A 57,671-nucleotide genomic window follows, 5' to 3' on the forward strand; every position below is an offset into this window, starting at 1 on the left:
GAACACCGGCATGGACTCCAACTCGCGGCGCCGCCCGCGCAACAACGGGTCGGACTGGGTGGAGCAGCACGCCGCGGCTCTGCTGCCGCTGCTGCGCAGGCTCTACGGTCCCGGCCGGCCCTCGAACCTCGGCAGCGACGACGTCTACGACGACGGGTACTCCCTTGCCCGTCATGAGTGGGCGCACGCGATCGAGTCGGTGTTGAGCGCCGAGGACCGGCAGTTGATCGTCGACGTGTACGAGGCGAAGGCTGCCGCGAAACCGCCCGCTCAATGGCCGGACGGGCCTGTCCCCAACCACTCGTCCAGCAACGCACATGAGTATTTCGCGCAGCTCAGCAATGCCTATCTCGGTGCGAACACCGGCAAGGACTCCAACTCGCGGCGCCGCCCGCGCAACAACGGGTCGGACTGGGTGGAGCAGCACGACCCGGCACTGCTGCCGCTGCTGCGCAGGCTCTACGGCCCTGGCCGGCCCTCGAACCTCGGCAGCAGGGACAACCCCTACATCCTCACGGGCTTCCGCCAACTGTGGGACCGAGCGGAGGGCGAACTGACGGGACACGACTCCACACCAACGTCCAATGACAACGTGATGCCCACGCCAACTCGTGGCGTCGAGGTGTCCGACACGGTCCAGCAGGGTGGGTCCGACGTCGACACGGAGCTGGAGACGCTGCTGGCTCCCCCGCCGACGCACGGGGACCGGCGGGTGGTCGCTGCCCTGCGGCAGATGTTCGGCTCCGACATTGAAAGGCGCAGCGACTACGCCGCGCTTTACGACGCCTTCCGAGTGCTGGAAAGTGCGCATGCCGCGGACTACCGCGCGGCCGGCCAAAGTCTGGTCCTGGACGATGTAGCGCGGCGCGTGTTGCGCTTGACGTCCAATGAGGCCATCCTGCCCGACCATTTCAGGGTCCTGTTGCAGACGGTGCACAGTGCCGCCAGGCGGGACTGGGCGGGAAGCATGGGGGCCCTCGCGGTCTATCCGGTGGTCCGGAACACCGGAGCGCTGTCCCACCACACCGAACTGCGCGGTCCGCTGGACCAGTACACGGGCCGCAACTTCACGGGGCGCGGCGGTCTCGTGATGGACGTAAGCACCGTATGGACGCCGATGCAGGGAGGCACAGGAAACACGTCCCCGCTCCCCGCACCTTGGAGACCCCGCCCACACGTAGTGGTGGCAGAACTGGACGAGGCGTCGGGCAAGATCGTCATGGACGACGGGATCGAGAACCGGGCCCTGCTGCGGGACGATGAACTTGCGGCACTGATCGGCCACGACCCGATAAGACCGCCACACGCTGAGGTGCTGCTCCTTGTGGTAACACCATCAGGTGCGGCCGACGCGCTACCGCGTCTGGTGGCAGATCATGCCCGCACTCGCGTGTGGGCCACCTACGCATTGTTCAGTCTCTCCGGCTCAGGTACCGGACCGCGCCGAATCAGTCTCCCGACGTCAATGCAGGAACCCGGCAATCGAGAACCTGTCGGAGCGTTCTTTCCCAGCGACCCCGGCCTTGGAGCGCGCGACGCCGGTCTGCAAGGAAGTGACGGCGCCGAGTTCCGAGAATCCGATGTGCACTCGTATCCGCTGACCACAGTGGACGGGCAGCGGCTCACCGGGCGGGCATTTCTTAATGCCGACGACATGGCACAGTTGGAATGGGGACTGCGCGAGGTGTCAGCGGTGAGGCACTACATAGATCGATACGAGGGTGCGCCGGGCACGCACCTGCAGACGCGCGAGAGCGGTCTGCTCGTGTTGCCCCGCGAGTTGGCGAACTCCTACGTCGCAGTGTGGCACGGACAGTATGGTCGGATGGTCGTTCCGCGCCGAAGTACCGGCAGCAACCAGCCCATGCAGGCGAGTCAGACTGTCCGCATGCTGCGGCGCCGCCCCAGCCTTCAGCGGATGCCCGCAGACCACCCCGTGTGGATAGTGGGGTGCGAAACTCTCCGGCAGCGAGAAGGTAGGGACCCGGTCGAGTTCCCTAACTCGGGCGAGGTCTACGCCACCGGTTTGCAACGAACCCTATTCGGTACCGACGCTCAGGTCACCGCAGAGGGGTCGTGGGGGGAATCGCCCGCGCAGTTGGTCAAGTTTGACGATCCGGACCGGCCTGTCTATAGATTCCAGAAGTTCGAACCGGCGCCACAATCAGACGTACTCCGCGATCTGGCGGATCTGGCGGGACTGCCCGGCGATGTGGCACGGCGTACGACTCGCGTGATGCGCTGGGTGCGTGCGATGCGCCTGGTGTTCGGCGACATCGACACCGATCTCTCCCGGCAGTTCGAGTTCCGTAGTCTCATTCGAGACTTCGGAGCTCTGGAAATGCGGCGACTGGAGATGAGTGACCCACTATTCGATTCCGGACCTTTGACGTGGCATACGTTGACCCAGATCGGCACGGAATTCGCCCGGCACATGGGATACGACCCCACCATGACCCCGGACTTGTTGCATGCCCTCCTGCGCGCTGCGCGAGAGCGCACGCTGCGGCTTTTGGTCCCGGTCTCACAGGCCACCCTGCCGACGACCTCGAATTATGATGGCGATGAGTGGGTCAACCGACCTCCCGCGAGCGGGAGCGGGAGCAGGTGGCTCCGGGCGGACATCGTCGACGACGAAACGGTGCTATCTGCGGTCACCCCCAGTGACGGATCGCAAGAGTCACCCGACGTCCTCTTCGCGCCGCCTGCTCGGTCGGCCGAGACTGAGCTGCTGTCGCAGGTTCCCGAACGGACACCCGCTGCGCAGCAGTCCGTACCCGCCCGGCAAGCGGCGGAGCCCGCCCCTGCCACCGAACTACGGCCCATGCCCGTCCGGGAACTGCCCTCGACCGAGGAGCAGCGCCCCGCTGCCGTCGAGACGCAGGCCCCCAGCACCGGGCAGCCGCCCCTTTCCCAGGAGGAGCAGCTCGCCGAGCGCGGGCTGACGCCGGTGTACGTCCTGCCCGGCGGGGACGTGCTGGCCCACGCGCTGACCGCCGTCGCCCCGGCCGAGAGCGGCCGACTGGCGGGGTACAGCAGGCCCGCCGGACCGGACGAGCTGCGGGCCGCGCTCGCCAATGCGCTCGCCGCCGATCAGGGACTGCCGCCGGACGAACAACGGCTGTGGTCCGCGGTGTCAGGACGGACAGGGCCGGCGGGAGCCCCGCTCGTGACCGCTTTCGGTGGTTCCGCGGACGAAGCCGTCCGTGCCCTGCGGACCGGATCAGGCCCTGAGGCCACGGACTGGCTCACCCTGGCCGTGGCCGCGCCCGTACTGGGGCTGCGTCTGACCGTGCTGACGCCGGACGGCTCCCCCTGGACGGCCGGCCCGGAAAGCGGCCGGCCCGTCGCCCTTTTCCAGCAGGAGGACCCCGCCCCCTACACCGCACGGTGGGCGGCCACCGAACCCACCGTCCAGGCCCGGCAGGCTCGACGGCCCGACCTGTCGCAGCCCACCGTCAGCTCGGGCTACAACTGGGGCACCACATCCGCCGACACCACTACGCCTCCCGGCACCACCACGCCTCCCGCCGCCACGGCGTCGTCCTCGGCGCGCCCCGCCGTGTTCTTCGGCTCCGAACCGCGGCCGAGCACGCCGGATTCCCAGCGGGCCGGCACCTCCTCCTCCGGTACGCCGGCCACCCGGACACCTCCGGTCCCGGTTGCGGAGACCCGTCCTGTCTCAGCCCCGGTCGTGGAGACCGCCGTGACGCCCTCTCCCCCGCAGGAGACCACCACACCCCCAACAGCCCGGGACACGAGCGACGAGCAGGACTCGGACGCGGTGACGAACCTCGACGTGCCCGCCGACGACGGGATGGACGTGGCCCCCGCGCGCCAGGTCTTCGGTGACGGCGGCGCCGCCGGGCCACTGCCCAAGCAGGCCGGTGCCGGGTCTGACGGGGTCCCGTCCGTAACCCAGCTCGACGACGCGATACGGAGCGACGAGAGCCGCGACCGGCCGTCTTTGGAGCCGACGGACGTTCCTCTCGCGCCCCCGACGGGGGAGGGGCGGCCCGCGCCGGAGAGTGTGCGGACGCCAGCCGTTACGGATGCCGGACCTGCGTCGCCGGCCGTGCTGAGCTCGTCCGCCGCGCCGAAGAGCACGGAAACACCCACCGCCGCTCCATGCCAAGGTGAGCAACCACCTGCTACGCCCGACCGCACCCCCTGGTACATGGCGTACGACGCGACGGGGCAGTTCGTCGTGGCGGACACAACCAGGGACGTGCCGTTCTCCGCAAAGCTGGCCCAGCTTTGGGCCGGAAGGATCACGCAGCGCCTGCACCTGCCAGATCCCGGACCAGGATCATCGACGGACAGGCTGCGCGCGGGCATCCGCGAGGCGATCCGCGACATGCTGGCAGAGACCAAGCCGACGAAGTGGGACGACATCCTGGCGGTCGGCCGGACGCTCGTGGTGGATGGGCGGCTGGTGTGGCTGCGGCCGATGATGCACGGCCTGGAGCCCGCCCCGCCCAGCGGAGGGGATGTCAAGGAATATCAGGTGGGCTTCTCCTCCACACACGCGGGCGGAGAAGAAACGAGTGAGAACATCCATGGCATCGACACACTGCTGTTCACGGCCCTGAACGCTACGGGATCGGCGGTCGCCACCGCATTCGGTGTAGCGGCGCCGCAAATTCAGGTTCGGTCCGCCAAGGCGAGGCACCACGCCTGGTCACGTACGATCCTGGCCGGACGCAAGCCATTCATCAACTCCTTCACCACGTTCACGAGCGGCCTCGACCTGCGGGTCTATGTGAATGGCGAAGAGGCCACCCACCCGGACAGCCGGGTAACGGTGCCACGGAACCTTCACGTCAAACTCCCCGAGCCATACACGGCCGAGCACGGGCCTCGACCCGATCCGTACGGGCCCGACTCAGTGCGACCGCAACAGCCGGGCAAGGACGGCCCCTCTCAGGCCCGGGAGACGCTCAACGCGGTCAATATGACACCGGTCATCGCAGGGCTGCACCGGAACCTGCTGGATGCCGGAATTCCTGCCCCGAGCGTGCGCGACATCATGGGCCAACTCGGGATGGACTCCAGGCGTGGGTTTCTGAGTGAGCTGACCGCCCGCAACCGCTACGCCTGGTGGTCGAGCGAGGACTCGTCCGGGCGAATCGAAGCGAGTGGATCGCTGATGAGCAGCAAGTTCCGTGGTCATGTGCGACTGACCTCCGGAATCGACAGCTTGCAGTACGTGGGCGACACCGAATTCGGTACACGGGACGACATCGGAGCCGGCACCAACTGGACGTCGTCGGCCAAGGGTTCGACGACGGGCGGTCTCGGCGCGGGCTACAACACGGCCGGCACCGGCGACGTCGGGACCGATCCATCGGAGGACACCGCCCCCGACCACTCCGGTGAGCCGGACAAGGGAGAGAAGTTCACGATACGTGGCCTGGTCCCGGCGGCCACTGGCCTGTTCAGCAGCGACCGCAAGATTGGCCACTCCCTGGGCGTCGAGCACCTCAGCCACACGGTGTTGAACACCTCGGGCCCTCAGTCCCGATACCGCGCGGGTCTGCGGTTGGTGGCCACGGTGACGTCCAGCACGCACACAGTGCGCCCGGTCGACGTGATCACGAACGGCGAGTTGAGCGTGGTCCAGCGGGAGGCAAGTGCCTTCGTCAGCCGGACGGTGGGGCCGGAGTGGACCGCCGATCTCCGCCCGCAGGCCGCGCCGTCCGGTCGTCGGCATCGAGTGTTCACTCCGCCCGGCCGCCGTTCGACGCGGTCGGCGGCGACTTCCAGGCCGCCGTTCAGGCTGGGCGTGGAGACCTCTTCCAGGGACCTGCTCCAGAGTCCCGGTCCACGCGAGCCGCTCGCGATGGCTGCCCGGCGCGGCTTCGGGTTCGGCGTTCCCATCGCGTTCGCGGGTGCCGAAAAACTCCAGGGCGACATCCGTGAGGCGATCGAGAGGCACCACGCCAAGGCGGTCGGTGATCGCAAGGTGCACAGAAGTGACTGGGCCGGTGCGGACAGGGACCTTGCGACGTTCTACGGCCGCGCGGCACTTGAGGCCGATCCGTATCAGGCGCTTCTCGGCATCCACCGTAAAATCGAGGTGGGCGGCCGTGTGTACAAGGTCTCCGCCAAGATGCAGTGGGGAAACCGCGTCGAAGGACCCAATGAGCTGACCGGTCCGGTCGACAGGGAACGTATTCCGTCGGACAACAGCTACGAGATGAGGGTCAACGCACGCGCGGTCGGCGGTTCCACCGTCACCGGCGAGCGCAGCAGGAAGGCCGCGGGGCGATTCGCCTTCGGGGCCGGCGCTGTGCTCTCGATTCCGGAGCGTGAATACGATCTCGGTGCGCTGCACCTCAGATTTCCGCGGGCTCGGCTCCAACTTGGCGCGATGCGCGGCTTTTTCAAGGGTGGATGGGGCAGAGCTTTCCAACTCAAGGGTGCGGCCAAGCAGTACCGGCGCACGGAGACGGACGGAAAGGTTGATGAGCACCGGTACTCCATGACGGTGCGGTGGACTGTCACCCCGGAGCGCGGGAAGTCCTCGTACATCGCAGGGAGGTTGCGGGCGGTTGCCCGCGTAGTCAATCCGCAGGAACACGCGCCCGCAGAGCCGGTGACGCTACGGCAAGCGGGGGAGTCGGGCCGGGTCCACGCCTCACTCACCCGCCCCCCGACCGGGCGGTCGCTGGACTTCAGTTCTGGAACGCACGGCCTGTACCCGTCGTTCCACATGCTGCCTGAGCTGGCGCTGCTCGCCGCCCGCATGTATGCCCGGCAGCACAACTTGTCCGAGGACTGGTTGCGGGATCCGTCGGGTTGGCCGGAGGAAGTGCGCGACCTGGCCCACCCGGTGGTCCTCAGTTCCCGGTTCGACGACATGACGGGCCAGTTCGGGGAAGAGATCGAGCTGCCCAAGGAGGGCGATCACAAGCAGGCATTGCGGATCAAGCTGCACACTCATGCCGCGAGAGACCTCGATGTCAGTCGGGCCGTCGAGGTGGAGCACTACCTGAAGGGATCCGCGACCCACGTCGCGGGCAAGGACTGGCAGTGGGGGTTGGGCCTTGACGGCGTTTTCGGGCCGCAGTTCAGGTACGGCACCGAGGGGCAGCAGGGCGAGGATCACGGACCAGGTGGCCGCGTCAATTTCCTGGGCCACGCCGAAGGCGGCTTCATAGAGGCCAGGGGCGCCTCGCATGCCAGGGGAATGATCGGTATCACCCGGGCCAGTTATGGCGGAGCGGTCCACACACTCCGGACGACACCCGTGTTCGAAGTCACCTATGTGCGGTGGCATGGAAAGCGGCTCACAGAGACGACGGAGTACCTGAGCTCCGTCGACGCACTCGACCTGCTCGTGCCCGAGCGCAGACTGAGGGACGTCCTGCCAGCCGAGAGCCCGGCGGCGGCCACGGAAATACTCAGGCCCGGTCCCGACACGACAGCACTCGCTTCGACGCCGGACGGCGAGAGCCGGCACGAACAGGAACAGGATCAGGAACAGCAGCCGGATCAACGTGCCATCGCTGCTCCAGCCCGGCGCACCTACCTCAGTGCCGACCTGATCGCGGGGATCGCGCACCCGGAGGTGTTGCGCGCGGACGGTGTCATGAACGAGATCACAGCGCGACTGCGCCGCCAGGGTGTGATCACCACCGAGAAGGGCTCGGGCAGTGAGTCGCGCCCCAACCAGTTGCTGCGCACGCTGCACAAGTCCTTCTCATCGTCCGCGTTGCAGGCCGACACACCCGGGCTGATGACAAACCAGGGTGTCAGCCGCTGGATACCGATCACAGGACCGCTCGGCAGCTCACGCTACCTGTGGGTGAAAGTGACAGCGACCCGGCTCGGCGCCGGGCCGACGCGGCCCCGTGACGACGTGAAGCTCACACTTCGCGGCGAGCTTGATGACGAGGAGGCACAGAAGAGGATCTCCGGCTGGGAGACTGGGTTCGGCTTCGACTTCCGCGCTCGCGCGGGTGGTAACGGGGTGCACGCCGGCCCCGAGGGCGGCGCCACGTACTCCTCGTCGGCGACCACAGTGAGAGAGGAGGCGAACAAAAGGGTTCCCATCTACCGGGCCAACCCAGGAGACGCTTCATGGGAGTTCGAGCACGACATCACGTTCCGTGTCGAGACCGGTCTCTCCACCGAGCTTCCTGAGATCCTGACCGCGCCCGCACGGCTCCCGGCAGGAATCACCCGCCTCGCCACCGGCAACCCGGCTACCGACCTCTCCTTGTTCCACTGGTACGACGCCGGCGACGGAAACGTCGGCAGCAGCGCGCTCGTCGAGGGCAGCTCGATCCGACTGCTCGTGCCCCAGCACATGACGGTCATGACCGACCAGCCTGCTCAGGACATCGACCTCGTCACGCCACGCGAGACAGAGGTGATCTGGCAGCCGCCGCCCGCCGGCCAACCCAAACAGGTGGTCAGCCCCGCTCCCCGGCAGGAGTGGCCGGACGCGCTGTTGGACGAGCTGCACCCTTGGACAACACCCGCAGCCGCGTCGATCGCACGCTGGGCCGCCGCGACCGCCATCCGTCAGCGCACCCCACTCACCGTCGACGGAGCACCACCAGAGGTGCCGGGGCTTCACTCCACTACGCGGGCCGGTCTGCGCTACGACCACTACACCGGCGGGAACATGCTGCGGCCGAACATCCGGAGTCTGCTCAAGCACGAGTACGAGGTTCCCGTCGGGAACCAGAGGGTCCTCGTCGGCTTCGATCTGGACAGCGCCGAGATCCTGGGCCCGCCGGAAGGCACCTCGTTCAAGCAGCGGACGTATGTCCAGGAGGACGAGGAACCCAAGCACGAGACCGAGCGGAGCAGCGGCTGGAAGTTCATCCTCGGGCCCGAAGTGGGTGGAGAGAGCGGTGAAGACACCATCATCGGCCGGGCGCCTGTGGTGATCAAAGAGTGGCTGGACGGCCGGTCCCGTTCATCGGCACTCGGTGACACCGACGAACGCAACAGGGAAGGACGACGGTCCTACCGCCACTACCGGTTCGACGTCACAGCCGTCGTCAAGGGCCCTTACGGCACAGTCCGGATGAAGGTCCCGGGCGGGTTCTACGGCATGCTCCCCGTGGACAAGGCAACCGGAAGACTTGCCGGGGGCCTGGAAGAGGTCCCGGAACTGAACGGACTGCTGACGCCTCCACCGGCGACACCCGAAGCAATGCCTCCGCCGGTGCCGCCGATGCGATCAATACCCGAAGTGGTCGTCGTGCCGCCCTCCCCCCAAGGACCGGGCCCGGACTCGACCGAGCCCACCGTCCAGGTCGCCGACCTCGATGAGACCCACCGCCGGTGGACTGCCCAGCAGTTGACGGACGAAGACCTTCCCGTTGATCGCTCGGGGCTCGGCATCCCCGATCCCGAAGGCATCTACGATGCGGACGACCCCGTCGACCAGGTCCGGCACCTGATGCTTGACGGTGGTCGCTGGCCGCAGGCGATCCATGCCGTCGCAGCGCGAACGACCCTGCGGATCTGGAGGGAGACGTTCGAGCGATACGCGGATACCGTGCTCAACGCCGACCCAGCGGCCGACCGGAGCGACATCCAGCGGCACTGGGACGAGGCTCTCGGTCTGATCACGAGAGGAGAACGGGAGTCCGTTCTCGCCGATCCCCGGTATGCCGGGGATCAGTTCCGGGACGCCGTAAGGCAGGTGGCGGCCCTTCTGCTGGCGGGCGGAACGCGGAGCGCGGCGGCGGAGCATGCCGAGCGGCTCCGCGATGAACTGGGTCTGAGACCACCGGAGAACGGGGCGATCACGGACACGGCCGGTGGCCCGCTGTTCGCGGGAAGGGACCCCGCCGACGCACTGCACCACTGGGTCGAGTCCCGGCTCGCCGCCCCCGACGCGGAGCGACACGTTCCGCGGCTCGCCGGTGACGGCTGGGCAGGCGCGCGCGCCACACTGACCGTGACGGAACTGCGGGACGTGGGCGTCACGTTGAAGGGGGAGCAGCGCACGTACGCCGAGCTTGCGGGCGGGCTGCCGCCCGGGGATGTCGAGCTGTCCCTCGCCCAGAGATACCGCTTGCTGCGGCAGTGGGGCGACGGCGCGGCCGTTACGGAGGTCGCCGCTGGCCTGGTTGCGGCCGTCCTCGGCATGCACATCACGATCACATCACTGGACGGCACCGAGGGGCACTTCGCTCCAGGTCCGGCCGACGAACAGACGGAGCCCCTTCCGTGAGCACCTGGCCGCCGTCCTTCCCTGACCCGGACGACTCCGTGACTTCCGAACCCACCGCCGCTCAGACCGGCACCGGCACCGGCACGGGTGCGGCGCTCAAGGATGACCCGCCCGCCCCACCCGAACACGTCGGCGGACGCGCCTTCGAACGCCGGGCCACCGTCGACCTGTTGCCGCAACTGCGGCTGGACGAGTCGCGCACGCCACGGGAGGACGCCGGATGAGCAGGTGGAAAGGCCGTGCGCCTTGGCGCCGAGGCACCGCCGTGTCCTCCCGGGCCGAACGGGAGCGACTCACTCGCGCCAGGTCGGATCAGGAAACAGGCCGCGGAGCGGGACAAGGGCCACGCGTGCTGGTCGAAGACCACGACGGACTGTTGTTGCTCCGTCTGCCTACGGACGACACTCTGAGTCCCGCCGATGTCGCTGATCTTGCCCGCGCGCTGCGCGCGGAGAACGGCGAGACAGCCACGATCGTTGCCGCCGCCGAGGGCGCCGCGGAGACGACCGCACTGTGGCCACGGCTGAGCGAGACGCTCGACTCCCTTCGTGTCGCCGGTACCCCGTGCGTACGGCTGGTGATGTCCGGCGCCGGAGACGACCGCCCGGGCCGGCCTGCCCTGGCCCGCCGGATCGCTGAGGACTGGGGCCTGACGGTTGAGGCCCCCGATGGGCCGGTGCTCGTGGTGCCAGGTGGCTCGGTGTTCACACCGTCCGGGACTGGCGGCTGGCGACGGTTCGTCCCGGGGGAGGAGCCCGAGACACTCGGGCCGCGCGCCCCGGCGCCCGGCTGGCAGGCTGCGGTACGCCGTGCCCCCTCGCGTATGGCGGATGGCTGCGTGGTGGATCAGATTCCAGCCGGCCTGCTGATCCGCCCGGCGGAGGCCACCGCGCCCCGGCCCGGAGACTTGTTCCACGCGATACCCGTGGATCCCCGGCGACTCGCCGTGGTCGTCGGTGTGCCGTGGGGCGAGGATGTTCTGGCGACCGACGTCGCCGGACTCCTCGGCGCGTTGCCGGCCGTCGTACGCCATGGTGTCCGGCTCGTCCCTGGCGGGCGGCGGGACCTTCTGCCCCTCGGCCAGTCGGTGGCCGGCCTGCTGAAAGCCGAGGTCGAAGTCACCACCGGGCTGCCGCTCTTCGCGGCCGACGGCCCGCTGGGCACCTATGGAGTACGGTCCGTGCTGGTCGGCCCGGACGGTGACCCGCGCTGGATGCCCTTCGTGGACGCCGTGATGTGCCCTCCCCCCGAGGAACCGGCAGCGGGCTCGGAGGCCGAGGTGCACCGGCCCGAGGGCGCCTCGCCTCCTGGCTCGCAGCAGCCCGTCCCCGCTCCCAGGGTGCTGCGCTGGTCCTCGCCGGCGCGGGACCTCCACGCCACGGAGGACGGCGTGATCAGTCTCTCCGACGAATGGCGGGCCGTGATCACCAGGGCCGGGCTGTGGGTGCTGCCGAGCGACGGCACTCCGCCGCCGTACAACTCCCGCCCCGTCAGTATCGAGGGCCCCGTCTTGGAGGTCGGCCGCATCGGCGACCGCCTCGACGCCTCCCTCTGGCCTGTACTGAACCGCTTCGTCGGCCGCCTCGCCCCCGACGTGCGTGCCCGTACCACCCTCCACGTGCGCGCCGCCACGCCCGACGGCGGCCGCGCTCTGCGTGGCCTGGTCGCCGACCACGCGCTGCGCGTGATCAGCTTCGCACCACCCGCCTCGGCGCTGCATCCGGTGCCACGCCGCACCGCTCCGGCTCGATCCGGTGACCCGGCCCATGGCGCGGCCGGTTCCGGTGCCGGCGCTCCCTCGGCAGGCCCGGTGCGGGTGGCTGGTTCCGTCGGTATGCCCAGGGCGGCCGGTGGCGTGGGCGGTACGGCGGTACGCCGGGGTCGCTCGCCGGCGTCGGCGTCGCCCGGAGCGTCTGTGGCCATGGATGGAGGCGTCGCGACCGGCTCACGCTCCACCGCCCAGCCGCTCACCGCGTCCCCCCACACCTCGGGCGGTGAGCCCGGGGCGGCACCAACGTCGCCGTATGCCGAACTGTCCGCTGAGCCGGTCTCCGAACCCGCTGTCGGACTCGTCTCCGAGCCCGTGTCCGAGCCGGTTTTGGGGACGGCTGCCGGGTCGTCGGTATCCGAGACCGTGCTCTCCGGGTCCGGGGGAGTGCTGTCGGTCTCCGAGGGTGTGCTCTCCGAGGCCGGCGTTTCCGTGCCCGCGCTTCCTGAAGCGCCTGCTTCTGAGTCGTCGTCCGGGCCGGTCTCCGCGCCGCAGGCGCCTCGCCCGAAGGCCGTCGCCACTGGCGTGCCCACCGGTCCTGACGTACTCGCCAGTACGTTGCCGGCCGTCGGCAGCCCCGCCGCACTGCCGTCGGCGCCGGACCCGTTCCCGTCCCCGGAGTCCTCAAGGTCCTCGGACGGGGCGAACGGGCCTCCACAGCCCGTGACATCACGGCCGCCGGACGACGGTGCGGCCGGCCAGGCCGCCGCCTCCCGGCCCCCCGGTGGATCCGGCGCCAGGCGTCCGCGTTCCGCCTTGCCGGTCCAGCCGGGGCACCGCAGCACACCCAGGGAGCGGAGCGCCTTCCGGGCACTCGCCGAGCCGTTGTGGGAACGGCACAGTGCGGCGGTGAACCGCGTGCTGGCCCAGATGCCCACGCTGCGGGGCGACGAACAGGAAGCGGCGCGGACGGATCTGATCGCGCTGCGGATGTACCTGCACGACGGTGAAGGAGCGCTCGGCCACTCCGAGTTGACGCACTCGCTGCGGGTCGGCGAAAGGCGTCTCATGTCGTACGCCGGATGCCTGGCGTCCGGGCTCGGGCGGTTGCCTTCGTACCGCGGGCCTGTTCTGCGTGGCCTCGGCGGGGCGATCGGGCACGGCGACGTGGGGCCCGGCGATCTGCTGTGCGACCCGGCGCCGTTGAGCGGGCTGCCGCTCGACCCCTCCGGGACGAACCGGGTGGCGGGCGTCGCGTACGCCATCTGGTCGATCACCGGCCGCCGGGTCCGGCAGCTCCAGGAAGGCGGCGACGAGGTCGTCTTCGCGCCCGGCACCGCGTTCAGAGTGCTGGAGGTGCGCAACGGCACCCCCACCCCCCTGGTACTGCTACGCCAAGTACGTGGCACGAACGGCGCTTCTACCTCCCTGGAGGACGCGGACGAGACCGCGCTGGAGAGCCTGAGCAGTGCCCTGGCCGACCGGACATCACCTGGCACGGGCACCTGGCACGACCGCTGTACCGGCCCCATCGACGGCCACTGACGCCATCACCCCCACTTCCTCTCAACCAGGAGCAGCGCTCATGCCACAGCAGCACGAGTCATCCGCCAACGAGGCGATGCCCTCCGTCGCCGTTCGCCGCGCGGTTTCCATGCCCTCGCCGGGCGTAGACCCAGGCCAGGCCCTCGGACCGCGCACCCCTGACCCCACCCCGACACCGATACCGTCGTCTCAGGAACTCGCCCTCGTAGGGCGCTCCGGGACGACCGAGGAACCGGAGTCCGGTGATCAGGAGGAACGGAACCAGGCAGCAGCGGTACCCGACGGTCCGGAACCCGAGGCGAGGGCAGCTGTGGTCATTGCCGGAAACGACCACGGTGACGGCCGACAGCCGGATGAGACGGCATCAGGACGCCCGCGCGGCCCCATGCTGGCCGCGGCCGCCATCGCGGGAACGGTACTGATCTCCACTCCGTTCCTCGTGCTCGGCCTGGGCGGCGACGACGAGAAGAAGGTCGGCACCGCGCCCGTCGGCGGCACGACGTTCGATCCCGGTACGTCGGACGACCCGCCCGCCGTCCACAAGTCCGAGTCCCCCTCGCCGAGTGCCTCCAAGCCGTCCCCTACGGCGGCGACGAAGTCCGCGGAGGAGAAGCCCGCAGCCGGCAACGTCACCGAGCAGACGGCCACACCCAAGGTCACGGCGCCGCCAACGGCCGAGGTGAAGAAGGCCGAGGTGAAGAAGGCCCCCACGGCCCGAGAACTGGCCAACGAACTGTCCAACCGGGCGAACGTACTGCTGAAGAGCATCGAGACCGGCAAGTGCGCCGATATCCCCGGCTTCGGGAAAGGGACGGTCGACGGCCCGGTGAGGCAGTACGACTGCCGGCCCACCACCCAGGACAACCAACTCTGGGATCTCAAGGTGGTCGACCCGGAGGGCGGGCCCCACGGAGCGAGCCTTTTCGTGATCAAGAACCGTGTGGACGGACTCTGCGTGGACGTGGCCACGCCCGCTGCCGTCACCATCGGGACCAAGCTCTCCCAGAACCACTGCAACGACTCGACCTCCAGTCACCAGCGCTGGTGGCTGGAGCCGCGTCCGGGGGCCCTGTGGTTCCGCCACGCCTCCAGCAACTTGTGTCTGGCGGTGGACGGCGGCAGGGCCGCCGGAGACGACGCCAGACTCAAGGTGGTGGACTGCGGCGACTCGGCTCAGAGCGCGGAGCGCTGGTCGGTCGTCTCAGTCGCCAAGCCTGCCTCCTGAGAGAGGTTCCCTGGGAGGTCGCTTGAACGTTTCGATTTCTCCCCATCCGGGATCTTCCTCCCGACTGGGCCGGGGACACAACAAGGCGCCTCGGGCAGGTCTGGTATGCGGCCCGACCGCGCCGTCGGGGACCTTCGTGGTCGGTCCGCCACCGGATCGGCCCGTGGCGTGGCCGGCCGGTTCGCCGGGCGGGGCCCCTCTGTGCGGGCCCCGCCCGCGTGCTGATGAGTCCGCACGGTCGAGGAATCCAGCGGCACGGCCCAACCCACGTCCTCATCGGCCGGTCGGCGATGTCGTTTTCCTGTCCGCGCTACTCCGGTAGCTGATGGACGATCCCGAGATCACTTTCAGCGTCGAAGCCGACGCGCTCGTGCGGAAGAGCGGCTGGGCGTCCGATGTCGGCCCCCAGGTCGAACCCGGCGGCGGCGATCGCATCGGCTATGTCCGCCTCCTGGTGCTGCTGCTTCACCCGTTCATGATGTGCGCTGAGAAGATCAACGATTCTCCGGATCGGACCGTGACGGAGGTCAGCAGTCGGCGTTTCCTCGTTCATGGATGCTGATTCCCTTCCGTAGACCCCGCAGGGGTGATCGGTGTTGCGTTCGTGAGGAGCACGTCCCACGGAGTCCTGGCCACAGTGGATCGCGCCAGGGCTCGTCAGGTTGCCGGGACTGCGAATCCGGGCCTCGGTGAGGACGGCGGCAAGCTCAGGGGCGGGGGATGTTTCGCAGGTTGGCGCGGGCCAGGTCGAGCATCTTGCCGACGCCCCCGTCGAGCACGGTCCGGCCGGCGGCGAAGGCGAATCCCTTGACCTGGGCGGCCGATATGCGCGGCGGGATCGACAGCGCGTTGGGGTCGGTCACGAGGTCGACCAGGAACGGTCCGTCGTGGGCGAGCGCCTGCTTGAGTCCCTCGACGACATCCCCGGGGCGCTCGATGCGGATCGCCTCGATGCCCGCGCCGCGGGCGATCGCCGCGTAGTCCACCGGCTCGTGGTCGGTCTCGTGCTCAGGCAGCCCCTCGACCAGCATCTCCAACTTCACCATGCCCAGGGACGAGTTGTTGAAGACGATCGTCTTCACCGGCAGATCGTGCAGCTTCACTGTGAGCAACTCGCCCATGAGCATGCCCAGTCCACCGTCACCCGACATCGAGATCACCTGGCGGCCGGCGTAGGCGAACTGCGCGCCGATGGCGTGCGGCAGCGCGTTGGCCATCGTGCCGTGCAGGAACGAACCGATCACCCGGCGCCGCCCATTGGGGGTGAGATAACGCGCCGCCCAAACGTTGGACATGCCGGTGTCCACGGTGAACACCGCGTCGTCGGCGGCGAGTTCGTCCAGAACCGAGGCCGCGTACTCAGGGTGGATCGGTGTGTGCCGCTCGACGTCGTGGGTGTAGGCGGAGACCACCGTCTCCAGTGACTTGGCATGCTTGTGCAGCATGCGGTCCAGATAGGTACGGTTCTGCTTCGCCTCGACCAGCGGCAGCACGGCCCGCAGCGTCTCCCTGACGTCGCCGTGGACCCCGAGTTCCAGCACGGTGCGACGGCCGAGGCGGCCCGCATCGTGGTCGATCTGCACGGTCCGTGCCTGCGGCAGGAAGTCGTTGTACGGGAAGTCGGTGCCGAGCAGGACGACCAGGTCAGCCTCGTGCATCGCGTCGAAGCAGGCGCCGTAGCCCAGCAGACCGCTCATGCCCACGTCGTACGGGTTGTCGAACTGGATCCACTCCTTGCCCCGCAGGGTGTGCCCGATGGGCGCGGCAGCCTTCTCGGCGAGCGCCATGACCTCGGCGTGCGCGTCCCGCACTCCCGCACCGCAGAACAGCATCACCTTCTTTGCGGCATTCAGCTTCTCGGCCAGCGCCCGAACCTGTGTGTCCGGCGCGACGACCCGGCCGCGCTCCGTGACCAGGTCGCTGCTTCCCGTCGGGTGCGTAGCCGCGTCGTGCGCGACATCACCCGGTATCACCAGGACTGACACCGCGCTGTTGCCCAGAGCCCGCTGCATGGCGATCCGCAGAACCCGGGGCATCTGCTCTGGGGTGCCGATCATCTCGCAGTAGTCGCTGCACTCGGTGAACAGCCGTTCCGGGTGCGTCTCTTGGAAGAAGCCGGTACCGATCTGGTGGGACGGGATGTGCGAAGCGAGTGCCAGCACGGGCGCACCGGAGCGGTGCGCGTCGTACAGTCCCTGGATCAGATGTGTGTTTCCGGGGCCACAGCTTCCGGCGCACACCGCGAGCCTGCCGGTCAGCTGTGCCTCCGCTGCCGCAGCGAAGGCGGCGGCCTCCTCGTTCCGTACGTGCACCCACTCGATGCCGTCGGTACGGCGCACCGCGTCGACCACCGAGTTCAGGCTGTCACCCACCACGCCGTAGATCCGCTCCACGCCCGCCTGGCGCAGAATGTCCACAAGCTGCTGGGCCACCGTCAAATTACGTATCACCGGTTTCTCCCCTCGGACTGCACACCTGTCCCGAATGACTCTCGACAGCCTTAATGTAGTTGATGCATCCACTTTAGAAGCATGGGCATCTGGGACTTGCCACTGGGGATGGCTTACTGAGCCGCTTCAGCGTTGCAACTCCAGGGTGAGAACGGCCTTGGCGATTGACGTCATGCGGGTGGGGCTGCATCGGGATCTGCGGAAGATCCGCCATGACTTCAGGCGGGCAACGCCGCGTTCGACGGGTGCCCGTGCCGCGGCCAAGGCCCGATTGCGGGTTCTGTCGGTGGGGGTGAGTTCCTGCGGGGGCCTGCGTTTGATGCCCGTGGCAAGCCTGGGGCCGCCGCCCTGGTAAGGGAGATCGGCCACGATGGGAACGCCCTGGCGCTCGCAGATCCGAATGATTCGGTGGGTGCGGGCTGCGGTCAGGTCGTCGGTGCGGCCCGGCGGTGTGGGCGAGAGCCACAGCAGGTGCGTCAGCGGAAATGGTTGACGCATCATATATATGCTCCCTAGGGTGAGCCTAGCGAGGACGTCACACGCTGCACCGACGCCATCGCGCGTTTTCGCATTTCCCGCAATCTCCGCAGGAGATGAGGACCGGTGGGCGTCAACGAGAAGACCATCAGAGATGCCTACCTGGAGGCCGCGCTCGGCCGGTGACCTGGCCGGCCTGCGCAGGGCAGGCCCGGGTTTCCGCCACTCCTGTCCCGATCTGTGGTCTTCCTGCGTGCACGACTTTGTCATGGTCAACTCGCAACACGACATCGAAGCGGCCAAGCACGCGGTCCTGCTCGCGGTCGCCAGCCTCAAGGAAGCCCTGAGCACCTCCGCCTGACCCCTGCGGGCGGCCATGTACTCAGGTGCGTAGCCGCCCCACCCCGAGGACCCCGCAGCAAAAGCGGGCAAAACAAGGCTTTCTGCGCCGATGTGGCGTATACGTCTGCGCGGCCGCCACCCGCATCAGTGGCCCGTGGGCGCCGCGGCCCCAGGGGCCGAACAGCACCCCGCTCCCCGCCACCCTCTACAGACCTCCCTGCGCGCAGTCCGTACTCCGCCGGCCAGCGCCCCTTCGAAGTTGGAGCACATCCATGCGTTCACCGCATCATCCCAGTCCGGTCGCGGACGAGCCCTCCTTCAGCCCGTCCCGGCGCGGCCTGCTGCGAACCGCCACCATCGCCGGACTGGCGACCGCCGTACCGGCCGTCCTGGGCACGGACCTCGCCTCCGCCACCACCTCCGCCGGCGCCGTCGGCCCGCTGATCCTGCCGAAGGCCACCAGCCGGATCACACCGCTGGACCTGCGCGTCCCGGAGGCCCTGCTGACGGACCTGCGCCAACGGCTGGCCCATGTCCGGCTGCCCGAGCAGGAGACCGTCACCGACAACTCCCAGGGTGTCCAACTCGCCAAGCTGACCGGCCTGCTGCAGTACTGGCGCACTCAGTACGACTGGCGCCGCTTCGAACGGCAGATCAACGCCCTGGGCCAGTACCGCACGCGGATCGACGGCCTGGGCATCCACTTCCTGCACGTCCGCTCCCGGCACACGAACGCCACGCCGCTCATCCTCACCCACGGCTGGCCGGGCTCCTTTGTGGAGTTCGTGAAGGCGATCGGCCCCCTGACCGACCCCACGGCGCACGGCGGCAGCCCACAGGACGCCTTCCACGTGGTCGTCCCCTCGCTGCCGGGGTTCGGCTTCTCCGACCGGCCCGGCACCACCGGCTGGACCAACGCCCGCATCGCGGCGGCCTGGGCCACCCTCATGGAACGCCTGGGCTACACCCGGTACATCGCCCAGGGCGGCGACTGGGGCGGCGTCGTCACCACCCAACTGGGCAAGCTGCGGCCCAAGGGCCTGCTGGGAGTGCAGCTGAACTTCCCCGAGTACACCTTCAGCCCGCCGGTCACCGACACGACCACTCCCGCCGAACAGGCGGCACTCGCCCAGATCCAGACCTTCTCCAGCCAGCTCTCCGGATACTCCCTGCAACAGTCGACCCGTCCGCAGACCATCGGCTACGCCCTCGCCGACTCTCCCTCAGGACAAGCCGCCTGGATCTATGAGAAGTTGCTCGACTGGACCGACAGCACCGGCCGGCCCGAAGGTGTCCTGTCACTGAACGACATGCTGGACAACATCACCCTGTACTGGCTCACCGACACCGCCGCCTCCTCCGCCCGCCTGTACTGGCAGAACTACGGCGCCTCCGAGCTGACCAAGCTCGACCTGCCGGTCGGACTGAGCGTCTTCCCCCACGAACTGGTCCGCAGCCCGAAGATCTGGGCCGAGCGCGCCTACAGCAACCTGGTCTACTACAACGACCAGATCCCCTACGGCGGTCACTTCGCGGCGTTCGAGCAGCCCCAGCTGTTCACCCAGGAGGTCAGGAAGTTCGCCCGACTGGTGAAGTAAGCCGGCACCCCCCGCGGCGAACGGGCCGCAGCGAGGGCGGCGGCAGTAGATGTGAGGACACGTCCACCGTCGCCGCCCTCGTGGCATCTACGGGCTGCACAGCACCCGTGCCCGTATAGTTGATGCATCACCTTATTGACCCTATGGTGACTTAACATTGACCTTCTTCGAGGTGGCCACCGATCAGGTGACGGTTCGCGAGCCGCAACGAGCGAGGCCCATGGGCTGTTGATCGAGGTGTCTGACGTCTCAATCACCTTGCTCGGGGGCCCCGTTGGTCATCCGTCCTGCCGCACTCGACCTGCCGCATGCGCTCGTGGAGTGGGTCACCATGCTGCTCGTCACTCGTGAGGGCGACCGGCGCTGCAAGCTCCGTCCGTCTCATCGCGCGATGGTGGCGCTGGTGTACCTGCGCGAGCACACCACTCTGGCGAAGATCGCTGCCGGGTTCGGCGTCAGCGAGTCCACCGCCCACGCCTATACCAGCGCGGTCGTCGACCTTCTCGCCGCACGTGCATCGGGCCTGCTGAAGACGCTACGCGACCATGATCCTGACTTCGTCCTCCTGGACGGGACCCTCGCCGAGTGCGATCAGGTCGGCGACGGCCGGGCCGACTACTCCCAAAAGCGCCGGCGCCACGGCGTGAACGTGCAGGTTGTCACTGATTCCGCTGACGCACCTGCTGTGGCCCTCGCCCACACCGCCGGGCCGCACCCACGACCTGACCGCAGCCCGCACCCACCGAATCATTCGGATCTGCGAGCGCCAGGGCGTTCCCATCGTGGCAGCCCTGACAGACCTCGGCGCGCGCTCTGCTCGTCCTGACAAACCTTGAAGTCAACCGCTGACGGATGATCTTCTTCGTGGAACCCCGCCCACGACCAGATCCTGATGGCCAGCGCGTGATCGGCACACTCCACGGCATGAGCCCTGCCCTGCTTCCAGAACAACCGCGAGGCATCTCGCGAGATCTTCAACCGGATCTGGTTGCGCCGAAGCCGGCTCATTCCTCTCACATTGTGTGCCTTCATTACTAACCGGCTCACCTCAGTCAGGGCCTGGCGCCAGTAAGCGACATTTAATTACAGAGGGGTAAATATGGCCAGTGTGGCTGCTGTAACGGGACGACACGTTCACTGTGGGCAGCCCGGCGCGGCTCCCGGAGCGCAGGAACGAGGTTCCTGGGCTCCGGATCAGTTGGGTTCGCTGAGGGGACCTATGGCAGTGGCCATGGCGCCCGCTCCCCGTAAGTGGCGGGCCAAGCGAGCAGGGATGGTGTCGTCCCGCATGGCCAGATGCTTCGCGAGAGCAGCATGCAGCAGTTGTCGAGAAGATGGTGCGAGAGTGCTGAGGATCACCTCGCGAGGTAGTTCGGGCAAACGATAGCCACTGGTGGCATGCTCACTGGGTTCCGCCTCCCACACCAGGAGCCGGGCCGCGACCGCCATGTCAACAAGCGGCAGGAGCTCCCGCAGTGGCTCGTCCAGGATGTCGGCGAGCAGGGCGATGTCCAGCCACTCAGCATCCACCGCACCATACGTAAGCATTACTCGGACCGGTTCCGGCAGCCCGGCCAGCCGGCTGAGGATCGCGCTCCGCACGGCCGTGGGCACTCGGGCCGCCGCGCCCGTCCGTCGGTCGGGAGCCAGCTTGAGCAACTCAGTCAGAATGAACGGGTTCCCCGCGCTGCGCCGGTGCAACGCCGCCGCATGCGCCGGCGTGACGTGCTCGCCGGATCCTGTGAGCACCTCGGTGACGTCAGCGAGAGTCAGCGGATCGAGCCGGAGCCATGTCGCGCCCCGCCGGGCAAATGCGGTGAGCAGGCCGCTGGACGTCGGATCGTCGGCGGCCCGCATGGCGCACACCACCGCGATGGGGCCCTCTGGCAGTGCCTCGACGATGTGCCGCAACTCGGATTGGACTTCCGGTGATGCCTCGTCGAGGTCGTCAACAATGCAGAGCGTGGGCCGACGGGAAAGCGCCTGCAGAAGCTTCCCCGTCGTCGTCCGTCCGCTCACGGGCACACCAGGTTCGTATCCGTCCTGCCGCAGCGCGTGGAGAAGTTGTGCGGCAGGGGACGGCAACGAGCGGCCTCCGCTGCCGCCCTGCGCCTGGCCGCCCTGGGCACGGGCGACAGCGAAACCCGCCGACACCGCACGGGCCGCCAACTCATCCAGCAGCCGTGTCTTGCCGACACCGGGCTCGCCGGAAACGACCGCGCAGGCCGTACGACCCGGGGCGGCTCTCGACAGGACCGCCATCAGCTGTGACGTCTCCTCCGACCGCCCTGCCAGAGGTGGGGGCGCATCTCCCGGGCCTGTCCTCAGGACGACATCGGTTGAGAATGGACTGAGGCCGTCGAGGACGCCGGTGTCGTGCCGCAGAATCGCGGTCTGCAGTCGTTTGAGCCCCGGGCTCGGGTCAAGACCCAACTCCTCGTCCAGCATGACGCGAAAGCGCTCGTACTGCTGAAGCGCTTCCGTCGGCCGCCCTCCTGCGTACAGGGCCCGCATCAGCAGCGCCCAGGACACCTCCCGCAGCGGCGAGCTGACGATGAGCCCTTCTGCGGCGCTGATCGCCTGTGCCAGATCCCCCTGCCTCAGTAGGGTCGTGGCCTGCAACTCCCTTGCTTCCTGCAGGATTGCGTTCAGACGATTCCGTTCGCGCACCGCGAAATCCTCTTCAGCGGCGTCTTGGAATGCCTTGCCGCGCCACAGGCCAAGTGCTTGGTCGAGTTCGCGGCGTGCCTGGGCAAGTCGGCCATGCCTGACCGCAGTCCGGGCGCTGTGCACGGTGTCCTCAAACACCGTGGTGTCCCGCGCCTCGCGAGGCACTCTCAGGGAATAGCCGGATGACTCGGCAAAGAGCACCGTGGACGGCCCTTGCCGCTCCGGGTCCAGCACCGAGCGCAGTCGGCTGACATGTGCTCGGACCGAGGAGATGGCTCCTGTCGGCGGGTTGTCCTTCCACAGACACTGGGAGAGGTCAGCCACGGTGACCGGCCGGCCCTCCTCAATGAGGAGGCGGAGGAGCAGCACCCTGCGTTGTGGCGGCCCCAGGTCGAGCGGTGCCCCGCCGCGCCACACCTGGACCGGACCCAGGGCACGGAACACTGCGGTGTCATCGTCGGTCGCATTCATGTGGCTTACTCGCCTTTCGGGGCGCCGTACTCCTGCATTGCCCGCGACGGAGCCAGCGGGTCATCCGGTCGTCGTCCCGTTCCCCGGTGGGGGTGCGGGCCGCTCACACGAGTCGTGGCGGGCTGGCCATTCGGAGGACGCGCACTTCCGCGGCGGCACATGACCAGCCTGTCGGCGGGCGTGGGCTCCATGACCGCTGGTCGGATCCACTTTCTTCGGCCGCGGTAGCGCGGCGCAATTGTGGGGCACCACGAGAACCACCATGAGAGTGGAATCCCACCACCACGAGGAACCCCTGTCCCGCAAGCAACACCACAGGTCAGGAATGCACGTGCGGCACAACAACGGTGGGTCACCCCGCACGAAGCATTCAATGTGAGACACGCCACTCCACTCGGGAAGGTCACCTCCCGCCTCCCCGGCAGGCATCAGTGAGGTCTTTCAGGGTGGCCACCGATCGAGTGGCGGGCGCCGGCCACAACGCACAAGGCTCCCGTGCCGTGGAGGGAGGTGTTCGAAGTCTCAACCCACCGGCGCAGGAGCCATGTTGGTGCCTCATCCTGCCGTACTCGACAAATGGTCGGGGATCGTGGTGAGGGTATCGAGCCCGGCTTGGGGGCGCCCTTGACCTTCACTGCTGCGATGACGTCCTGTTTGCCAGAGATCTTCAATGGCTGAGGTTACGGCGGTTGGAAGTCGAGGCCGGTCTTGGCGATGAGACCGTCGATGAGGCCGGGTCGGTACTGCATCCGTTTGAGCCGGTTCTTCACCAGCGCGGTGAGCTGGTCGAGGCTGTGTTTGGTGAGGTTGGCCAGCGACCTTTTCAGGTGCGACCAGACACCCTCGACCCGGTTGAACTCCGGTGCATACGGCGGCAGCTGGTAGACGGTCAGCCATAATCGATCACCGACAAGCTGGCGCATGCTGCGACTGACGTGCGTGTTCAAATTGTCCCAGACCAGGACGACCGGGCCGCCGAGCTGCTGGTGCGCGGCGTCGAGCAGGTGCGCGTAGTCGGTCTCGGTGAAGCCCTTGCGCCGGCCCTTGGCGGGGCCGCGGTCGAGGTGGATGCGATAGATCAGCCGGGGCCGGTGGCCGGGCTTGGTGCAGATCAGTGCCGCCATGGAGACGCGTTTGGTGCCTGCGGCGGTGACACGCACGAGGGTTGTGTGGCCCCGGCGTCCCCAGGTGCGGCCTATGGGCGGCCTCAGCCCCTGGCCGGCTTCGCCCTCGAAGCAGAGTCAGGCGCCCAGGTCCGCCGCCCTCCTTTTATGACGGGCCACTGCGCGTCCTTCCAGGCGGCGATCCTCTCCTCGTCGCGCTCGGTGGCCCTGCGGGAGGGGACCTGCACGCTCCAGCCGATGCGGTGCAGCAGCAGGTCCATCCCGGCCAAGGTGTACTCGACGCCGAACCGGGCGGTGCACGATCTCCGCGATTCTTGCCCGGGTCCAGCACTGGTCGCTCCAGCCCGCAGCGGCCGGGCCGGCATCCAACACCGCCTCCAGCACACGCAGTTGACTCGCATCGAGCTTGCAGCGGGCACCGCCGGGGCGCTTGGAGGCCAGAGCCGCCGCCCGCCCGCAGCCAATGCCCACCGCCGGCGGTTCGCCGACATCCGCGTCACCCGGAACTGCCGGGCCACCCCCGGTCGCTGACCCCCCGCCTCGATCAGATCAGCAGCCGCCAACCGGACCCGCTCACGCCGGACCCGCTCCTCAGCCGTCAGCCCTCCACCATCGGGATACCTCATCCCTCCGGCACACCGCAGCACACAACAGTCGTTACGACCCCACACAACCCACACCCTTAAAGATCTCTAGCTGTTCTTCTCCACCTGGTCGAGGAAGTCGAGGAGGCGGGGGAGGACCACGTCCGGCGTCTCCAGGATCGGGCTGTGGCCGATCTTCTTCAGGCGCCATAGTGTGGAGTTCGGCAGGTGCTCGGCCATCTCGTTCTGCCACGGGATCGGGCGCGGCTTGTCCTCCTCGCCCGACACGATGAAGACGGGGACACTGATTTGCGGAAGCAGATGCACAGCGGTGCCACGTTCGATGACACCCGCCATCGCGGGACGTAGGGTCTTCGGCACCTCTGCGATCCGCGCCTCCCACAGCTTGACGATGTCCCGCTTATCGGGATCGGCAAGAGTGGTGGCGCCGAACATGATCTCCATGGTCTCCCGGAGCACGTCACCGACGAAGCCTTGCCGCCCCACGTTGTCGACCCACTCCCGGAAAACCTGAAGCTGATCGGCGGGTTCGGAACAGGCCGACGATCCCAGGACGATCATCGACTTGATCAGGGAGGGCCGGGCGACGGCCAGCCGGAACGCCACGTCTCCGCCCATGGACTGGACGAGCAGGTGCACCTGCTTCAGATTCAGGGCTTCGGCCAGCGCGATGACATCAGCCGTCACCGTGTCCAGATGGATGAAATCGTCCTCCGCCGGTGCGCTCCGTCCCTGGCCGCGGAAGTCGGGACGGATGACGCGGTACCGGCCTGCGGCGGCGTCCTTGAAGCCTTCAAACATGCGTCCGTCGAGGAACAGTGAGTGTAGGGCAAGGACCACCGGAAGGTCTTCTTCGCCTGTGTCACGGACGAAGAGCTCCGTTCCGTTGACGTTGATTTTCTTCTCGGCTTCGGTGTTGGTCACGGGGTGCCTCTCAGAGTTGAGGAAAAGGGGAGGTTAGGCGTGGGGCAGACAGGAAGCGAGGAAGGCGACGGCCGAGTCGAGGGCTGCATCAGCCTCCTCCAGGTCCTCGGAAAACAGATGCCATACGTGCGGCATGCCGGGCCACACCTCAAGGTTGACCCGTACCTGTGCGCTGGCCAGGTGCTCAGTCAGGCGCACGGCGTCACTCAGCATGATCTCGTGTTCCCCGATGTCATCGATATTCAGGTAGTGACCTATCCCGACGCGGACGGGTCACCCCAGATTGGATCCATTTCACTGAGATGGATCGGCTGGCATCACGGTTCATCGCGGGGATTTCAGTGTCGTACCGAAGACAGAAGCAGGCGTCGGCTGGTGCTGCTCAGTGCGGTCGCGGCGACGAGGATGCCTCCCTGGAAGAGGAACTGCACGTACGACTCGGCGCCCAGCAGGGACAGCCCGTTGAAGGTGACGGTGACGATGAGTACGCCGACGAGGGTGCCGACGATGTGGAAGTCGCCGTCCTTGAGGACCGAAGCCCCCAGGAACACGGCGGCGAAGGCGTTCAGCAGATACCCGTCACCGGCCGTGACTTGGCCGCTGCCGATACGCGCCGACAGCACGATGCCCGCCAGTCCCGCGCACAGCCCGCAGATCACGAAAGCGATGAGCGTGATGCGGGTGACCCGTACACCGGCCATGCGTGCAGCGACCTGATTGGTGCCCACCGCCTGCATATGGTGACCGAGCAGCGTGAAGTTCAGCGCCACCCACAGGGCGCCGAGGACTATCACGGTCAGAATCACCGGGGCGGGTATGCCCAGTACCGAGGCGCGGGCGATGTCCGTGAAAGGGCCGGCCTTCAGTGTGATGGGCGTGCCGTTCGAGTAGGCGTAGTTGATCCCGAGGAGCATGGTGCTCGTGCCCAGGGTGGCCACGATCGGGTCGATCCGCAGGACCGCGACGAGCAGGCCGTTGACCAGGCCGATCGCACCGGCAGCAGCGAGACCGAGCAGAATTGCGGCGAGCCACGGCAGGCCGCTGCGCTCCAGCAGACCGACCGCCAGGATGCCCGCCAGACTCACTACGGATGCAAAGCTGAGATCGAACTTGCCCGCGACCAGAGGGAGAGTGAGACCTCCTGCGACGATGGCGAGCGTGGCGCTCTGGTTGAGGATGTTCAGCAGGTTCTGACCCGTCAGAAATGCCTGCGGGCTCGCTATGGCGAAGCCGATCAAGAGCAGGACGAGAACCGCTGGGGTTCCGTAGCGGCCCGTCAGGACCAGGGCGCGCTGTGCGTTGCCCGGCGTGCCGTCCCGCACAGTCGGCGCCTTCACGGCTTCCTCAATGGTGCCTTCCATGGCGGTTTCTCCGGATTCTCGATGGCGCGGCACGTCAGGCGTAGCAGAGGTGCAGCATGTTGGGGACGGTGATGTCGCCGGAGGTGAGTTCGCCGACGAGGCGGCCTTCGGACATGACCAGGACGCGGTTGCATTCGAGGAGTTCTTCGAACTCGGAGGAAATGACCAGGACGGCGGTACCCGCCGCGTTGGTTTCACGGACGCGGGCGTAGATGTCGGCGCGTGCGCCCACGTCTACCCCGCGGGTGGGTTCGTCCATGATCAGGATCTTCGGCTGGGTGGCCAGCCAGCGGCCCATGACGACCTTCTGCTGATTGCCTCCGCTGAGGCCGAGGACTGGTTGGCGGGGGTCCCCGGCCTTGATCCCGAGCGTGCGGCAGGTCTCCTTTGCGGCGGCCCGGGAGGCTCGCGGGCTGATGAACGGCAGCCATCTACTCGCGCGCCGGCGATCCCACACCGTGATGTGGAGGTTGTCCTCGACGGAGTGGGTGAGGAACAGGGCCTCGGAGCGCCGCTCTTCCGGTACGTACGCCACGCCACGGGCGATGGCCTGCGGGATGGAGCCAGGGCGGTAGGGCTGCCCCTCCAGTGTCATCGTTCCGCTGTCCGGGCGGTCGGCTCCGAAGATCAGTCGCGCCAGTTCTGTTCGTCCGGAGCCGACGAGCCCTGCGATGCCGACGACCTCGCCCTCGTGCAGGGTCAGGGAGACGTCGTGCACGGCCCTCCCTCGGCTGAGGCGGTCCAGCCGCAGGGCGACGGGGGTGTGCTCGGTCGTTCGGAATGCGGTGGCTCCTGCTCCGGGAGTGACCGCATGGCCCACGATGGCGCGGACGACGGCATCGCGTGTGAGATCGGTTCTGGGCAGGGTCAGCGACACCAATCCGTCCCGGAAGGCGGTGACCCGATCGCAGACTTCAGTCACTTCGTCGAGCCGGTGACTGATGAACACCACCGCGACCCCCGAGGCCGCCAACTCCCGTGTCACCTTGAGGAGTTTGGCTGCCTCCTGAGCGTCCAGGGATGCGGTCGGCTCGTCCATGGCGATGAGGGTGCGGTCCTCGACGAGTGCCCGCGCGATGGTGACCAGCCATTGCTGATGGACGGTCAGTTCGGCGACAGGGGTGTCGAGTGAGAAGTCGATCCCCACGCGTTCGGCGGCCTGGAGCACCGCGGGCGGCACTTTGCGGAGTCGGCGCAGGGCCAGCATTGAGCCCCGGTGGCTGCCGAGCATGATGTTCTGCGCCCCGGTGAAGGACTTCACCAGGTTCAGTTCCTGGTGGATGAAGGCGAGGCCGAGCCGGGCTGCCTCGGAGGGACCGTGGACGTGGGTGCCCTCGCCGTCGACGAGGATGTCTCCCTCGTCGGGCTGTTCCAGTCCGGCCAGGCAGCGGATCAGTGTGGATTTGCCGGCACCGTTGGCGCCCACCAGTCCGTGGATCTCGCCTCGCCGGAACGAGACGTCCACGCCGCGCAGCGCACGGATCGCACCGTAGGTCTTGACCAGACCCCGCACCTGGATCAGTGGCTCGCTCTCGTGGACGGCGGCGGTCCGGTCGGAAGGAGCTTCTGATGCTTGTGACCCCATGGTTACTTCCTCAACTCGGGGTGGTCGGCGAGGAAGGCATCGACGTTGGTCTTGTCGATGATCTGGTAGTCGCCGTCGATCTCGACCTGCTGGAAGTCCTCGGGGGCAGTCCAGTACTTCTCAAGGAGCCGGGCGATCTCGCGCCCCTGCGAGGGGCCGTCGATCCACTGGGTCGCCGTCAGCTTGCCGGCCTTGACCAGGGACAGCGCCTCGGCGGTGCCGTTGAGGCCGTAGGTTTTCACGTCGGTGCGTCCGAGCTGGCGAAGTGCTGCGACGGCGCCTGTGGCCGGATCGTCGAAGCAGGACCATACGGCGAGGTTGTCGCCCTTGGGATGGGCCTGGGCCCATGCCTGAGTGGCCTTGTCGGCGGCCTCGACCTGGCCGGGGATGGTGACCTGCTGGGAGACCGTCTTGATGTCGGTCTTCTTCAGGGTCTTGTCCAGAGCGGCCTCGCGGCGCTGGCAGGGCAGGCCGGGACGATATCCGAGGGCCAGCAGGGAGCCCTTGCCCTCAAGGTCCTTCACCACTCGTTCGGCCATGGGCTCGCCCAGGGACACGTCTGCGGCGATGGGGACGCCCGGCCCGAGGCCGCCGCCCCAGTTGGCGACCGGGATTCCTGCCGACTGGGCCGTGGCGACTCCGGAGGCGAGCGCATCGGTGGGGAAGACGGAGATGGCGATGGCGTCGACGCCTCGTGTGGCCAGGTTGGTCAGCGCGGTGTTGGCAGAGTCGACGCTGCCGTTCGCGTCCACCTCGGTGATCTTCCAGCCTTTGCTCTTGCCGTACTCGGCGATGGCGTCGAGGGCGCTGTTGGCGTAGACGTCCGAACCGGAGAAGCGGATCAGCCCAACAGTCTTCGCCCCGTCCCCGGACGTGCCGGAGGCTCCGGCATTGCAGCCGGCGAGGACGGCGGTCAAGGTGCTGGACACGGCAAGGGCCATGGCGGCGGCAGTGCGGCGTTTCACGGAGCGCTCCTTCGGGAGGGCGGCGAAGACGGCTGCCACAAAGAGGCACGGGCAAGACTTCGCGGCCTGCGGTTGGGGGTCCCGGGAGGGTCCCGGGTGTCGCGTTCTCGTCGGGTGGGGCCCGGAAAGGCCGAGGCGACAGCGCGGATGAGGTGATCCCCCTCGTAACCGAGGAGGCTTCAATGGATCCATCTGGAGATGTTCCTGTGATGAAGCCGAGAATCACCCCAGAGACAGCCCTAGTCAACCGGTTACGCTGACCCGACTGTATTACGGTTATGTAACGTGATCATTTGTATGGATCCACCTGGCCATATGCGGGACGCGGCTCGCCGAGCGCCGCGAGTGAGGGGGGGCACGCCGAGCAGGCGGGTCGCCTGCGATCGCGGCCCGCCTCGTGGAGGTGATGCTCAGGCTTGCTTCACTCTTCGTGGAAGAGCTCAGGATGGCGTGACAGGGCCAGGCGGGTGCGGCGAATATGCCCCACCAGGAAGCGCTCGGCGTCCACGGGGTCGCCCCGCTTGATCGCCTCGATGATCAGCCGGTGCTCATAGTTGATGAGCTGATACCCAGTGGGGTCGACGAGCCGCGCGTAGGCACGCCGGTAGTGCTGCGTGGTGTTCCAGAATCGCCGCACCATGGAGCGGAGCTGATCATCACGGCAGCCCGAGTACGTGATCAGGTGAAGCTCTCTGTCGAGAACGAGGAAGTGGTCGACATCCTGATTGGATTCGATCTCACTCTGAATCTCGTCCAGCCGCGCGATGTCGTCCGAGCTGAGATTCGGAATGGACTCGATCAGAGCGAGCGGCTCCACCCGTTCCCGCAGTTTGTACGTCGCCTGGCACTCCGCGAGGTCCATCTTGGAAACCCAGGCTCCGCTGTTCGGCTTGAGGACGACCAGGCCCTCCGCCGCGAGGATACGCAGCGCTTCACGCACCGGCAGCCGACTGGATCCCAGGGACGCCGCCACTTCCTCCTGCATGATCCTCGTACCGGGCTTCAGCTCCCCGGAGAGGATGTGTTTGCGCAGTGTGTCGGCGACCCTCTCGCTGGCTACCGAGGACGAACCGTCGAGGTCTGGCGGCATGCTGTTCCTTAATGTGGCCAATGTCCGGGCATCTCAGGTTGCCACAACCGCACCCCACGGCCCGCACTCTGGTCCAGTCCCTTCTCGTAAGCCTTGCCGTGCGGGAAGGAGACAAGTTCCAGCTGCATGCCCCAGGGGGTGAGGAAGTACACCCAGCGCTGCCCTTCACTCGGACCGGAGCTGTGGGTGGGCGCGCCGAGGACCGTCACCTCGTGCGCCCGCAGATGGGTGACAGCCTCGTCCAAGTCCTGGACGTAGAAGGCGAGATGATGGCCGCCGATGTCGCTGTTACGTGGCGGGACCGGATTCTGGTTCGGCGATTCGTACTCGAAGACCTCGAAGTTCGGGCCGTTGGCGCAGCGAAGGAAGCTCAGGCGGCGCATCACGGCGCGTGGGTGGACATTGAGGTGGTCGGCCATCCATGTGTCGTCGGCATGGAAGGGGCCCAGCGTGTACACGAGTTCGCAGCCGATCACGGTGGTGAAGAAGTCCGTGGCCTCCTCCAGGTCGGGCACCGTGAAGCCGATGTGCTCGACACCTGCCAGGCCCGGCAGGCCGTTCCGGCGTGCTGTCACCGCAGCTTCCCGGGGATCGGTTCGGAGGGCCTGCGGCGCTGTGGTACCTCGATCGCCTCGACGATCAGACCGACGCTGTCCTGGGTGTCGAAGTAGGCGAATCCGCCGTCGCGGTCCTCCCCGTAGCCGCTTCCGGACTGAAGCAGGGTGATGCCGCCGGCCGTCACGTGACGGACAGTCGCCTCGATCGAGGGCACCCTGAAGCCGAGATGGTGCAGGCCGTAGCCGTGCTCTGTGATCCATTCGGTGTAGATGCTGGGCCCGTCGAGCGATTCGATCAGTTCGATCTGCGGGGCGCTGCCGGTGAGCGCGACACGCATCCGGAAGGTACCTTCCCCGCCTCGGTATCCGAGGCGGGGAACGGTCTCGGGACCGTAGGTGTAGACGAGCCAGTCGTCCGTGCCCAGCAGGGCGGACCAGGTCGCGATGCCGGCTTCCAGGTCGGGCACGAGGATGCCGACCTGGGTGACGGGCAGTCCAGCCAGGGGAGCCGGCAGGAGGTGGGCCGACGGCACGCCAGGGGGAAATCCGGTCATCGCGAAGTCTCCCTGACGAAACTGCGGACGGTGTCGTTGAACTCGACCGGGTTCTCGATCATGGGGTAGTGGCCGGTGCCTTCCAGGACGGCGATCCGGCTGCCGGGGATGCGGCCGGCGACCTGCTCGACCATGTCCTGCGGGACGAGCCAGTCCGCGTCCCCGCGCAGCAGAAGCACCGGGCTCTTGATGCCGCCCACCTGGTCACGGCGGTCGAAGCCCGCATAGCCGGTGAGGTCCGCCGCGATCACTTCCGGGCAGACCCTGCGCAGCTGCCACACGACTTCGCGTGCGCGCTGCGGGGGAGTGCGGTGGCCGGTCATGGACTCGGACCAGCCTTCCAGGATCTGCGCGCCGTTCAGGAGCAGCATCTCCAGCAGGGTGTCGCTGACCGTCGGGGTGTAGTCGGAGCCCTCCGCCGAGATCACGGCTTGGTAGAAGTCCGGCCGTCGGGCGGCGAGTTCGAGGACCATGTTACCGCCCATCGAGCAACCCACGACAACCGGGTTCTCAAGCCCCAGCGCTGTCATGAACGCCTCGTTGAAGTCGGCGTGGTCGCTGATGGACCGGAACGCTCCATGCGGCGGTTCGAGGGTCTTGCCGTGGCCGGGAGCGTCGATGGAGATCACGCGGAACTCGTCGGACAGGCCCTCCAGCACGTGGCGGTACATCAGAGTGTCCTGGCCCGCCGCGTGGATGCAGACGATCGGGATGCCGTCCCCCGCCTCCTCGTAGTACGTCCGCAGGCCGGCCACCTCGACGTAGCGCCCCGTGATCGCGGTGTGGCGATCCGTCGCGGGGTCCGCCGAGTACGGGCCGGGTTCGGCCGTGGGCTTGCCGGCGACTGACAGCGCACCGAGCAGACGCCACATGGCCTTGACGTTACGCATGGCGGCGACGCCGTCGCCCTCCACGGTGATGCTGCCGAGGCCGGGCGAGGTACCCCTGAACCAGTCGGTGTCGCCGTCGATCACTCGGCGCCATTCCGCATCCGGGGCGGCGATGGTGATGTCGGCCCCCTGTGGGTGCGTGCCCCGTCGGGCGGAGACGGCCCGCCCGTCGCGGGTGTCGATGGTCCAAGAGGTCTGGTCGCTGCGGAATTCGATGCGGGCGGGGAAGTACTTGGCCGCCTCCCCCCACTGACTGTCCCCGTTGAGTTCAGCGAGGACCGTCTCCCACCAGGACTCCTGCTCGAACTCTTCGAGGGCGCTGGAAGCGCTCGTCACCTTCGACATGGTGTCACCCTCCATTGGATCCATTAGGCTCTTCGCGAAGACACTCGTTGCTGAAATCCAGCTAGTCAATGCCCTTAACGGCAATGTCTAGGTAACGTAAAGATAACGTAGACTTGCGTATGGATCCATTGAAGGAGAGTGTGGGGCAACAGCACAAGCTGGGTTTCCCGCCCGGCCGAGCCGCGCGCTCATCTCTGGAGGCGTCCGTGCCCACTTACAAGAAGCTCACGCCAGCATCCCCCTGGGTGAAGGTCGCTGCGACCAAAAGGGACTGGGACACCGCCGATCCCGCTCTGCTGATGTCGATGTTCAGCCAGACACTCCTCATCCGCACCTTCGAGGAGTACGTTCTGTCGCTCGCCTCTCAAGGGCTGGTTCACGGGCCCGCGCACTCCAGCATCGGCCAGGAGGGCGGCGCCGTCGGCTCGGTCCTCGCGCTCACCGGCAGCGACTATGTGAACGGATCGCACCGCGGACACCACCAGTTCCTGGCCAAGGCGCTGGGATATGTGGCGCCCGACGGAATCGACCCTCGGGTCCCTCTTCCCGAGGCGGTGCGCACCGTCCTCTCCCGCAGCCTGTCCGAGATCTGTGGCCTGGCCGACGGCTACTGCCACGGGCGTGGTGGATCGATGCACCTGCGGTGGCGCGAGGCGGGCGCCATGGGAACGAACGCCATCGTGGGCGGCGGCGTTCCACAGGCCACGGGATTCGCCTGGGCGGCACGCCACGCCGGTACGGACGCGGTATCCGTCTCCTACTTCGGTGACGGTGCGGTCAACATTGGATCCGTCCTGGAGAGCCTCAATCTCGCGGGCGCGTGGCAGTTGCCGGTGTGCTTCTTCATCGAAAACAATCAGTACGCGGTCTCGACCCACGTCGACGAGGTCACCGCCGAGCCGCGGCTGTCGGCCCGAGCCCTGGGATTCAACATCCCCAGCTGGCGCGTCGACGGCATGGATCCGCTGGCCGTCCACCTGGCCACCGGCGAAGCAGTGGCCCATATGAGGCAGGGCAAGGGCCCCACCGTCGTAGAGGCGGATGTCTACCGCTACTTCCATCAGAACGGCCCGTTCCCGGGCAGTGCCTTCGGTTACCGGACCAAGGAGGAGGAGCAGCAGTGGCGGGAACGCGACCCGCTGGCGCTCGTCTCCTCCCATCTGGTACGGCGGGGGATCCTCACCGAAGAAGAGGTGACACGGTGCACGCGCCGTGCGCAGGCTGAGATGGAAGCTGTCGGGAGTGAACTGCTGGAGCCCGTGCCGGGAGGCAAGCCGGGGCAACGGCAGATCAAGCCGCAGTTGTGGCCGGACCCTGAGTTCCGTGACGTCGGGCTCCGTGGCAACCTCAGCGAGTTCGAGGGGGCCCGCACCGCCGAGCTCTCCGACTTCGCCGGCGCCACGCAGGAACGCAAGTTCATCGACGTGGTGGCCGGGGTGATGCACCGGCGTATGTCCGAGGACGACCGCATCGTCGTGATGGGCGAGGACGTGCACCGCCTCAAGGGCGGTACGAACGGTGCCACGCGCGGCCTTCCCGAGCTGTTTCCCAACCGTGTCCTCGGCACACCCATCAGTGAGAACGCCTTCGCCGGCCTCGCGGGCGGTATCGCACTGGAGGGCCGCTCTCGGCCGGTGGTGGAGTTCATGTACGCGGACTTCATGTGGGTGGCGGCGGACCAGCTGTTCAACCAGATCGGCAAGGCACGGCACATGTTCGGGGGCGACAGCGACGTCCCCCTGGTTCTGCGCAGCAAGGTGGCCATGGGCACCGGCTACGGCTCGCAGCACTCCATGGATCCGGCGGGCATCCTCGCCACTGCGGCCGGCTGGCGCATCGTCGCGCCGTCCACCCCCTTCGACTACATCGGCCTCATGAACAGCGCGCTGCGCTGTAACGACCCCGTGGTCGTACTGGAACACGTCGATCTCTACCCGTCCACCGGGGAGGTCCCGGTGGACGACTACGACTATCACCTGCCCGTGGGGAAGGCCGTCGTACGCCGAACCGGGTCGGACATCACCGTGCTGACCTACCTGGCGATGACGCGTTACGTCCTTCAGGCCGTAGAAGGCGGTGACGTGGACGCGGAGGTGGTCGACCTGCGTTGGCTGGACCGGGCCAGCATCGACTGGGACACCATCGGTGCGAGCATCCGCAAGACCAACAACGTCCTGATCGCCGAACAGGGAGCCCTCGGCACCTCCTACGGCGCATGGCTGGCGGACGAGATCCAGCGTCGCTACTTCGACTGGCTGGACCAGCCCGTGCAACGGGTCACCGGAGGCGAGGCATCTCCGAGCATCAGCAAGGTCCTCGAACGAGCGGCCATCGCACAGACCGAAGAAGTCGCCGCACAGCTCAAGAAGATCACCGGTCGCTGAACCGCCGACACCTACGCAACACGGAGGAAACCATGGCTGACCTGCTCCGCATGCCGGAGGTCGCAGCCGGTTCGACGGCGGCGGTCCTGTCCGGTTGGCCCATCGCCGACGGCGCTTCGTTCAGCGCGGGCGACGCACTCGTGGTCGTCGAGACCGACAAGGCCGAGGTGGACGTGCCGGCCACCATGGACGGCAGTCTGCTCAAGACCCTCGTCCCCGCCGGCACCGAGGTGGAAGTCGGCAGCCCCATCGCGGTGATCACCACGCCGGGAGAGGAGGTGACGGACCTCGACGCCCTCCTCGTCAGCCTCGGCATCACACAAACCCCGGAGCTCAAGGTGGCCGCGCGCCGCGACGTTCCCGATCCCGCATCGGCGGCGCCGGCGTCCGAACCGCCGACACACCTCCCGCACCAGTCCCAGGACCGAATCTTCGCCAGCCCTCTGGCCCGCCGCCTGGCCCGCGAGGCCGGCATAGCCATCGAGTCGATCACCGGGACTGGACCAGGCGGGCGCATTGTCCGCGACGACGTCACCCGCGCTGTGGCTGCCCACGGATCGCAGCCGACCGCCGCAACACCGGCCCCGGCGCCCGCGACACCACGCACGACCGAGACCGCGCCGGCCCCCGCACACCGGACCGCGGCACCCGACATCGGTGGGCCGTACGAGACGCTCCCGCACTCCCGTATCCGTCGCGCGATTGCCACCCGGCTCACTGAGAGCAAGCAGAACGCCCCCCACTTCTACCTCAAGGGACAGGTCGACGTCAGTGAGCTCCTGTCACTGCGACAGAAGCTCAACGCGGCAGGTGACACGAAGATTTCCGTCAACGACCTACTCATCAAGGCGATCGCCAAGGCTCATGTCCAAGTCCCCGAGATGAACGTCGTCTGGACCGACGAAGCGGTGCGCCGTTTCCACGCTGTCGACATCTCGGTGGCCATAGCCACCGAGTCCGGCCTGGTCACTCCCGTGCTGCGGAACGTCGGCGGCCTCTCCGTATCAGCCATCTCCGCTCAGGTCCGCGCCTTCGGGGAGCAGGCCCGCAGCGGCTCTCTGCGCCAGAGCGACCTCGAAGGGGGCTCGATCACCATCAGCAACCTGGGTATGTACGGAGTCGAGGAGTTCAGCGCGATCATCAACCCACCCCAAGCCGCCATCCTTGCCGTCGGCACGACCACGCGCGCTCCGGTCGTCGCGGACGACGGAAGTCTCCAGGCAGCGGACCTGATGACCCTGACCCTGTCGGTCGACCACCGTCCCGTGGACGGCACCCTGGCGGCCCGCTGGTTCTCCGCGCTGCGGCAGCACATCGAGACGCCTATACGGCTGCTGACCTGAACGACGGTTCCCCTCCGCTACCCACTGGGACGGAGCACCGGGAAGCTCCGAGGCTTCCTGTGACGCGGCGTCACATGACGAGTCGCGAGAGCCTCTCGGTTCATTACGGGCCGCGAATACCGGAAGCCGCTGCGCGGAGGAACTACTCGGCAGAAAGGGAGAGTAACCATGTTCACTGAGAACCGTTGGCTCGTAGGATTCCGATTCCGTACAGCAAGCGGCCGGTTCGTACGCCACTTCTATCTGGTGGACGACTACGCCGACCCGCAGAGGGCCCATGAGGCAGCCCTGCACACGGCCGATGGTCCCACGGAGTGGGCTGCCCGCGGCAACGCTCCCCTCGACGGGGCAGGTGTCGAGATTCACCGGGTCGCGCCCGACTCCATGGGGATGTGGCGGCTCTCTGATCCTGTCCTTCTCAATACCGCATGACCAACTGTCCATACTTCATAGAAGGTTTGGCGGCTGATTCGGAACCGCCTCGGTCGGCCTGCGGATTCAGGGACGGTTCCAAGCCGCCGCATGCCCGTGAGCGGATGTGCGGTGTCTGGCGGCAAGCTCCACCGCTTCGCCCCTGATGGCACCAGGTCACATGTCACGGCCGGACGGGCGTATGACGGGACTGGTCAGACCCGGGCGATGAACTTGATCTCGACCAGCAGCTCGGGAAAGGCCAGCCGAGGCGTACCGATCATGGTACTTGCCACTTGAGGATCCGGCCGGCCGTAGGCTTCCTTGCGTGCCGGGCCTGCCGCCGCGTCACCCGCGTCGGCATCGACCACGTACAGGACCTCGTCAACGACATCGTCCAGCGATGCACCGAACCGTTGCAGTAGTTTCTCGGCGTTGGCGTAGCACTGGCGCATCTGCGTGCCCATATTGGTGAAGTCAGTAACGGTCCCGTCCTCATTGACCGGAGCGGGCGCAACGATCCCCTCCCCTTCGTGGGACACCTGGCCGGAGAGGTAGATGGTGTCGCCACTCTTGATGGCTTGCACGTATCCGTAGCTCTCTTCCCAAGGGACTCCGTGGACTTCGGCATGCTTTGTGTTACTCACGAGGGTGCTCCGATCGTCAAGGTTCGTACGTTGAAAGACGGTAACGAGCCAGGTCCGGGTGGACCAGGATCGCTTGTGCCACTTACAGCCAGGATCGTGGCGGGGCCACAGGACAGTTGTTGTACGGCCGCAAGTCTTCGAGGGCTCCTCCGATACGAGGTAGGAGTGACCCCGACCGCCTACCGGAAGGCATATGGTCCGGGTAGCGCGGCGGCTCCTCGCTTGGATGGCAGGTTGAACAGTGGTTGACGAGCCGGTCAGCCGCTGTCTCGCACCGCGCGAGCGAAGGGTCGGAGGCAACCGAGGTTGCTGACCTGGTGTAGAGGGCATCGCATGGGCCGGGTTGAGCCGACCGTACGGAAACGCTCACGGCAATGTCCTCCGGGGCGGCCGGTGGCGCGTCGAACCGCCTGGCCCACCGGTACCTACAGCCCTGAGAGGAGGGGATGCACGGTCGACCGTCGCGAGGGTACGCCCGTGCCCCCTCCGCCAGGCGAGGGAGGAGTCAACTGGGGTACTCAGCCAAGCTGTGCCTTCAGCCACCGCAGGATGCCGGGTGTGACCGGGTCGGTGATGTCCGCGAACTCGTCGTGCCGCTTGAGGAACTTGGCGACGTAGGGGCAGACCGGGACGATCCGCATTCCGGATGCGCGCACGTCGACGAGTGCCTGCTGGACCAACTGTTGGGCCAGTCCCTGGCCGGCGAAGGCATCGTCGATCTCTGTGTGGAAGAAGACTCGCTGCGCGCCCAGGTCACGGTAGGCGGTCAGACCGGCGCGTTGGCCGTCGACCAGGATCTCGTACCGGCGATCGGCGTCCACACGCTCGACGACCGTGGTAGTGGAGGACTCGCTCATGGTGTGCCTTTCGTAAGGGAGGTCAGCGGGCCGGTGGGTTCCGGCGCGGTGTGATGACGGCGTTCGGCAGAGCCGGTGCGGGAAGGCGGCCGCCGGGGGAGTCCTCGATGACGCCGAAGCGCTCGGAGGAGGCTTCCCAGTCCTCGCGGGCCTTCACCATGTCCTCATGGCTGCGACCGATGAAGTTCCACCACATGACGATCTCCTCGCCGAAGGGAGGCCCTCCGAGGAGGACGGCCCGCGCCGGGGCGTCGGTCTCGTTCACCATCGTCAGGGTGTCCACGCCGCGGGGGACGTAGCCGAGTTCGGCAGGGCGCAGCACCGTGTCGATCAGACGGATGTCCCCGCTGTCCACGAGGAGGCCGTGCTCGAAAGCCGCGTCCACGGCGAGAGGGAGCGTCACGTGGGGTTCGATGACGATCTCGGCGCCGAGCAGCGGCGTGAAGGCCCGGACCGGGGAGGTCCGGCCGGCGAGCGAGCCCAGAAAGACCCTGATGTGGGCTCCGTCGACCTGCGCGAGTTCGGGCACGTAGTGCTGGAAGTCCCGGGCGGCGCTGCGGTGTTCCTCGGGCAGCGCGACCCACAACTGGACGCCGTGGATGACCGTGGTGTTCGGAGTGGAGACCTCCGAGTGGGCGATGCCGTATCCGCCGGTCATGAGGTTCATCTCACCGGGCCGGATCAGGGAGTGGGTTCCGAGGGTGTCGCGATGCTCGAACTCTCCGCTGAACAGCCAGCTCACCGTCTGTAGTCCGGTGTGTGGATGCAGGGGCAGGTCCATGCCACCTGACGCAGCTACGTGGTCCGGGCCGTAGTGATCGGCGAAGCACCAGGCGCCGATGAGTGTGCGCTTCCGCTGGGGCAGCGTCCGCCGCACGCGCATCGCACGTGGACCCCCGAGGGGCACCTCCCGCGCCGACAGGACATCGACCTGCGGGGCTCCGGTCGGCCGGTCGCCTTCGTCGAGCGCACCGCAGCGTAGAGCCTCGACATCGGTTTCCGCGTTGCTCACCGGCACCTCCTGCACGATCTGGTTGTTACGTCAACTATGATGCCACGGAGACAGGCAGATGGCCAAAGCACCCGCACGAACGCGGGCCACTCCGACCGTGGCCCGAAGGAGGCCCCGACGTGAGCATCCACGACCACAGCTCCCCACCCCGCAGGATCTTCATCGACAAACAGAGCCCCAAGGCATTCCATGCCCTGGTGCAGGTTGCGGAGGCCGTCCGAGCAACCGCCTCCGAGGCCGGGCTCGACCGCACCACCGTGGAACTCATCAACCTCCGCGTATCGCAACTCAACGGCTGCGCCTACTGCCTCGACGTACACACCAGAGCGGCCCTGCGCACCGGCGAATCACCGCAGAGACTCGGAACCCTCAGCGCATGGCGGGACACCGGCCTGTTCACTCCCTCGGAGCGCGCCGCCCTGGCGCTGGCCGAGGCCACAACCGATCCGGCGAACGCCGCGATCCAGGCATCCGCCTACGAGGCCGCCCGACAGGTTCTCTCCGAAGACCAGATATCAGCCGCGATCTGGGTGGCGGTCACCATCAACGCGTTCAATCGCGTGTCGATCATGAGCAAGCACCCGGTACCGCTGCATCACGACAAGTAGCGGCGGTTGACCCGCCACGCCGCTGGCCTTCGGCGTAGCCGGCTCAGCGGAGACTTGGTTGACGAGGCGCGCAAATCTGGCGGGCCTGATTGTGGGCCACTTCTGGCCGCCGCTCGGTATCGCGGCGGCCGTCGGCTTCGCTCTCACCGTGATCGGCGCCGTGGGCTGTCACGTCTACGCCGACGTCAGCCCGGGACCCCGGGGAAACGCCATGGCTCTTTTCGTTCTCATCCCGCTCTCAGCGGCCACCGCGGCGACGCTCACGCCAGCCACATGACCCACGCCGGGTCGCCCGTTCCAGTCAGGATGGGTCCTCGTCCAGCTTCTCCACCACGCGCTCGGAGATCCGAGCCAGCAACCGCAGCTCCGACGGCGTGACATTGTCAAGGAAAAGCTTACGCACCGCCTCCATATGACGCGGGGCGGCGACTTCGATCACCGCTCGCCCCTGGTCTGTGATCACCACGAACGTGCCACGGCCGTCCTCAAGGCATTCGTCCCGCACCACCAGACCACGCTTCAGCATCCGGGCGATGTGATGGGACGTCCGGCTCTTCTCCCACTCCAACGCCCTGGCAATGTCCAGAAACCGTCGCCGCCCGTCCGGTACGTCCATCAGCTCGGCCAGCACGGCGAAGTCCGCAGGCGACACGTTGGACTCCGTCTGCAACAAGTGGGACAACCGGCCCATGAGCCTCTCATGCATGCGCACGAAGCTCCGCCACGCATGCTGCTCCTCCACCGTCAACCTACGCACCGCCTGTTCCATGAAGAGGCCGCGGCCGCTCGTCGACGGTCCGGCCCTCGGCCCACGACGGTTGGCTCACTCGACCGACCAGCGATGCCGTCCTAGCCGAAGGGACCCTGCCAACGGGGGAGCTCTGGGTACCACTGCATGTGCCTCCGCAGCGGCATGCCGTCGCGCCGCTGAAGACGCGTTCCCCTCACTCGGCGCCCCGGGGGTGCCCGCCGGAAAGGCGGCACCCCCGGAGCATGCGCTGCCGGCAGCAGCGGGTCAGCCCGCCTGGATGTTCGCGGCGTTCTCGGCGAGCCAGTCGTCGAAGCTCTTGAGTGCCGGGTTGATCTCCCGCAGGAGGTCCAGGTCGCGGGCGCCGGTGAACTCCTGGTCGAAGTCGCCGTAGTACCGGAACATGTTGGCGATCTCGTCGCCCGCCGGTACGCCCAGGGAGCGGAAGACGTCGTAGGGAACCGACTGGAAGCGCACCGGCTCGCCGATCGCGGCGCCGAGCTTCTGCGCGTACTGGGCGCCGGTCAGGTGGTCGCCGGCGAGGCCGACGGTCTGGCCGATGAACCGCTCGCCGGCCTTGAGGATGGCGAGTGCCGTGCGGCCGATGTCGTTCACGTCGACGCCGGCCAGCAGCTTGCCGTCCTCAAACGGCAGGGTCAGCGTCAGTACGCCGTCCTCGGCTCGCTTGGGACCCATCATCGACAGGAAGCCCTGGAAGAAGAAGGTGGTGTTCAGGAAGGTGGTCGGCACCCCGGCCTGCCGGAACAGCTCGTTGCCCTCGCCCTTGGCGTCGAAGTGCGGGACGTTGTACTTCTCCTGCAGGACGGGCATCCGCTCATCATCCAGCGGCAGCAGTTCGCGGGTGTCCTCCAGCGTCGACCACACCACGTGCCGCAGCCCGGCCTTCTTCGCGGCTCGCGCCAGAACCTCGATCTCCTCCATTTCCTTGGCCGCCGAACCGTGCGCCCAGAAGTTGGTGACGAGGAAGGCGCCGTAGGCACCCTCGAACGCTTGGTGCACGGTCGGCTCGTCATGGAAGTCCGTCCGCACGACCTCCGCACCGAGGTCCGCGAGTTCCTTGGCCGCGGATGAGTCGGGGTTCCGGGTCAGCGCACGCACCGTGAACTCCGAGCCCGGATCGGCGAGGATCGCCCGCGCGGTGCCGCCTCCCTGCGCACCGGTGGCTCCGGCGACCGCGATGACCTTCTTCTCACTCATGCCACTACCCCTACCCAACGAGAGATTGTTGATCCATCAACTGAAGCGCAATCCGGTTGATGAATCAACCTTTGCTCCAATATTGAGCCACGATCTCTGCGAAAGTCACCTGAGTGACGCAACGGGACCGGCCATACGCCTGGCTCGACGGGAGCGGCATAGTTCACTCCGATCCACCTGCGGGCGGCGTCCAGGGCCGCCAGGAGGCCGTCCGGGGGGACAAGGAGTGACTCCGTGGCACCGGCGCGCAGGTGCGGGCTGTCTGCCGTGGTGCCTGACACCGGTCGGGCTGCCGCGACCACCGGACACGAGTGGCCGCGTTTCATGATCCGGTAAATGACGTCAGACAGGCGGCGCTTGAGTACCTGGCGGGCCTCGATGGGCGCGCATCGGTGGACCTGATCGTCACCTCACAGCCGTACTCCGCCCAGCGCTCCTACGGCGGCGACGGCGAAAACCTCGCGGGGCAGATCGGCTGCGATGCCTCGCCGGAGGAGTACCTGGGAGGCGATGTGGGCGTGCACCGCGGAATGGGCCCGCGTCCTCAAGCCCTCCGGGTCGAAGTTCGTGCTGCCCGGCGACAAGTACCACGGGGCACCCGGCGGCGCCGTCCAGGGCGGCGCCTGCGGGGTGCCCCTCCGGGCGCGACCGCACCCAGTACGCCCCCAAGCGGCACAAGTTCACCACGAGCGTGCCGAACAAGTCGCTGTTCCGGATGCCCTGGAGGTACGCGATCGGCTGCGTCGACCGCGTCGGACTCATCCACCGCGCCGATGATCTGGCACAAGCCCAACCCCATGCCCGAGTCCGTCGCCGACCGCGTCGTGCGCCACGACGTACTGGCACGACCCCGAGCACGCCCGACACTCCGCAGCCATTCCCGAGGATCTGGTGATCTCCGGGTGCATCAGGCGGAGGCGGAGGCGGAGGCGGAAGAGGACTTCCTTGGCTGCGGCGGAGTCGTGGGGATCGGCGGGGGTGACGGTCACGAGCAGCGGCAGGCCGCGGGTGTCGACCACGAGATAGCGCTTGGGGCCATTGTCTTTTTGCCCGAGTCGTAGCCTCGGGAGTCCTTGCCGACGGTCGAGGCCGCCTTCACGGACTGCGAGTCGATGATAGTGGCCCCGGCTCTGAGTCCTTTGCCCATCTCCCGTCGGATCCTGCCGGCGAGGACGTCGCGGATCTGTCCGATGATCCCGGCCGTCGCTCAGCGGGCCATGAAGCCCCAAACTGTGCGCCAGGGAGGGAAATCCATAGGTAGGGGCCCTCCATGTGCAGCCGGTGTCGACGACGTAGCGGATCGCGTCGACGCTCTCGCGGCGGGGATGTTTCTCCGGCCGCCCGCCGCGGGAGGTCTTGCAGGCCGGCGGCGGCAACAGCGGTTCGATCAAAGCCCACTCCGCGTTCGAGGTGTCCGAGGGATAGCGGGGGCGACGCATCTTCTCCTCCGCATCTGACCCGTGGAGGGGGCCGACCTCTACGTGTGGGGGAGGGGAAAGAGCGGCTCCCCTAGCGGCAGCGGACCCGCCACCCTGCACGGCTGCCGGCCGAAGCCGAGGCGCTGGCCTGCGAGATGCGCCGGACCCCCGCGGTGGGGAGCCCGCCGGATCGCCCACGAGCTTGATCGCGCTGGGGTGCCCTCGGCCCCATCGCGGGCGACCGTTCACCGTGTACTGGTCAGCAACGGCCTGGCCCGACGTCAGGAACAGCAGCACCGGGGCAAGTACAAGCGGTGGCAGCGCGAGGCTGGTCAGACGCTCTGATGGCTACGTGGGTACGGCGGGGCGTTGAGGGTTCATGGCGCAGGTGATGCTCCCGTTGGCGCAGACTCATCATCGTTGACGGCACCCTCATCCCCACCGAGCGCATCAAGGCGGACGAGCCGTAGTACTCGATGAAGCATCGCAAGCACGGCATGAACGTCCAGGTCGTCGCAGCCCCGGACGGCATACCGCTGTGGTCTCCCGCGCGGCCCGACCGCACCCACGACCTGACCGCAGCCCACGCCCACGGCATTGTCCAGGCATGCCTGACCGGCAGATCCTCATCCTGGCCGACCGCGCCGACCAGGGCGCCGGCGCCACCGTCCGCACCCCCTACTACCACCACAACGAACAGCCCGCGCACTACCAGCAGTTCAACCGCGACCACGCCCGGCTGCGAGCCCCCGGCGAACGAGCCTTCGCCCGACTCACGTCCTGGCACATCATGCGACGAGCATGCTGCTCCACCCCGCCGCATCAGCCGCACCGTCCAAGCCATCCACGTACTGCTGTCCTTCGACTATTCAAGATGAAAGAGGTTCAGTGACTGCCGCTGCGGCTGCAGGATTTGTACCCACTGGAAGTCCGAGCATCCAACACGGTGCGCATGTGGCCGTACTGAATGACGAGCGCGATCAACCCGCCTGGACGGCGGGCGATATGCCAGGCCAGACTGCGGCGGAACCGTGCCAAGCCGATGGTTCCGTGCGGGTCCTCGGGGTGATCTGCTCGGACAGATCTCGGGCTTTCGCCTCCTGGTTCGCCCACGCCACGATGTCCTTGATCCGTTTGTTCAACGCGAAGTACTTCAGGACTCCGGGGATCAGGTGCCGTCCGGGTGCACCGGCGGTGACGGATTCCGGATCAGGGCAGCAGCCGGACCGACGTCCCTGCACTACTGGCGGAGGGAGCTTATTCCAACCGTGCGCTGTTCTCCCCTCTTTCGGCACTCAGGAGCGATCCTTTTGGATGTCGCCTGGCCGCTTCGCTGTTGAGTCCTCCGTGGCGGCAAGGAGAGCTTGTGCCTGTTCGCGGGCATGGCTGATGGGGTCCGCAAAGATGTTCAGGCCGTGGGCGACGAGCGCTCCTTCGTGAAGCAGCATGAGCGTCCGGCCCAGATGGCTGCCCACGTCCGGGGTGATGTCCCCGGCGAGGTCCGTGAACAGGGCGAGCATCCACTGCTTTTGCCCGGTGATGATCGGGTAGGCAGGGTGGGACGGATCGCTGATCTCGGCGTGAGCGTTGACCATGCTGCACCCCTTGGAACTGTTCTTCGCCGACCATGCGCGTGAGGCATCAAAGACGGCCAGGACGCGCGCCGTCGACGCCGGCTGTGCGGCGTCGAGGTGCTGGGCGAGGAAGGCCCGCCAGCGTTCATCACGATCCGCAAGGTACTCCACGACGATCTGCTCCTTGGAACCGAACCGGTCATAGAGGGTCTTCTTCGTCACCCCGGCCTCAGCAGCGATCAGGTCCACCCCGACGGCATGGATGCCGCGCTCGTAGAACAGCCTCGCAGCGGCCTCCAGGACGCGCCGTGCGGCAGGCGTCATCGTGATCCGTCGCGGCGTCTCGGTAGTGCCCATACCTCAAGAGTATACCGATCTGTATAGTGACTGATGGGTATACCGATATGTTTAGTGGAGGTGAGACGTGAACTTCCTGCTCTCGATCACCTTCGTGCTGTGCTGGAGTTCCGGGTTCATCGGGGCAAAGCTCGGCGCGGGCAGTGCGTCCGCGGTCACGATCCTGATGTGGCGGTTCCTGCCGCTGGCCCTCATTCTGATCGTCATTGGCACCGTCTCCAGAACGTGGTGGCGGGGCCTCGCGGTGCGGGTCGTCGCCCGGCAGGCCGTGATCGGCGTGCTGTCGCAGAGCGGCTATCTGTTCACTGTCTATTACGCGATCCAACTCGGGGTCTCCAGCGGCACCACAGCCCTGATCGACGGCGTCCAGCCCCTCGTCGCCGGAGCACTTGCCGGACCTTTGTTGCGTCAGTACGTCTCGAGTAAGCAGTGGCTCGGTCTGTGCCTGGGGGTGGGCGGGGTCGTCATCGTCACCATGGCCGATGCCGCGGCTGGCACCGGCGCGGCCCGGTGGGCTTATTTCGTCCCCTTCCTCGGCATGTTCTCGCTGGTGGCGGCCACGTTTCTCGAAAGCCGTTCCCGCGCGCGGGTCGCGCCCCTGGTGTCGATGACCGTCCACTGCACCACCAGTGCCGTCATCTTCACGGCACTTGCCGTGAGCGCCGGAGTCGCGAAGCCGCCCGCTGAGATCTCGTTCTGGGCCGCCATCACCTGGCTCGTGGCCTTGTCGACCTTCGGCGGATACGGGCTGTACTGGCTCATCCTGAGGCGCTCTGGAGTTACCAAGGTCAACACGCTCATGTTCCTCATGGCCCCGGTCACGGCGGTCTGGGGAGCGCTCATGTTCGGTGAACCGTTCGGCCCGCAGACCGCTCTCGGCATGGCCGTCGGCCTCGCAGCGGCCGTCATCGTCTATCGCGGTGACATCTCATCCGCCAGGGTGTGTGCGCAGGATATGGATACGGGCGAGGCCGCGAGGCCAGTCAAGTACGACGCCTGATGCCTACCGGTAGTTCGTTAAATCCGGCAGTAGAGAGGTCAGTGCCGTGTCCGGTGGTAACCGCGTCGGTCAGGGCCTGAAGGTCGGGGGGTGGGTCCTTGTCCGTCCAGGCTCGCGTCAGCGGCGTACCGGTGGGGGAGCGCATCCCCACCGACGTGGTGCCCTCCCCGTACGACGGGGTGCGGCGTGCGATGGCTGGCAGCGGCTCGATCATCGTGATCATCGCGACCGACGCCCCGCTGCTGCCACACCAGTGCGAACGGCTGGCCCAGCGCGGCGCCCTGGCCATCGGACGGACCGGTGGCACCGGCGAGAACAACAGCGGAGACCTGCTGCTCGCCTTCGCCACCGGCAACGACGGGCTGCCCGCGGTCGGCCTCGGCACGCCGGCCGAGGACGAGATCGGTGTCCGCACGGTCAGCGACGTGGTGATCGACCTACTCTTCGACGCCGTCATCGACAGCACAGAGGAGACCATTGTGAACGCGATGGTATCGGCGAACCACCGTGGTCGGCCGCGACGGCATCACCACGCACGCCCTCGACCACGACCTGCTGCGCTCGGCGCTGGTCGGCCGTTAGGGTATGTGCCGGGCGGCGCGGTACCCGGCAAGATCCGAAAGACGGGCCCTCGCGCTCAGGCGCCGTCGTCCTGGGCGCCGCCGCGTTTGGCGACCTGCATGTCACCTGGCCTGCACGTATGTGATGTCGCCGCACCACTTCTCGTTCAACTGCCGGGCGGTGAAGTCGCGTTGGACGACGTCCGGTGCCGGTGGCGCGAGCCGGTCCGGGATAGTGGTGCGCTTGCGGCGCCCCAGATGACGGCCCTCGACCCCGTTGGTCGGCATGAGCCGCTCGACGCGTTTGCGGTTGACGGTGTGCCCGAAGCCGCGTAGCTCGGCATGGACGCGCCGGACCCCGTAGTGCCTTGGTGGCCGGCGTGTATCTCGCGTATCTCGCCGACGAGTTCCTCCTCGTCCCGCCGCCTGGCCACCCTGGACTCAGCCGAGGTCAGGTGTCGGCACAAGCCGGACCGCGACACCTGCGGCACCCGGCACAGCCACTTCACGCCGAAGTCGGCGCGGTGGGCGCAGATGAAGTCCCAGCGACCGGTGATGCCTTCATCTCCGCAGCGAAATACTGGGCCGCCCGGCGCAGGTTCTCACGCTCGGGTTCCCATTCCTTCCCGGCCTTGCCAAGGCGGTTGTTCACCGCCCGCAGCCGGGCCAGTTCCTCGTCCCGGCTCTCCAAGGCATGTCCGCCGCGCGTGCCGCGGCCGGCCGGCTCGTCGGCCTGGCGCACCCAACTGACAACGTCCCGCCGGTCCCCCCACATCGGCCGCGACCGCCGCGTACGTACGCTTCCGGCCCGTCGCCCGATACAGCGCCACCGCGTCGTTCCTGAACTCCGCCGGATACGGAGACTTGCGTCCCACCAGGACACCCTTCCTCGGATCTACGAGATCTATTGTCAGAGTGTCCACACCATGGGAGTCACCTCAACAACTCGTGCACACCGGTGGCTCGGGCACACAAGCCCGAGCCACCGGTGATCGCCGGGAGGACTTCGCGCACACGGCGATGCCGCTGGCTCAGTCCTGAAGGTTCACGGAGCAGGAGACCCCGCCCTTGGCATCTGGCTTCCGCTGCTCGTCCTTAAGCTTTCCGTCAACGTAGATACGGCACGCGGTGCCCGGCTCCGCGTCTGTGACGCTGACGTCGTTGAAGCCGAAGCCGACGTTCTGGGACCTGCTCCAGGGCAGCTTCTGGCCGGTCTCCGACTTACCGTCGTTGTCGCCGGAGAAGGCGTAGCTGATGTTCCCGCTGCCGCCACCGACCACTTCGAGCTTGACGTCCCAGCTCTTTCCGAACACACCGCAGCCGGTGACGGCAGTCAATGACAGGGCTCCGGCTGTGAGCAGCAACTTGGCGAAGGGGCCAGCCTTGGAGGACGTCACGGCAACTCCTGTTGATAGATGGTTCGCTCCTCTTGCGTGAACCATTGTTGGCGGCAAACAACCGGGCCGGTTCGGTCAGAAGGCGGAATTCGCCGTGTGGGGGTCGGCCGAAAGTACGAAGCCGAGACCGGCTACACCGCGTTCACGTCCAAGCCGAAGAAGCAGCAGGTCACCACCCGTCTGATCGTGCGATGCGTCAAACGCCTGGGCACTGGCACCCTCCCCGCCGGACAGGGCACGCTGTTTGACACCTGGCGCTACCACGCCGCGTTCACCGACTCCCCGCTCTCCTTGAAGGACGCCGAGCGTGATCAACGACGGCACGCCGTCGTCGAGCAGGTGATCGCGGATGTCAAGAACAGCGCCTTCGCCCACGCGCACAACCTGACTCGCGCCGCCGGTGCCCTGGCCGGCACGTTCCATGCCAGAGCGACCACCGCCACCATCCGTGACCACCTGATCAACGTGCCCGCCCGCCTGGCCCGCTCGGCCCGCCGCCTCACCCTGCACCTGCCCGAACGCCGACCTTGGAGCACGGACTTCACCCCGCTCTTCAGCACGGTGCATGCGCCACCAGCCCTCTGACGCTGCCCGACCGACCTGCCCGAAAGGGCCCGAAACCTGCGGACAAGTGGAAGAGCTGGGCAGACCAGCGGCCACCCCACGCCCGAATCCGCCACTCAATCCCGACACGGCCCGTACAACCCCAACACGGCCCGCACAACCCCGAAACGACCACCCCGAAATCAGCCGGTGCATCCGGGCTAAGCTCCTCCTCATGCTCCGCATCCCCCACCGCCCTGCTGCCGGGCCGAGCGTCATGATGGGCCTGAGCGCACTGCTTCTCCTGCTCGACGCATCCGTGGTGAGCCGCACGCATGTCGGCCTGGCGGTCTTGGCGAGCGGAGCTCTGGCTTTGGGTACTGCGGCGGTGCAGACAGGGGTGCACAGGACGGGTCGGCACGTGGTCGCGTGCGGGCTGACCGTCCTCGTGGCGACCTCCTCGTTGCTGACCACTTCCTTGGTGCAGGGCACGTTCCTCCAGCGCACCCCTGGCTGGGCGGAGCTGTGCGGCCTTCTGGCGCTGCTGTGCCTGACCTGCCGCTACGCACGACCGACACTGCTCGTGGTGTCCTCGATCCCGCTCTTCGCCGCGGTGATGCGGACGGAGGAGCGTGCGCCGGTACTGTCGGACCTGCCGGTGTTCAGGGAGGTCAACGGCCTGTTCATCCTCATGCCAGTGGCCTTCGCGCTGCTGGGTGGCTACCTGCGGAGTGAGGATGGCAGACGCCGGTCAGCGGCGCAGGACGTACGGCGAGCCGAGCGGCTGGACCTCGCCCGCGATCTACACGATCATGTGGCCCACTACGTCACCGCCATCGTCGTTCAGGCCCAGGCCGGTGAACACACCGCGGAGAGGGATCCCGCGACGGCGCGGAAGCTGTTCGCCAACATCGAGCAGACCGGCCAGGAAGGTCTGGTGGCGATGAACCGCATGGTCGGGCTTCTGCGCACGTCGGAGACCGCCGCGGCGCAGGCGACGGTGACGCCCGTGATGACGAGCATCAAGGAACTCGTGTGGCGCGCCGACTCGGCGGGACAGCGCACCTCGCTGGAGATCGTCGACGAGGTGAAAGCCGATGACTGGCCGCCCCAACTCGCCAAGACCGTACAGCGTTTGGTCCAGGAAGGACTGACCAATGTCCGTAAGCACGCCCGCAGCGCGACCGCCGTACAGGTGCGGCTGGAAGTTGAGGCAGGCCGACTGGTCATCCGCGTTCGGGACAACGCGACCGGCCAGCAGCGCGGTCCGTCCTGGTTCCGGCCCAGCGGGTTCGGCATGGTCGGCCTGACGGAGCGCGTCGTCGAACTCGGCGGTGAACTCAGCAGCGGCCCGATGCCCGAGGGCGGCTGGGAACTTTCCGCCTCGATACCCGTGAAATGGGCAGACAGGAAACCGCGGTGAGTATCTCCGTAGTGATCGCGGACGACCAGGAGATGGTGCGGACGGGCTTCCGCCTCATCCTGGAGGGGCACGACGACATCTCCGTGATCGGGGAGGCGCCCGACGGGGTGCAGGCGGTCGAGATGGTGCGCCGGCTACGGCCTGATGTGTGTCTCATGGACATCCGCATGCCGAAGCTGGACGGGCTGGAAGCCACCCGGCGACTGCGGCAGGCACCAGGGAACGTGGCGGACGACACAAAGATCGTCATCGTGACCACCTTCGACCTCGACGAGTACGTCTACGGTGCACTCCGCGCCGGCGCGAACGGATTCTTGGTCAAGAACTCCGGCCCCCGGCTGCTGATCGAAGCGGTACATGCTGCGGCCGCCGGCGACTCCCTAATCTCACCGTCCGTCACAGTGCGGCTGCTGGAGCACCTGAGCCCGCCCCAGCACGCCGAGAAAGCAGCGGCCGCCGCGCAACGGCTGAGCCCTCAGGAACACAAGATCGTCCGCCTAGTGGCCCGCGGGCACACGAACAACGAGATCGCCGAGCAGCTGACCCTCTCCCTCAGCACGGTGAAGACCCACCTCAGCCGAATCCAGGACAAACTGCCGGCCCGCAACCGTGTGGAGATCGCGGCCTGGGCATGGGAACGCGGAGTCGTCAGCTGAACCGAACAGAAGGTGCCACCGGTCACATGCGAACTGCATCAGGTCGTCGAACCGGCTGGGACCTCGACCAGTGGCGGTACTTCTCCCTGACCTACCCGGGCGAGGCCGCGGCATTCCTGCTGATGGCCAAGTCCCGACATAAGCAGACGGAGAACGTCCGTTGTTACCGAGACTCTTGCAGAAAGCCCCGGCGTTCACACCGGGGATGAATGCATTTCATGGGTGCTCTGACGTGCACTTCAGAGCGGATGTTTTGCTGCTCGATGTACTGGCGGACGATTGTCAAGGGTGCTCCGCCGCACGATGCGGAGAAATACGAGGGCGACTACAGGTGCACGTGCATGATGGCGTGGTTGATCCGGCCGGTGAACTCCTCTAGTGCTCCGAGTCAGGAATTCTATTCAGATAACTGACGAGGCGTTCGAGGATTTCGTCTGCGGTCTTCGTCCAGACGTAGGGCTTCGGGTCGGTGTTCCAGGTGGCGATCCAGACGCGGATGTCCTTCTCGACGGCCCGGACGGATCTGTGGTGGACACCTCGCCGTATCCGTTTGTTGGTCAGTTCGGCGAACCATCGCTCGACGAGGTTGAGCCAGGACGAGCCGGTTGGCGTGAAGTGCAGGTGGAACCGGGGTGGGTCAGCAACCACTTCTTGATGGCGGGTGCCTTCTGGGTGGCGTAGTTGTCACAGACGAGGTGGACACCCAGGTCACCAGGCACCTCTTTGTCGAGCTTGACGAGGAACTTCTTGAACTCTTCGGCCCTGTGTCGGCGGTGCAGGGAGCCGATCACCTTGCCGGTGGCGACCTCAAGGGCCGCGAACAGTGTGGTGGTGCCGGCGCGGTCGTAGTCGTGGGTGGTCCGCTCGGGAACACCGGGCATCATCGGCAGCACGGGCCGGGACCGGTCCCGGGCCTGGATCTGCGACTTCTCATCCACGCAGAACACCAACGCCCGTTCGGGCGGGTCCAGGTAGAGACCGACGACGTCGTGGACCTTGTCGACGAAGTACGGATCGGTTGACAGCTTGAAGGTCTCCGAGCGATGTGGCCGCAGGCCGAACGCCCGCCAGATCCGGGACACCGACGACTGAGACAGGCCCATCTCTCTCGCCATCGATCGCGTCGACCAGCGCGTCGCGTTCCTCGGGGTGGATTCCAGCGTCTTGGTGACGACCACGGCGACCTGGTCGTCCTTCACCGTCCCGGGGCCACCCGGACGTGGCATGTCACCCAGACCTGCGATTCGATGGTGCACGAACCGGGCCCGCCAGCGGCCCACCGCTCGTGGTGTGGACCCGAGTTGAGTGGCCACGTCCTTGTTGGAAGTGCCTTCGGCGCAGGTCAGGATGATCCGACGCCGCAATGCCCACGCCTGCGGCGTGGAACGACGCCGCACCCATCCCTCAAGTGCGGCGTCGTTCCTCATCCGACAGAGTCAACTCGGCCTTCGGCCGCCCCATCCGCGCCATAGAACAAGGCTACACATACACACGGAATTCTTGACTCGGAACACAAGCCGGCCAGTAAGGGACGTGGTAAACGGTCAGATGCAATTCGCCGACCCGTAGTTCGAGGGCGGCTCGGGCTCAGCAGTCCGGGAAGTACGGCGCGTTATGGCGGTCTGACCCTTCTGGTATGCCGCGGCCCTACCGTTCCCAACTCCCTGGCGTTCGGACTGCCTGGACCCAGCTACTCCTTGAACATGTCCGGACTCCCGTTCACTCACTCGGCTCCGCCGCGCAGGCGAGGTCCTGCGACGGGCGTTGCCCAGTGGTCAGGAACGCCGTCACCGCGTCATTCGCGCACGTGTTGGGGCCGAACGGATACACGCCGTGTCCGCCCTGGTCGGCCGTCACCATCGTGGCCCGCTTCCCGAACGCGTTCCGCAGCTTCTGGGCGCCGGCCAGCGGTGTCCCCGGGTCGCGTTCGTTCTGCACCATGAGCACGTTCGACGGGCCCCGGTCACCGATGCGTACCGGCGGTTCGACCCGCTTGTCCGGCCAGAACGCGCAGGGTCCGATGCTGGCCGTGGACCCGCCCAGCATCGGGTACTTCAGCCGGTCGACCGCGACGTTGCGCTGATAGTCCCGGACCGTCCCCGGCCAGCGTGTATCACCGCATATCACTGAAAGGCGGGAGGCCAAGCTGTTCTCTATGTTCTCCGGCAACGGCAGTGTGGGCGGAGGCCGGTCCTTCTCAAGCGCTTGCCAGGTGACGGCCAGCAGGTGCATGGTCGCATCGCTGTAGAGGTACTCGAACGTGATCCCGCGGAACAACGTCCCGTCGATGCCCTGGACCGGCTTCGCCTCCAACCGCTTCGCCAGGTCGAAGAACTTCGCGGTCACCTGCTCCGGCGTGGTGCCCAGACCGTACTCGGGACGCGCGGCCGCGAACGCCGCGAAGTCCGGGAACCGGTCCTCCATTCCACGGGCGAACAACCGCATGGCCGTAACGTCGTACCCGCCCGGGCCCAGGTTGCTGTCGAGCACGACCCGGTCGCTGCTCTTGGGGAACATCGTCGCGTACACCGCACCGAGGTAGGTGCCGTACGAATGACCGAGGTACGAGAGCTTCGGCTCGCCCAGCGCCACCCGGATCCGGTCCATGTCGCGCGCGGTGTTCGCGGTGGTGGTGTGCGGCAGCATCCATGCCGTCCGCGAGGTGGCGCACTGCTCGGCGACGGTCCGCGCGTACCTCGCCTCCCGCGCGACATCGGCCGCGGTGTGCGCGTACGGCGGGAAGTTACGGCGTGCCTGCTGCTCCGGCGTCAGATCGCAGGTCACCGGCGCGCTGCGGCCGACGCCGCGCGGGTCGAAGCCGATCACGTCGTAGGAGTCCAGCACCTTCTGGGGCAGCCCTGAGCCGGCGAGAAGGGCCGGGTAGTCGAGTCCCGTACCGCCGGGGCCGCCTGGATTGGTCAGCAGCACGCCGCGGCGCTGCGAGGGGTTCTCGCTTGCCAGTCGCGAGATCGCGATCTCGATCTGCCGGCCGTCGGGATCCCGGTAGTCCAGGGGGACTTCGAGCGTCGAGCACTGGAGACGGGGCGAGGCGATGTCCTCCGGGCACGGACCCCACCGCACGGTGTCCGGCGTCGTCGCCACCGACACTCCCGGAATCGCGGTCACCGCAACCGCGGTGGCGGCAAGGGCGAGGGAGAGGGAAAGGGTTCTGCGCATCTGATGTCCTTCCTGAAGGGGCGCACGGGGGCGCCGGAACGAGGGCTCGGAACGCCCGCCGTCAGGTCCTGCCGGCCCGTGGAGGCCGGCCGGACAGGACCTGACCGCGTGCCGGATTGCGTCAGGCCGTTTCTCGGCAGTGGATTTCTCCGGAATCACCGGGCCGCCCGGCGTCCGGTTGCCGGTGGGTGTGTGCCCAGCCACCGAGCACCGTCGCGACGAGCGCGATGGATCCGAGAAGAGTCACCCGGCCGGCAAGGCCGCCCGGGACCCAGTCGAAGATGCCCCACAGCAGCTCGGAGTCCCGGTTGAGCAGACCGTGGATCACCGCTTGGGCGGCCAGGGCCGTGACCACCATCCCCACCGCCTCAAGGGCTCCGAAGCCACCCTCGCGCATCGCGCTTCTCCGTCTCGTGTCCGGTTGTCTCGGCACGTGAAGGAGTCTGTCCGTGCGGCGCGGCCTCCACATCAGCCCGACGGCTAGAAGGGCTTCGACCACAGGCGAGACGGTCATTCGACTTTGGTCCAGGGCGTATCATCCCTCGGTCCGACTCGCCGGACATGCGGTGTCGCGATAATGGCCAGGTGGACACGGACGTTGCACCATGGCTCGGGTGGTGGCCGCAGACCTGGCGGCTGGCAGCGGCCGCGGCTGTGGGCATACCGGTCTGGCTCGCCACCGGTGTGCTGCTGAAGTGGCAGGCGGCCGGGACGGGCTCCTGGTTCCTGATCGGTGATCCGCTGGTGGCGCTCGGCTGCTTGACGGCGCTCGTGTGGCGGCGGCGGTTCCCGCTCGCCGTCGCCATGACGGTCGCGATCGCGTCGACCGCGTCTGCACTCGCCACCGGCGCCGCGCTCGTGGCGCTGGGTTCGGTCTCCACCCGTCGGCGTCCGGTGGAGATCGGGGTCGTCGGGCTGGCCTACGTGACCGCGTCACAGTTCGCCGTCGGGCTCTACCCGGTTCAGGGTCCGAGCCCGCCCGGCCCGTGGTGGGTCCAGCTCGCGTTCTCGGCACTGACCGCGGGCATCGCGGCGGCCGTGGGCATGGCCATCGGCGCGCGGCGTGCCGAAGTGCGGTCCCTGCGGGACCGGGCGGAGAGCGCGGAACGGGAACAGACCGCGCGAGCAGCGCAGGCACGGGCCCTGGAACGCAACAGGATCGCGCGCGAGATGCATGACGTGCTCGCGCACCGGATCTCCCTGGTCGCCATGCAGGCCGGGTTGCTGGGCCACCGCGGCGACCTCACAGCCGAGGAGAACCGCGTGCTGGTCCGCTCCATCGCCGACGGCTCCCATCAAGCCCTGGAGGAACTACGGGATGTCCTCGGTGTTCTCCGGGCCGACCCGACCCGCCCGGAACCACCACAGCCCTCCCTCGACCGCATCCCCGAACTGGCAGCCGACGCCCGCGCATCCGGGCTGGACGTCACACTCACCACCAGCCTGACGGCAGATCCGCCCGATGTGGTAGGGCGAACCTGCTACCGGATCGTCCAAGAAGGACTGACCAACGCCGCTAAACACGCCCCGGGCGCACACATACACATCACCCTGGAAGGAGCAGAAGGCGACAAACTAGAGGTCAGTGTCCGCAACTCCCCAGCCATCACAAAAGACGTGCGACCGCCGGCGTCGGGATTTGGCCTGCTCGGCCTCGGCGAACGAATCACCCTCGCCGGCGGAACACTCGACCATCACCCCACACCCGACAACGGATACGTCCTCACCGCACGACTACCCTGGCCGAACCCCACCCACGAAAAGAGAACATGAGTGGACAGCGAGCGGGAGCCGGTGCGCGTCGTCATCGTCGACGACGACCAGCTGGTACGCGTGGTGCTGCGGCTTGTCGTCGACGGCGAACCGGACCTGACCGTCGTCGCGGAGGCCGCCGACGGGGACGCCGCGATCACCGTGGTGGATGAGCAGCGGCCGGACGTCGTGCTGATGGACGTGCGGATGCCCGGCCGTGACGGTCTCAGTGCGACCCGGGAAATCCTCACCCGCCGGGCGCCACCCCGGGTGCTCATGCTGACCACGTTCGACTCCGATGCTCTGGTGCTCGGCGCGCTGGAAGCAGGAGCACTCGGGTTCGTCCTCAAAGACACCCCACCGCCGCGGATTCTCGACGCGGTGCGGACCGTCGCGGAGGGCAACCCCGTACTGTCTCCAGCGGCCACGGCACGGGTGATCGCCGCAGCCACCGGTCCACGGTCCTCCTACGCTCGCGACTTGACCCGCGAAGCCGCACGGAAACGGCTGGCCGCGCTGACCGACCGAGAACTCGAAACCGCCCGGGCCATCGCGGACGGGCTGGGCAACCCGGAGATCGCCCGGAGGCTGCACATCAGCATCGCGACCGTCAAGGCGCACACGGGCAACCTGTTCGCCAAGCTGGCGGTCGAGAACCGGGTACAGATCGCGCTCCTGGTCCGCGACGCGGAAGAATGACGGCCCCCTTGACGACGTGAAACCTTCCGGGTGACGCAGCGGGCGCCGGCCTCGCCCCGAAGTTCCGGTGCATCGACTCCGGCTAAGCCGGTGACTGCTTCGGCTTTCTGCCACGGGCGGTGCGGATCGACAACCGATGTCGGTGGCCTTCCTCCGGTCGGCCGGCGTTCGCGTCGACCAGTGCGAGAGCCCGGAATCCGCGGGCGGGGACATCCTCGTCAAGGCGATCACCCGGGCCCGCGCCCGAGGCGGCACCTGGGTTCGTGGCCCCCCGGCGCTTGTCCTCCAGACCGGCAACACCCGGCTCAGCATGACGCGCTTTGCAGCGGTCCACCGTCAGCGGTGCCACACCGGCGAGTTCGGCGATGTCCTTGCGCCGCCGCCCCCCCGGCCGACCACAGCACGATCCGTGCGCGAAGAGCCACGACAGCCGGCACATCCCGCGAACCCGCCAACTCCCGCAGCTCAGCCATCTGTTCAGGGGATGAGATCCATACCAGACCTGTACGGTCCCAAACCGCGTGACATATCGATCTTCGTCGGCCTGGGATTTCTCGGTTGTCTCATGACGGTGTCACCTGGATCGAGTCCCAGATTCGTGGCATTTCTCCGCAGGCGCGGATCGGGGCCAGTGGCGCCGCGATGCCGGGATGAACCTGGGCCTGTCCCCGAGAGACCGGGGTCAGTCCGCCGTCGGGGACGCTTCCAGGGCTTCGGCGGTCAGTTTGCCGCGTGGGCCGATGGCGTCGGCCACGCTCAGGCAGGTGCTGTCGTGGAAGACACCGAGTTCGTAGTGCACGGAGTAGGCGTCGACGGAGCGGACCGTGAGCCCGATCTCGTAGTCGCCCGGGTAGGTCACCTCACCGAGATACTGGATCTGATACGACGAAGGGGGCAGATCTGGCACCGGGCCCGCACCACTTGTCCCCATCGAGTGCGAAGTGAAGGTGGCGACGGCCTCGTCGTACCAAGTGGCCAGTGCGATGAAGTTGACGTGCTGGTTGGAGTCGACGTCTCCGATCCGGGAACGCAGCGTGGCCCAGTACGAGTAGTGGGCACGTTGCAGGCGCTCAGGGCGTGGACGGGCAGCTGCCGACGTTCCTGTCTCCGGTAGTTGCATCTCGTCGAGATCGGCGATCAGCTCGTCCGGAAGCTGGAGCGGTCCCGAGTTGTCGGCCAGCACGACGGTGGCGTCGCCAC

General features: G+C 67.5%; 41 protein-coding genes and 7 pseudogenes (1 of these 48 cut by a window edge). 19 read left to right on the top strand and 29 right to left on the bottom strand.

Annotation, left to right across the window (positions count from 1 at the left end; all coding sequences use genetic code 11):
* Positions 1–10 precede the first annotated feature (10 nt).
* From ACFVT5_RS39395 to ACFVT5_RS39415, 5 genes are all read left to right on the top strand, one after another.
* The gene (locus ACFVT5_RS39395; RefSeq protein WP_389898502.1) at positions 11–10,201 is read left to right on the top strand and encodes a lonely Cys domain-containing protein; all 10,191 of its coding nucleotides are present in this window, start codon (positions 11–13) and stop codon (positions 10,199–10,201) included.
* Positions 10,198–10,425 (top strand): hypothetical protein, encoded by a 228-nt coding sequence (locus ACFVT5_RS39400; RefSeq protein ID WP_389898504.1) that lies wholly within the window; start codon positions 10,198–10,200, stop codon positions 10,423–10,425. The genes ACFVT5_RS39395 and ACFVT5_RS39400 overlap by 4 nt, the downstream gene beginning before the upstream one ends.
* Positions 10,426–10,550: 125 nt before the next feature.
* Positions 10,551–13,454, top strand: coding sequence for a hypothetical protein (locus ACFVT5_RS39405; RefSeq protein WP_389898505.1), 2,904 nt, complete (start codon positions 10,551–10,553; stop codon positions 13,452–13,454).
* 40 nt (positions 13,455–13,494) lie between these two features.
* Positions 13,495–14,679, top strand: a complete 1,185-nt coding sequence (locus tag ACFVT5_RS39410) for an RICIN domain-containing protein (protein WP_389898507.1) — start codon at positions 13,495–13,497, stop codon at positions 14,677–14,679.
* Between the two features lie 325 nt (positions 14,680–15,004).
* Entirely contained in the window at positions 15,005–15,241 is a 237-nt protein-coding gene (locus ACFVT5_RS39415) for a hypothetical protein (RefSeq protein ID WP_389898509.1), read from the top strand.
* A gap of 145 nt (positions 15,242–15,386) precedes the next feature.
* Here ACFVT5_RS39415 and ACFVT5_RS39420 read toward each other — a convergent pair whose 3' ends face one another.
* Entirely contained in the window at positions 15,387–17,126 is a 1,740-nt protein-coding gene (locus tag ACFVT5_RS39420) for a pyruvate dehydrogenase (RefSeq protein WP_389898654.1), read from the bottom strand.
* 129 nt (positions 17,127–17,255) lie between these two features.
* Positions 17,256–17,612, bottom strand: a pseudogene (locus ACFVT5_RS39425) (transposase family protein); the annotation flags it as partial.
* Positions 17,613–18,220: 608 nt separating this feature from the next.
* Between ACFVT5_RS39425 and ACFVT5_RS39430 the strand changes: the two are divergent.
* Both ACFVT5_RS39430 and ACFVT5_RS39435 read left to right on the top strand, forming a co-directional pair.
* On the top strand, positions 18,221–19,546 hold the full coding sequence (locus ACFVT5_RS39430) for an epoxide hydrolase family protein (RefSeq protein WP_389898511.1): 1,326 nt from the start codon (positions 18,221–18,223) through the stop codon (positions 19,544–19,546).
* A 274-nt stretch (positions 19,547–19,820) separates the two neighbouring features.
* Positions 19,821–20,355 (top strand): annotated as a pseudogene (locus ACFVT5_RS39435) (transposase family protein); the annotation flags it as partial.
* 385 nt (positions 20,356–20,740) lie between these two features.
* Here the strand turns inward: ACFVT5_RS39435 and ACFVT5_RS39440 are convergent.
* The 12 genes from ACFVT5_RS39440 to ACFVT5_RS39495 form a co-directional block, all read right to left on the bottom strand.
* On the bottom strand, positions 20,741–22,687 hold the full coding sequence (locus ACFVT5_RS39440; protein ID WP_389898513.1) for a BTAD domain-containing putative transcriptional regulator: 1,947 nt from the start codon (positions 22,685–22,687) through the stop codon (positions 20,741–20,743).
* 680 nt (positions 22,688–23,367) lie between these two features.
* Positions 23,368–23,847, bottom strand: a complete 480-nt coding sequence (locus ACFVT5_RS39445; RefSeq protein WP_389898514.1) for a transposase — start codon at positions 23,845–23,847, stop codon at positions 23,368–23,370.
* Between the two features lie 47 nt (positions 23,848–23,894).
* Positions 23,895–24,437, bottom strand: coding sequence for a winged helix-turn-helix domain-containing protein (locus ACFVT5_RS39450; protein ID WP_389898516.1), 543 nt, complete (start codon positions 24,435–24,437; stop codon positions 23,895–23,897).
* A gap of 66 nt (positions 24,438–24,503) precedes the next feature.
* The gene (locus tag ACFVT5_RS39455; protein WP_389898519.1) at positions 24,504–25,340 is read right to left on the bottom strand and encodes an alpha/beta fold hydrolase; all 837 of its coding nucleotides are present in this window, start codon (positions 25,338–25,340) and stop codon (positions 24,504–24,506) included.
* A 33-nt stretch (positions 25,341–25,373) separates the two neighbouring features.
* Positions 25,374–25,553 carry a hypothetical protein gene (locus ACFVT5_RS39460; RefSeq protein WP_389898521.1) on the bottom strand — a complete coding sequence of 60 codons (180 nt, stop codon included), beginning with the start codon at positions 25,551–25,553 and terminating at the stop codon, positions 25,374–25,376.
* A gap of 125 nt (positions 25,554–25,678) precedes the next feature.
* The gene (locus ACFVT5_RS39465; protein ID WP_389898523.1) at positions 25,679–26,701 is read right to left on the bottom strand and encodes an ABC transporter permease; all 1,023 of its coding nucleotides are present in this window, start codon (positions 26,699–26,701) and stop codon (positions 25,679–25,681) included.
* 34 nt (positions 26,702–26,735) lie between these two features.
* On the bottom strand, positions 26,736–28,286 hold the full coding sequence (locus tag ACFVT5_RS39470) for a sugar ABC transporter ATP-binding protein (protein ID WP_389898525.1): 1,551 nt from the start codon (positions 28,284–28,286) through the stop codon (positions 26,736–26,738).
* A gap of 2 nt (positions 28,287–28,288) precedes the next feature.
* Complete coding sequence (locus tag ACFVT5_RS39475; protein WP_389898528.1) at positions 28,289–29,251, bottom strand: sugar ABC transporter substrate-binding protein; 963 nt, start codon at positions 29,249–29,251, stop codon at positions 28,289–28,291.
* A 421-nt stretch (positions 29,252–29,672) separates the two neighbouring features.
* Positions 29,673–30,341, bottom strand: a complete 669-nt coding sequence (locus ACFVT5_RS39480; RefSeq protein WP_389898530.1) for a GntR family transcriptional regulator — start codon at positions 30,339–30,341, stop codon at positions 29,673–29,675.
* Between the two features lie 8 nt (positions 30,342–30,349).
* Positions 30,350–30,916 (bottom strand): VOC family protein, encoded by a 567-nt coding sequence (locus ACFVT5_RS39485; protein ID WP_389898533.1) that lies wholly within the window; start codon positions 30,914–30,916, stop codon positions 30,350–30,352.
* Positions 30,913–31,452, bottom strand: a complete 540-nt coding sequence (locus ACFVT5_RS39490) for a VOC family protein (protein ID WP_389898536.1) — start codon at positions 31,450–31,452, stop codon at positions 30,913–30,915. Before ACFVT5_RS39490 ends, ACFVT5_RS39485 begins: the two co-directional genes overlap by 4 nt.
* Positions 31,449–32,687 (bottom strand): alpha/beta fold hydrolase, encoded by a 1,239-nt coding sequence (locus ACFVT5_RS39495; protein WP_389898539.1) that lies wholly within the window; start codon positions 32,685–32,687, stop codon positions 31,449–31,451. The genes ACFVT5_RS39490 and ACFVT5_RS39495 overlap by 4 nt, the downstream gene beginning before the upstream one ends.
* Before the next feature lie 206 nt (positions 32,688–32,893).
* On the opposite strand from ACFVT5_RS39495, the gene ACFVT5_RS39500 reads away from it, so the two are divergent.
* Together ACFVT5_RS39500 and ACFVT5_RS39505 are read left to right on the top strand one after the other, a co-directional pair.
* On the top strand, positions 32,894–35,071 hold the full coding sequence (locus ACFVT5_RS39500) for a thiamine pyrophosphate-dependent enzyme (RefSeq protein ID WP_389898542.1): 2,178 nt from the start codon (positions 32,894–32,896) through the stop codon (positions 35,069–35,071).
* Positions 35,072–35,103: 32 nt separating this feature from the next.
* Complete coding sequence (locus tag ACFVT5_RS39505; RefSeq protein WP_389898545.1) at positions 35,104–36,414, top strand: dihydrolipoamide acetyltransferase family protein; 1,311 nt, start codon at positions 35,104–35,106, stop codon at positions 36,412–36,414.
* Positions 36,415–37,040: 626 nt separating this feature from the next.
* Here ACFVT5_RS39505 and ACFVT5_RS39510 read toward each other — a convergent pair.
* The 3 genes from ACFVT5_RS39510 to ACFVT5_RS39520 form a co-directional block, all read right to left on the bottom strand.
* Positions 37,041–37,472, bottom strand: a complete 432-nt coding sequence (locus tag ACFVT5_RS39510; RefSeq protein WP_389898548.1) for a Rid family hydrolase — start codon at positions 37,470–37,472, stop codon at positions 37,041–37,043.
* Between the two features lie 518 nt (positions 37,473–37,990).
* A complete protein-coding gene (locus ACFVT5_RS39515) occupies positions 37,991–38,329 on the bottom strand; it encodes a GNAT family N-acetyltransferase (protein ID WP_389898551.1) in 339 nt (112 codons plus the stop codon).
* Positions 38,330–38,351: 22 nt separating this feature from the next.
* Positions 38,352–39,341 carry a pirin family protein gene (locus ACFVT5_RS39520; protein WP_389898554.1) on the bottom strand — a complete coding sequence of 330 codons (990 nt, stop codon included), beginning with the start codon at positions 39,339–39,341 and terminating at the stop codon, positions 38,352–38,354.
* A gap of 119 nt (positions 39,342–39,460) precedes the next feature.
* On the opposite strand from ACFVT5_RS39520, the gene ACFVT5_RS39525 reads away from it, so the two are divergent.
* Both ACFVT5_RS39525 and ACFVT5_RS39530 read left to right on the top strand, forming a co-directional pair.
* Positions 39,461–39,949 carry a carboxymuconolactone decarboxylase family protein gene (locus ACFVT5_RS39525; protein WP_389898556.1) on the top strand — a complete coding sequence of 163 codons (489 nt, stop codon included), beginning with the start codon at positions 39,461–39,463 and terminating at the stop codon, positions 39,947–39,949.
* 58 nt (positions 39,950–40,007) lie between these two features.
* On the top strand, positions 40,008–40,226 hold the full coding sequence (locus tag ACFVT5_RS39530) for a hypothetical protein (RefSeq protein ID WP_389898558.1): 219 nt from the start codon (positions 40,008–40,010) through the stop codon (positions 40,224–40,226).
* A gap of 24 nt (positions 40,227–40,250) precedes the next feature.
* Here the strand turns inward: ACFVT5_RS39530 and ACFVT5_RS39535 are convergent, their stop codons facing one another.
* From ACFVT5_RS39535 to ACFVT5_RS39545, 3 genes are all read right to left on the bottom strand, one after another.
* Positions 40,251–40,691 carry a MarR family winged helix-turn-helix transcriptional regulator gene (locus ACFVT5_RS39535; RefSeq protein WP_389898656.1) on the bottom strand — a complete coding sequence of 147 codons (441 nt, stop codon included), beginning with the start codon at positions 40,689–40,691 and terminating at the stop codon, positions 40,251–40,253.
* A gap of 273 nt (positions 40,692–40,964) precedes the next feature.
* The gene (locus ACFVT5_RS39540) at positions 40,965–41,915 is read right to left on the bottom strand and encodes an NmrA/HSCARG family protein (RefSeq protein ID WP_389898560.1); all 951 of its coding nucleotides are present in this window, start codon (positions 41,913–41,915) and stop codon (positions 40,965–40,967) included.
* A 758-nt stretch (positions 41,916–42,673) separates the two neighbouring features.
* Entirely contained in the window at positions 42,674–43,354 is a 681-nt protein-coding gene (locus ACFVT5_RS39545) for a transposase (protein ID WP_389898562.1), read from the bottom strand.
* A gap of 392 nt (positions 43,355–43,746) precedes the next feature.
* On the opposite strand from ACFVT5_RS39545, the pseudogene ACFVT5_RS39550 reads away from it, so the two are divergent.
* Positions 43,747–44,211, top strand: a pseudogene (locus ACFVT5_RS39550) (transposase family protein); the annotation flags it as partial.
* 417 nt (positions 44,212–44,628) lie between these two features.
* On the opposite strand, the gene ACFVT5_RS39555 reads toward ACFVT5_RS39550, so the two are convergent.
* A complete protein-coding gene (locus ACFVT5_RS39555) occupies positions 44,629–45,264 on the bottom strand; it encodes a TetR/AcrR family transcriptional regulator (protein WP_389898564.1) in 636 nt (211 codons plus the stop codon).
* 67 nt (positions 45,265–45,331) lie between these two features.
* Here ACFVT5_RS39555 and ACFVT5_RS39560 point away from each other — a divergent pair, with 67 nt between their 5' ends.
* Positions 45,332–46,264, top strand: coding sequence for a DMT family transporter (locus ACFVT5_RS39560; RefSeq protein WP_389898566.1), 933 nt, complete (start codon positions 45,332–45,334; stop codon positions 46,262–46,264).
* Between the two features lie 98 nt (positions 46,265–46,362).
* Positions 46,363–46,758, top strand: a pseudogene (locus tag ACFVT5_RS39565) (P1 family peptidase); the annotation flags it as partial.
* 189 nt (positions 46,759–46,947) lie between these two features.
* Here the strand turns inward: ACFVT5_RS39565 and ACFVT5_RS39570 are convergent.
* The 3 genes and pseudogenes from ACFVT5_RS39570 to ACFVT5_RS39580 form a co-directional block, all read right to left on the bottom strand.
* Positions 46,948–47,181, bottom strand: a pseudogene (locus ACFVT5_RS39570) (IS3 family transposase); the annotation flags it as partial.
* A gap of 148 nt (positions 47,182–47,329) precedes the next feature.
* The gene (locus tag ACFVT5_RS39575; RefSeq protein WP_389898569.1) at positions 47,330–47,566 is read right to left on the bottom strand and encodes a hypothetical protein; all 237 of its coding nucleotides are present in this window, start codon (positions 47,564–47,566) and stop codon (positions 47,330–47,332) included.
* A 289-nt stretch (positions 47,567–47,855) separates the two neighbouring features.
* Positions 47,856–48,221: an MmpS family transport accessory protein gene (locus ACFVT5_RS39580; protein WP_389898572.1), complete on the bottom strand. Its 366-nt coding sequence runs from the start codon at positions 48,219–48,221 to the stop codon at positions 47,856–47,858.
* 96 nt (positions 48,222–48,317) lie between these two features.
* Here ACFVT5_RS39580 and ACFVT5_RS39585 point away from each other — a divergent pair, with 96 nt between their 5' ends.
* The 3 genes from ACFVT5_RS39585 (at position 48,318) to ACFVT5_RS39595 (ending at position 50,843) form a co-directional block, all read left to right on the top strand.
* Positions 48,318–48,806, top strand: coding sequence for a hypothetical protein (locus tag ACFVT5_RS39585; protein ID WP_389898575.1), 489 nt, complete (start codon positions 48,318–48,320; stop codon positions 48,804–48,806).
* 193 nt (positions 48,807–48,999) lie between these two features.
* Positions 49,000–50,187 carry a sensor histidine kinase gene (locus ACFVT5_RS39590; RefSeq protein ID WP_389898577.1) on the top strand — a complete coding sequence of 396 codons (1,188 nt, stop codon included), beginning with the start codon at positions 49,000–49,002 and terminating at the stop codon, positions 50,185–50,187.
* Positions 50,163–50,843, top strand: a complete 681-nt coding sequence (locus ACFVT5_RS39595) for a response regulator (protein ID WP_389898581.1) — start codon at positions 50,163–50,165, stop codon at positions 50,841–50,843. Before ACFVT5_RS39590 ends, ACFVT5_RS39595 begins: the two co-directional genes overlap by 25 nt.
* Before the next feature lie 253 nt (positions 50,844–51,096).
* Here ACFVT5_RS39595 and ACFVT5_RS39600 read toward each other — a convergent pair.
* The 4 genes and pseudogenes from ACFVT5_RS39600 to ACFVT5_RS39615 all read right to left on the bottom strand — a co-directional run.
* Positions 51,097–51,168: pseudogene (locus tag ACFVT5_RS39600) on the bottom strand (IS200/IS605 family transposase); the annotation flags it as partial.
* 50 nt (positions 51,169–51,218) lie between these two features.
* A pseudogene (locus tag ACFVT5_RS39605) lies at positions 51,219–52,313 on the bottom strand (IS630 family transposase).
* A 249-nt stretch (positions 52,314–52,562) separates the two neighbouring features.
* The gene (locus ACFVT5_RS39610; RefSeq protein ID WP_389898584.1) at positions 52,563–54,020 is read right to left on the bottom strand and encodes an alpha/beta hydrolase; all 1,458 of its coding nucleotides are present in this window, start codon (positions 54,018–54,020) and stop codon (positions 52,563–52,565) included.
* A 121-nt stretch (positions 54,021–54,141) separates the two neighbouring features.
* Positions 54,142–54,417 carry a hypothetical protein gene (locus tag ACFVT5_RS39615; protein WP_389898587.1) on the bottom strand — a complete coding sequence of 92 codons (276 nt, stop codon included), beginning with the start codon at positions 54,415–54,417 and terminating at the stop codon, positions 54,142–54,144.
* Positions 54,418–54,605: 188 nt separating this feature from the next.
* Here ACFVT5_RS39615 and ACFVT5_RS39620 point away from each other — a divergent pair, with 188 nt between their 5' ends.
* Both ACFVT5_RS39620 and ACFVT5_RS39625 read left to right on the top strand, forming a co-directional pair.
* Complete coding sequence (locus ACFVT5_RS39620; RefSeq protein WP_389898590.1) at positions 54,606–55,793, top strand: sensor histidine kinase; 1,188 nt, start codon at positions 54,606–54,608, stop codon at positions 55,791–55,793.
* Positions 55,794–56,471, top strand: a complete 678-nt coding sequence (locus tag ACFVT5_RS39625) for a response regulator (protein ID WP_389898593.1) — start codon at positions 55,794–55,796, stop codon at positions 56,469–56,471.
* A 682-nt stretch (positions 56,472–57,153) separates the two neighbouring features.
* Here the strand turns inward: ACFVT5_RS39625 and ACFVT5_RS39630 are convergent.
* Positions 57,154–57,671 carry the 3' portion of a thioesterase family protein gene (locus ACFVT5_RS39630; protein WP_389898596.1) on the bottom strand. Its footprint extends 334 nt past the window's final position, so 518 of the gene's 852 nt are visible here — the last part of the coding sequence; the start codon falls outside the window, past its right edge; its stop codon occupies positions 57,154–57,156.

The organism is Streptomyces sp. NPDC058001 (assembly GCF_042886315.1).
In the GTDB taxonomy this organism is placed as follows: Bacteria; Actinomycetota; Actinomycetes; order Streptomycetales; family Streptomycetaceae; genus Streptomyces.

Excerpts from the sequence above, each read along its gene's own strand:
- ACFVT5_RS39395 (WP_389898502.1), top strand. The coding sequence starts at position 11 with ATGGACTCCAACTCGCGGCGCCGCCCGCGCAACAACGGGTCGGACTGG.
- ACFVT5_RS39410 (WP_389898507.1), top strand. The coding sequence starts at position 13,495 with ATGCCACAGCAGCACGAGTCATCCGCCAACGAGGCGATGCCCTCCGTC.
- ACFVT5_RS39415 (WP_389898509.1), top strand. The coding sequence starts at position 15,005 with ATGGACGATCCCGAGATCACTTTCAGCGTCGAAGCCGACGCGCTCGTG.
- ACFVT5_RS39430 (WP_389898511.1), top strand. The coding sequence starts at position 18,221 with ATGCGTTCACCGCATCATCCCAGTCCGGTCGCGGACGAGCCCTCCTTC.
- ACFVT5_RS39440 (WP_389898513.1), bottom strand. The coding sequence starts at position 22,687 with ATGAATGCGACCGACGATGACACCGCAGTGTTCCGTGCCCTGGGTCCG.
- ACFVT5_RS39450 (WP_389898516.1), bottom strand. The coding sequence starts at position 24,437 with ATGAGGTATCCCGATGGTGGAGGGCTGACGGCTGAGGAGCGGGTCCGG.
- ACFVT5_RS39460 (WP_389898521.1), bottom strand. The coding sequence starts at position 25,553 with ATGCTGAGTGACGCCGTGCGCCTGACTGAGCACCTGGCCAGCGCACAG.
- ACFVT5_RS39465 (WP_389898523.1), bottom strand. The coding sequence starts at position 26,701 with ATGGAAGGCACCATTGAGGAAGCCGTGAAGGCGCCGACTGTGCGGGAC.
- ACFVT5_RS39470 (WP_389898525.1), bottom strand. The coding sequence starts at position 28,286 with ATGGGGTCACAAGCATCAGAAGCTCCTTCCGACCGGACCGCCGCCGTC.
- ACFVT5_RS39480 (WP_389898530.1), bottom strand. The coding sequence starts at position 30,341 with ATGCCGCCAGACCTCGACGGTTCGTCCTCGGTAGCCAGCGAGAGGGTC.
- ACFVT5_RS39490 (WP_389898536.1), bottom strand. The coding sequence starts at position 31,452 with ATGACCGGATTTCCCCCTGGCGTGCCGTCGGCCCACCTCCTGCCGGCT.
- ACFVT5_RS39495 (WP_389898539.1), bottom strand. The coding sequence starts at position 32,687 with ATGTCGAAGGTGACGAGCGCTTCCAGCGCCCTCGAAGAGTTCGAGCAG.
- ACFVT5_RS39505 (WP_389898545.1), top strand. The coding sequence starts at position 35,104 with ATGGCTGACCTGCTCCGCATGCCGGAGGTCGCAGCCGGTTCGACGGCG.
- ACFVT5_RS39515 (WP_389898551.1), bottom strand. The coding sequence starts at position 38,329 with ATGAGCGAGTCCTCCACTACCACGGTCGTCGAGCGTGTGGACGCCGAT.
- ACFVT5_RS39540 (WP_389898560.1), bottom strand. The coding sequence starts at position 41,915 with ATGAGTGAGAAGAAGGTCATCGCGGTCGCCGGAGCCACCGGTGCGCAG.
- ACFVT5_RS39545 (WP_389898562.1), bottom strand. The coding sequence starts at position 43,354 with ATGCGTCGCCCCCGCTATCCCTCGGACACCTCGAACGCGGAGTGGGCT.
- ACFVT5_RS39555 (WP_389898564.1), bottom strand. The coding sequence starts at position 45,264 with ATGGGCACTACCGAGACGCCGCGACGGATCACGATGACGCCTGCCGCA.
- ACFVT5_RS39590 (WP_389898577.1), top strand. The coding sequence starts at position 49,000 with ATGCTCCGCATCCCCCACCGCCCTGCTGCCGGGCCGAGCGTCATGATG.
- ACFVT5_RS39595 (WP_389898581.1), top strand. The coding sequence starts at position 50,163 with ATGGGCAGACAGGAAACCGCGGTGAGTATCTCCGTAGTGATCGCGGAC.
- ACFVT5_RS39610 (WP_389898584.1), bottom strand. The coding sequence starts at position 54,020 with ATGCGCAGAACCCTTTCCCTCTCCCTCGCCCTTGCCGCCACCGCGGTT.
- ACFVT5_RS39615 (WP_389898587.1), bottom strand. The coding sequence starts at position 54,417 with ATGCGCGAGGGTGGCTTCGGAGCCCTTGAGGCGGTGGGGATGGTGGTC.